Origin of the sequence: Streptomyces sp. enrichment culture, assembly GCF_964272895.1 — a bacterium.
Taxonomy (GTDB): domain Bacteria; phylum Actinomycetota; class Actinomycetes; order Streptomycetales; family Streptomycetaceae; genus Streptomyces.
In genome coordinates, this window is the sequence record NZ_OZ186832.1 from 3910129 (window position 1) to 3967799 (window position 57671).

Below are 57671 nucleotides of genomic sequence, written 5' to 3' on the forward strand. Positions count from 1 at the left end.
CCACCGGGCAGATGGCGGCCGAGGACTTCCAGCAGGTCTTCGCGACCTCCAAGGTGTACTGCCCGCGGGGTGACAACCCCGGATTCCTCGCGCTGCACAACACCCAGCAGCCGGTGATCCCGATGTTCACCTCGCTGAAGGAGCTGCGCCGGTACGCGGGCAAGGAGTCCAAGTACTTCGTCATCACCGGCGCCGAGGTGATCGATCTGCTGCCCACCGGCTACGGCTTCGTCCTGGACATGGAGGGCGAGCACCGGATCGTCTTCGACGCGAAGGCGGTCGAGCAGATGGTCGAGTTCGCGATGCGGCGGATGTACGGCTAGACGCCGTCGCGGACGGCCGACGCGGACGGCGTCCGCAGGGCCCGGAGGGAATGTCCTCCGGGCCTTTCTCGTTCTGGGTGGCAGGAAGTTCAATGCTCAACTAAACTGGGCGTACCAAGGAGGTACCGACATGCCTGCAGTGACCGTCGAGAACCCGTTGACGCTGCCCCGTGTGACCGCTTCCGCCGATGCCGTGGCACGTCCCGTGCTCGCGGTCACGACCGCGCCGAGCGGTTTCGAGGGCGAGGGATTCCCGGTGCGCCGAGCGTTCGCCGGGATCAACTACCGCTACCTGGACCCGTTCATCATGATGGACCAGATGGGCGAGGTGGAGTACGCGCCGGGCGAGCCCAAGGGCACCCCCTGGCATCCGCACCGCGGCTTCGAGACCGTCACCTACATCATCGACGGGATCTTCGACCACCAGGACTCCCACGGGGGCGGCGGCACCATCACCAACGGCGACACCCAGTGGATGACGGCGGGCTCCGGCCTGCTGCACATCGAGGCGCCCCCGGAGCACCTGGTGATGTCCGGCGGCCTCTTCCACGGGCTCCAGCTGTGGGTGAACCTGCCCGCCAAGGACAAGATGATGGCCCCGCGCTACCAGGACATCCGCGGCGGCCAGGTCCAGCTGCTCACCTCGCCGGACGGCGGTGCGCTGATGCGCGTCATCGCCGGTGAGCTGGACGGCCACGCCGGTCCCGGCATCACCCACACGCCGATCACCATGATCCACGCGACGCTGGCGGCGGGCGCCGAGATCACCCTGCCCTGGCGGGAGGACTTCAACGGCCTGGCGTACGTGCTGGCGGGCCGGGGCGCGGTCGGTGCCGAGCGCCGTCCGATCCAGATGGGGCAGACCGCGGTCTTCGGCGCCGGCGGTTCGCTGACCGTCCGCGCGGACGACAAGCAGGACTCCCACACGCCGGATCTGGAGGTCGTGCTCCTGGGCGGGCAGCCGATCCGGGAGCCCATGGCGCACTACGGTCCGTTCGTCATGAACACCAAGGACGAACTGATGCAGGCGTTCGAGGACTTCCAGAAGGGCCGCCTCGGCACCGTCCCGGCGGTCCACGGCATGGACGCGAGCGGCCCGGACGCGTGATGCCACCGGCGGGAGTGCAGGGGCCTGTGGCCTGACGGCACGGCAGGGGAGCGGAGGGCCGGCCTGTGGCCTGCCGGCAGCGGCGGCAGGGCCCGCACGGTGACGGGCCCGCCTCGGCTTTGGCTTGACGGCGCGTCAGGAGAGCCCTGGGTGTTCTGGCTCGGCGGCGCCGCAGGAGAGCGGCGGAGCCCAGGGCTGACGGTGTGTCACCCGCGTGGGGGCTCGCGCAGGACAGCCCGCCCGCGGCGTGATCCGCTGGAGGGGTGCAGGATGCCGCCGCCCTCCTTCCCCGTGCCGCACGCCGGCTCGCCGCCTGGTGTGCCCTCGCCCTGCTCGTGGCGGGGGTCGGCTGGGTCGGTGTGCAGCTGTGCGTGGTGTTCCGCACGGCGGTCGTGCCGGTGCTGCTCGCGCTGCTCGGCACCGCGCTGCTCGGTCCCCTGCACCGGCGGCTGGTCACGGCCCGGCTGAACCGCTCGCTGGCCGCCGCCCTGACCTGCGTGGCCGTGGTGGGCGTCGTCGGCGGCGCCGTCTACATCGTCGTCGCCGCGCTCATCGACACCGGCGACCAGATCATCGCCTCGCTCAGGGACGCCGCCGAGTCGCTCGCCGACCACTTCGGGGCGGCCGGCACCTCGCTGGACGACCTCGCCTCCAACGCGCGCGAGCTGCTGTCGAGGTTCGGCAGCACCGCCGCGTCCGGGGTGATCAGCGGGGTCAGTGTCGTCGGCGAGACCATCGCCATGGCCGTCCTCGCCCTGCTGCTGGTCTTCTTCTTCCTGCGCGACTCCCACAAGGCCGCCGACACCCTGCGCGCCGTCGCCCCGCGCGGCAGCGGCGACACCCTGGAAGCCATGGCGCGGCGGGCCTTCCAGGCCGTCGAGGGGTTCATGCGCGGCACCACCCTGATCGCCTTCATCGACGCCGTCTGCATCGCCGTCGGCCTGCTGGTCCTCGACGTTCCGGGTGCGGTGGGGCTCGGCGCCCTCGTCTTCGTCGGCGCCTACATCCCCTACCTCGGCGCCTTCCTCTCCGGCGCGGTGGCCGTGCTGGTGGCGCTCGCCGACCGGGGGTTCGTGATCGCGCTGTGGGCGCTCGGGGTGGTGCTCGCGGTGCAGGTCCTGGAGGGGCATGTGCTCCAGCCGGTGATCCAGTCCCGGACCGTGCAGATGCACCCGGCGGTGGTCATGGTCGCCATCACGGCCGGGGCCTCCGTCGCGGGGATCCTCGGCATGCTGCTCGCCGTACCGGCCACCGCCGCCGCGTTCGGGGTGGTCAGCGAGCTGCGGGCGCGCTACGCCCCGGCGGAGTCGCCGTCCTCGTAGAGCTCGAACCAGATCGACTTGCCCTCGCCGCGCGGCGCCACGCCCCACTCGTCGGCCAGCAGCTCGATCAGCACCAGACCGCGCCCGGAGGAGGCCAGCTCCCCGGGGTGACGCCGGTGCGGCAGATCGTCGCTGGTGTCGCTGACCTCCACGCGCAGCCGGCGCCGCTCGCCGTCGGCACTGACCTCGGCGAGCAGCAGCGCGTCGGCGTCGGTGTGCACCAGCACATTGGTCAGCATCTCCGAGACCAGCAGCACCGCCGAGTCCAGCTGGTCCTGGGACGTCCAGTCGTGCAGCAGCTCCCGCAGATGCCGGCGGGCGACCCCGATCCGCTCCGGCTCGGCCTGCGCGACCGTCAGCATGGTGCGCCGCACCTGCGGGCGCACGGCCACGGAACCGCCGCAGCCGCAGCCCTCGCCCGGCCGGCACAGCAGCAGAAAGGCGATGTCGTCCTCGCGCCGGTCGGCCAGCGGCCCCGTCGTGTGGTGCGAGGACGGCCCGTGCACGGCCTGCACCAGCGCGTCGGCCAGCTCCTCAAGATCGCCGTCGTGCCGCTCCAGGATCCGGCGGATGCGGGCCCAGCCGGTGTCCAGGTCGTGACCGCCGGTCTCCATCAGACCGTCGGTGCAGATCATCAGCGTCTCTCCGGGCTCCAGCGCGAACCGTGTGGTCGGGTAGTCGCAGTCGGGGTCGACGCCCAGCGGCAGCCCGCCCGCGGTGTCCCGCATCAGTACCGTGCCGTCCGCCATCCGCACCACCGGGTCCAGATGCCCGGCACGGGCCGCCTCCACCACACCGGACGCCGGGTCGACCTCGACGTACAGACAGGTCGCGAAGCGCAGATCGCCCCCGTCGTCGGCGATGCCGTGCAGAAAGCGGGAGGCACGCGAGAGCACCGCGTCGGGCCGGTGCCCCTCCGAGGCGTACGCCCGCAGCGCTATCCGCAGCTGGCCCATCAGCCCCGCCGCCCGCACGTCATGCCCCTGCACATCCCCGATGACCAGCGCGAACCGTCCTCCCGGCAGCGGGATCAGGTCGTACCAGTCGCCGCCGACCTGGAGCCCGCCGCCGGTCGGGATGTAGCGGGCGGCCACCGACATACCGGGGATCTCCGGGCCCAGCGTCGGCAGCATGGAGCGCTGGAGGCCGTCGGTGAGCTCGCGCTCCGACTCCGCCGTCCCGGCGCGGGACAGGGCCTGCGCCAGCATGCGGGCCACCGTCGTCAGCACCGAGCGCTCGTCGGGGGTGAACGCCACCGGGTAGGTGAAGGCCGCCATCCAGGCGCCGATCGTGCGCCCGGCGACCGTCAGCGGCAGGAACGCCCACGACTGGCGGCCGAACTGCTGGGCCAGCGGCCAGGTCAGGGGATAGCGGCGGCCGTACTCCTCCGGGGAGGACAGATACACCGCCCGGCCGGTGCGCACCACGTCGGCGGCCGGATAGGCGGTGTCCAGCGACATGTGCGCGAAGGGGCCCTCGTCGCCGGGTCGGTGCCCATGGTGGCCGATGATCGTCAGGCGGTCGCCCGATACGCCGAAGACGGCCAGCCCGTCCGGCGAGAACCCCGGCATCGACAGGCCCGCCGCCACCCGCAGCACCTCCGCGGTGGACCGCGCCTCGGCCAGGGCCCGGCCCGCGTCCAGCAGGAACGCCTCACGCGAGCGCCGCCAGTCCCCGGTGACCGTGCGCCGGTCCGCCGGGGTGCCCGGCGCCGGTTCGGTGACCTCCTGGAGGGTGCCGATCAGCTCGTAGGCCCGCTTGCGGGGGTCGAAGGACGGCTTGGAGCGGCTGCGGACCACCCGGACGATCCGGCCCTGCTCGTCCATGATCCGGATGCGGACCTCGGCCAGCGTCGCCTCGGCGACCGCGAGCTGCACCACCCCGGTGATCTCGTTCCAGTCCACCGGATGCAGCCGGGACCGGACCTGCGCCTCGGTGAGGGTGGTCTCCTCGGCGGGCAGTCCGAGCAGCCGGGCGGCCTCGGCATCCACCCTGACCAGGCCCGTGGACGTGTCCCAGTGCCACAGACCGGTCGCGAGAGCGGCGAGGACCTGCTCCACGGCGGGCAGGGGCAGGGGCTCACCAGTGCGCATTGCCCTACTTTAAGAAAGGGTGTTCGCATCCTGCCACCGAAGGGTTCGACGACCCCCCTCCCTTATAGGGGGAGCCGATCTTCGCCTGCCCGGTACCCTGGGTCGTGTTTCACGTGAAACACAGACCCCGATCCGCGAAGACTGGATGAACGACGATGCATCGGTACAGGTCCCACACCTGCGGCGAGCTCCGCGCCTCTGACGTCGGCACCGACGTCCGGCTGAGTGGCTGGCTGCACAATCGGCGCGACCTGGGCGGCATCCTCTTCATCGATCTGCGCGACCACTACGGCATCACGCAGCTCGTCGCCCGTCCGGGCACCCCGGCCTACGAGGCCCTGGACAAGATCTCCAAGGAGTCCACGGTCCGGGTCGACGGCAAGGTCGTCTCCCGCGGCGCCGAGAACATCAACCCCGAGCTGCCCACCGGCGAGATCGAGGTCGAGGTCGGCGAGGTCGAGCTGCTCGGCGCGGCCGCCCCGCTGCCGTTCACGATCAACACCGAGGACGGGGTCAACGAGGAGCGGCGCCTGGAGTACCGCTTCCTGGACCTGCGCCGCGAGCGCATGCACAAGAACATCATGCTGCGCACGGCCGTGATCTCCGCGATCCGGCACAAGATGACGGCCCTCGGCTTCAACGAGATGGCCACGCCGATCCTGTCCGCGACCTCCCCCGAGGGCGCCCGTGACTTCGTCGTGCCCTCCCGTCTGAACCCGGGCAAGTTCTACGCCCTGCCGCAGGCCCCGCAGCAGTTCAAGCAGCTGCTGATGATCTCCGGCTTCGACCGCTACTTCCAGATCGCGCCCTGCTTCCGCGACGAGGACGCCCGCGCCGACCGCTCGCCGGGCGAGTTCTACCAGCTCGACATCGAGATGAGCTTCGTCGAGCAGGAGGACATCTTCCAGCCGGTCGAGAAGCTGATGACCGAGCTGTTCGAGGAGTTCGGCGGCGGCCGCCACGTCACCTCGCCGTTCCCGCGGATCCCGTTCCGCGAGGCGATGCTGAAGTACGGCTCCGACAAGCCCGACCTGCGCGCCCAGCTGGAGCTCGTCGACATCACCGATGTCTTCGAGGCCAGCGAGTTCAAGGCGTTCGCGGGCAAGCACGTGCGCGCGCTGCCGGTGCCGAAGGTCCAGGACCAGCCCCGCAAGTTCTTCGACCAGCTCGGCGAGTTCGCGATCACGCTCGGCGCCAAGGGCCTGGCCTGGGTCCGCGTCGGCGAGGACGGCCAGCTCTCCGGCCCGATCGCCAAGTTCCTCACCGAGGAGAACGTCAAGGTCCTCACCGAGCGCCTCGGCCTGGAGGCCGGGCACGCCGTGTTCTTCGGTGCGGGCGAGTTCGACGAGGTCTCGAAGATCATGGGCGCGGTGCGGGTCGAGGCCGCCAAGCGCGCCGGGCACTTCGAGGAGGGCGTCTTCCGGTTCTGCTGGATCGTCGACTTCCCGATGTACGAGAAGGACGAGGAGACGGGGAAGATCGACTTCTCGCACAACCCCTTCTCGATGCCGCAGGGCGGCCTGGAGGCCCTGGAGAACCAGGACCCGCTGGACATCCTCGGCTGGCAGTACGACATCGTCTGCAACGGCGTCGAGCTGTCCTCCGGCGCCATCCGGAACCACGACCCCGAGATCATGCTCAAGGCGTTCGAGATCGCGGGCTACGACCGCGAGACCGTCGAGGAGCAGTTCGCCGGCATGCTGCGCGCCTTCCGCTTCGGCGCCCCGCCGCACGGCGGCATCGCCCCCGGCGTCGACCGCATCGTGATGCTCCTCGCCGACGAGCCCAACATCCGCGAGACCATCGCCTTCCCGCTCAACGGCAACGCCCAGGACCTGATGATGGGCGCCCCGACCGAGCTGGACGAGGCACGGCTGAAGGAACTGCACCTGTCGGTGCGCAAGCCGCAGCCGAAGTAGGCCGCACGGACGAGAAGGGGGCCGGCGTCATCGACGCCGGCCCCCTTTTTCGCCCCGCTCGGGGTCAGCTGATGACCCAGAACAGTCCGTAGCCGCCCAGCCAGCCCTCGTACCGCTGCGGCATGCCGAGCGAGTCCAGGGTGAAGGCGCGGCTGCCGATACCGGTCGGGCGGGAGGTCCCGCCGCGCAGCATGAACACCGCGCCGTTGTAGCGGTTCTCGCAGGCCGCGCCGATGAACACCTCCGGCTTGCGGTCCCGGTCGACGTCCCCGGCGGACACCGTGGTGCCGAAGCAGTCCGTGGTCTCGTTGACGCTGGGGACACCGGGGGTGTCCTGGTGGAAGGAGTACCCGCCCGCGCCGAGCGGCCCGGACCGGCGGCCGGGGATCACGGTGACCATGCCGGTCCGGCTGACCGAGCCGACGGTCTCGTGCGGCGCTCCCACGATGATCTCGGCGGCTCCGTCGCGGTCGAGGTCGGCCACCGCGACGGCGGCCCCGAAGATGTCGCCCTTCTCGCCCGTGCCGGGCACGCCCTCGGTGTCCTGGCTGATCACCTCGGGCTGCGCGTCCGGCGCGATACCGCTCGCCGAGCCCCGCCACACCAGCACCCGGCCGCCCAGCTCGCCGTCGACGCCCGGCGTCCACGGCGTCAGCGGGTCCCCGACCACCAGGTCGCCGTAGCCGTCGCCGTTGACGTCCCCGGTGGCGGCGATGAACCCGTTGCCCTTCTCCAGCACCGTCCCGGCGGAGGTGCCCATCCGGTTCACCCGGACCTTGCTGCCGGTCAGGGCGCGCTGGCGCACACTGAAGTCGACCTGGTCGGGCATGCCGTCGCCGTTGAAGTCGCCGAGCGCCACCGAGCCGGGCAGCGGTCCCCGCTCGTTCGGGCCGTAGGTGACCGAGCCGTAGGTGCCGGAGCTGCTGAAGGGGCCCTTGAAGACGACGGACGGGTACTCCCCGCCGACCATGACCTGGGTCTTCTCGCCGGGCCCCGCGCTGACGGCCGCCACGTCCTTGCCGTAGTCGCTGAAGTAGGGCTCGGGCTTGGGCAGCAGGGTGCCCTTGCGCAGGCCGTTCCTGCTGCCCCACATGACGGTGACGGTCCCGGTCGCGTGCCCGCCCCTGGGGGCGCCGATGACCAGGTCCGCGTATCCGTCGCGGTTCAGGTCGGCCGTGGCGGTGGACTGGCCGAAGGTGGAGCCCTTGGCGACCTGGGGCGGAACGCCGGGCGACGCCTCGGTGATGACCTGACGCCGGCCACCGGCCGAGACCCCGTTCGCGGAGCCGTACAGCACGACGACCGCACCGCCGTGCGTGTTGGTGCCGATGTTCGCGGTCGGGACCGGCAGCACCGCGTCGCGGTAGCCGTCACCGTTGAAGTCGCCCGGCACGGCCCCGTGGACGGCCGCGGCGGGGCCGGCCGGTGCCAGTGTCCCCGCGATCAGTCCGGCGGCCACCACCGCGGCCGCCCTCCATCTGCCCATGTCTGTCCCCTTCCCCAACGCGCTTGTGGAAAAGGGGACATGTCACGGCCTCAGTTGGTTGTATCGCCGTCGGCGTCGAGGAGCCGCAGCAGGCCCTTTCCGCCCAGCCAGCCGTCGGGCTGGGCCATGCCGAGGGACTCCAGGGTGAAGACGCGGCTGCCGGTGCCCGTCGGGCGGGAGGTGCCGCCGGGCAGCACGAACACCGCGCCGTTGCCGCCGTTCTCACCGGCCGCGCCCACGGTCAGCTCCGGCCTGCCGTCCCGGTTGAGGTCACCCGCGGCGACCGTGGTGCCGAAGGAGTCACCGGCCTCGCTGCTGCTGGGGACGCCGGTGGTGTCCTGGTGGAAGGAGTACCCGCCGGTGCCGAGCGCGCCCGAGCGGCGGCCGGGGATCACGGTGACGGCGCCCGCGCGCTCCGCCGAGCCGACGGCCTCGTACGGCGCACCGACCAGGATCTCGGCGGCGCCGTCCCGGTTGAGGTCGGCCACGGCGAGGCCGCCGCCGAAGCGGTCGCCCGCCTCGCTGGTACCGGGGACGCCCGAGGTCTGCTGGGTGATCACCTCGGGCTTCTGCGTACGGGTGATGCCGTTCGCCGACCCGCGGTAGACCAGCACGCGCCCGCCGAGCTCGCCGTCGGCGCCCGGCGTCACGGGCTCCAGCGGGTCCCCGACCACGAGGTCGGCGTAGCCGTCGCCGTTGACGTCCCCGGTGGCGGCGATCAGGCCGTTGCCGTGCGCCAGCGGCTCCGGCCAGGTCTGGGTGCCGCCGTGGTTGACCGCGATCGGGCTGCCGCTCAGCTCGGGCCGGAGCGCGCCGAAGGCCACCTGGTCGGGGCTGCCGCTGCGGTTGAAGTCGCCGAGGGCGACGGAGCCGACGGCGTTGTCGGTCCGGGTACTGACGCTCGACCCGAGGGAGCCGTCCGTGGCGAACGGGCCCTTGTAGACGGTGGTCCACCGGGCGCCGCCGATCAGGATCTTGGTCTTGGAGCCCGTGCCCAGGCCGGCCGCGGCCACATCGAGGCCGTTGTAGTCCTGGAACTGCGAGTCCAGCGGCAGCCTGGTGCCCTTGGTCAGGCCGTTCCTGCTTCCCCAGAGCACCGTGACCTCACCGGAGAAGTTGTACGGTGTGCCGACGACCAGGTCGGCGTATCCGTCGCGGTTCAGGTCGGCCGTCGCCGTGGTGGTGCCGAACTGGTCCTCTTCGAACGCTCTGCCCTCGACACCGGGCGAGTCCTCGGTGATCGTCTGGCGCCGGCTCGTCGCCGAGACGCCGTTCGCCGAGCCGTACAGCACCACGACGGCCCCTGCCCTGGCGTACGAGCCGGCATCCGCCCCCGGCACCGGCAGCACCAGGTCCCGGTAGCCGTCGCCGTTGAAGTCCCCCGGCACCGCCCCGTGGACGGCGGCGGCCGACCCGGCCGGCGCCAGCGTGCCCGCGATCACCGCGGCGGCCACGGCCGCGGCCCCACCCCATCTGCGCATGAGAGTCCCCTTCTTCGACGCGGAGTCGAAGAAGGGGACCACTCAGCACCCCGGAGGGTTGTAGATCGGCTCAGGGTGCTCAGAACACGCCCTTGTAGGAGCCCCACCCCGTGCCGGCCTTCACCCGGGCCCCGAAGGTCCCCGTCCCGGTGCCGGCCTGCCGCCACAGCACGCCGGCCGTGTCACGGGCCACGAGGTCGGCCCTGCCGTCGCCGGTGACATCGCCCGCGCCCAGCACGAGGTTGTACGAGGAGCCCCAGTTGGCGGCCAGCTTCACGCGTGCGCCGAAGGTGCCGTTGCCCCTGCCGAGGTAGCGGTAGAGGTTGTTGGCGGTGTCCTGGGCGATCAGGTCGCCGACGCCGTCGCCGTTGAGGTCACCGGCACCGACGATCTTCTTGTACGTCTTCCAGTTGCTGTACAGCTTCACCGGCGCGGCGAGCTTGCCCGTGCTCGTGCCCTTGTGGAGGTACACCGCGCCCGTCGACGCGTTGCGGGTGATCAGGTCTGGGCGGCCGTCCTTGGTGAGGTCGCCGGGGAAGGTCAGGACGTTGTACTGGTTCCAGCCGCTGCCGAGCGCCGTGTACGGCGTGCTGGTCTTCAGCGTGCCGCCGCAGGTCGGCTTGTACAGGCGCAGGGCGCCGGTGCTCAGGCGGACGAGGACGTCGTTGCAGCGGTCGCCGCTCAGGTCGCCGAAGGGCACGACCCGGACGGTGGTGGGCCAGCCGGTGCCCAGCTCGCGCGTGGCGGTCAGGTTCGTGTGCCGCATCTGGAGGCGCCCGGTGCTGGTCAGCATCAGCAGGTCGCCGCCGCCGTCCGGGACGCCCTGGGCGCCGCCGTAGTCACGGAGGACCGGGGCGGCCCCGGCCACCATGACCGAGCCGCTCGCCAGGGTGGTCGTGCCCGGCGCCTCCGGCTGGGTGGCCTTCAGGGTCCAGTTCACCTTGCCGTTGGCGGCCCAGGCGCCCGAGGCCGTGCGGCCGTTCCAGGAGGCGCGGATGGCCGTGGGCGAGATCTCGGGGGTGCCGGTGAGCGTGCGCACGGTACGGCCCGCGCGGTCGGTGAGGGTGAGCGTCCAGGTGGCCACCGGGACGTTCGTCCACCAGGACGGCTCCCAGGCGCCGTAGGTCTTGAAATCGATGGACTCGGGCACGGACGACCCCGTCACCTTGAGCTGCGGCCAGGCCGTGTGGGACGCGCGCAGGCCGGCGGCCCAGTAGGTGGTGGACTGATGCCAGCTCCACACGGCGGTCGCCTCGGACGCCGACCGTGCCGAGATCTGCCCGGTCAGGTACTCGTGCGAGGCGCCCTTGACCCAGCGCGGGGCCGTCCAGGTGTCGCCGACGCGCGTGGCCTGCCGCAGGCTCCGGCCGTAATCGCCGCGCTGGTGCCACAGGGCGTGGATCGACCCGTCGGGGGCCATCTCCACGTCGTACACCGGGCTGGAGTCGGCGTTGCCGGAGACCTCGCCGTTGGACAGCAGCTGCGGAGCCGACCAGCGCCCGGTGTCGGTGTCGAGGGTGGTGGTCTGCACGTTGGCGGCCCGGTAGTCGGACCAGACCAGCGTCACGTCGCCGTCCGCGCCGACCATCGGGTCCGGGAACTGGGCGAGCTGCTCGACGCCGGTGACGGCGGTCTCCGGCTGCCCCCACTCGCCGGCGAACGACCAACGGCGCATCACCTGGAGCGTCTTGTTCTTGTCCGGCCACACCAGCACCGCCCCCTGCGGGCCGGCGGACAGCGTCGGGGACCCCAGGGGTGCCACGTCGGTGGTGACCAGCTGCGGGGTCTGCCACGCGTCGCCCCCGGCGGGCCGGACGGCGGTCATGATGTGCACGGTGCCGTACCCGAACGGCTGCATCCGGTACGAGACGACCAGCTCGCCGGACGCGTCGGAGGCGACCTCGGGGCTGCCGACCCGCATGCCGCTGGTGGGCCCCGCCCAGGTGGAGGCGTTGCTGACCTGCTGCGGCGCGGAATGGCTGCCGTCCGGCGCGATGACGCTGGCGTAGACCTCGCTCGACGTGGCCGCCCCGGCGTTCATCGGCAGGGCGGTCCATACGGCGGCGAGCGTGCCGTCCCGGCCCTCCGTGAGGTCGAGACCGCGGACGACGCGCTGCTGCTCGGGGATGACCAGGTCGGTGGGTATCGTCCACTCCGTCTGCCCGGCGCCGAGGATGGCGCGCGAGAGCCGGGACGGACCCGTGCCGACCCCCTGTGTCGGGCTCGGGAATTCGGCCCACAGGGCGACGACCGAGCCGTTCGCGCGCGCCGTCAGCTCGGCCTCCCGGACGGGCGAGGTGCTGAGCGCCACCGGGGCGCTCCAGGTGTCGCCCCCGGCCGCGCGGGTGGCGGCCCACAGGATGCCGGGGTCGCCGTTCTCGCTCCGGATCCACAAGGCGACGGAGGTGCCGTCGCCGCGTACGGCGACGTCCTGGACAATGGTGCGCTCGCTCGCCAGATCCACCGCGTCCGTCCACGGCGGCAGCGTCGTCGCGGCGACGGCCGGAGCGGCCGGCAGCGCGGCGGATGCCAGGACGAGCGAGACGGCGACGACTGCGGTGGCCGCGGCACGCCGCCGCGGCAGGGCTGATCTGCCCATGTGTGATGTTCCCTCCCCGTGGGAGACCGGTGTCTCCCACGGGGGACTCTACGATGCCTGTGAGGAAACGGTGAAGGCGATCTGCCGTGTGCGGGAAAGGAGTTGTCCGCGGTGGATCAGCGCGCCACGTACTGCGTTCGGATCGCCCATGACTGCGCCGGGTTTATGCACGGCGCATGATCCCGTTCGCGGGATTCAGCAGCCAGTGGAAGTGCTCGACGAGAGGTTCTACAAGGCGGGGGTCACGTAGCAGTACGCCGAGTTCGATGTTCTCGAAGAATGCACGGTCGGTGATGTTGGCACTGCCCAGGAACGCGGTGTGCCGATCGGCCGCGATCAGCTTGGCGTGAAGTACGCCCTGTGCTCCCTCCCGGTGCCAGACCTGCACCTCCTTGGGAAGCTTCCCGAAGGCTGCCGAGGCCTGGGTGGACTCCTCCAGAAGGAGGTCCACCTGAACGCCTCGGCCGACCGCATCACCTATCTCTGCCACGACGTCTCGAGCACCGTATGCGGCGAAGCTGGCGATCAGGAGGGAGGTGGCTGCTGACCGGATCACCTCGATCACGACCTCACTGGTCAGTCGTGCCGGGACCGACGCACTCAGGGGCCCGCTGATCACGACTTGAGCGGGTTTCGGCCGTGGAGAAGAGCGGGCCGTGGCGAGAGCCAGCGCCAGTGCCGCACCGGTCACGCCGGGAGCCTCAGTTCGCCAGACATGGGTGATTTCGGCCAGTTGGTGAGCGAGGCCGGCGGCGGGTTGGGCCGCGATGAAGCGGCTCACGAGGACGTCATCGGGCCCGGCGGCCATTTCAAAGATCTGCTCCACAGTCACGACCCGGTCTTCTGGAAGCCGTTCGCAGAGGGCACCCAGGAGCTGAGGAAGCCGTCGCGCCGACGCGCCGCTCCGAGCTTTCGGCACGCCGGCCGGGCTCGGCGACGGTGTATTCGGTGCCTCCCGATCCGGTATCTCTTTCGGCCCGTTCACCGCATAAACGCGCACATGTCGTCTGCGAGTGTCTCCACCAGCAGGGCCCGGTCAAGGTAGTGGTTGCCTCGCTCGCAGGACGTCTCCGCCGCGAAGAGGCACGCATGGCAGGCCGCCCCGTGCAACCGGGCATGGATGCGCGGGTCATGTTCGGCACACATGGGGTCTGAGCTGCACAACTTCGCTTCTTCCAAGGCTTGGGCGATCGCCGGACCAAGGCGGTCACGACGTCCGAGCGAGACCAGGCCGCCCAGAGTTCCCTCGCTGTCAGGAGCAGCGGTGTACAGCAGAATCCCCGACATCGGGTCTGGGCCGGAGCGAGCGTAGATCCGCTCGGCTATGCCAGAGGCGCCGTAGCCGCAGTCCAGGGCGAACTGGCGGATCAGCACGTGGGCCAGGGTGTGCAGGAGCACGTACCTGATCCCTGGCCAGCGCGGCTCCACGCCGCGGGCCAGGCACCAGTCGTGGTGTGCGTCCTTGAGGATCTTCTCCCGGGCAAGTACTGCTTCACGTTGCTCCCATTCCGAGAGGGGCCGCTCCCTGAGCGCCAGAAACACCCCCTCACCCCGCAGCTCGGCACAGGGAACCCACGTGGGGTCGTTGCGGCTCAGGGGTGCCCCCGTGCGGGTCCGCACCTCCTCGTCGGGCAGCCACTCGGGAGCCTCGATCCGGGTGAAGCCGGTGAGTGCCGAAACCTCACGTAGTCGGTGGACGAGAACCACGCTGTCCAGCCAGTCGGTTGTTCCGTCGGGCACATGCCGCTCGCGCACGGTGGTGAAGTCCGGCAAGGCATGGTCGCGGGGTTGAGTGAAGGCCCGCCACTCGGGTGTGATGAGGTCGAACTCCTCGTCGTCATCGTCCGGTTCATCGGTGGCCGCCTGAGCCTCTCGCGTAATGGCCGTCCACACCGCGTCCGCCCCGTACTGCTCCAGTTCGGGCCAACATGCCTGTGTGGGGAGCAGCATCTTCGCGGCGTCCGCGGGGACAGCGGCGAGTGGGGAGAGCAGGCTCCAGTGCTCCTTGACCGCCTGAGTGAGCGGCTCTTCGGCACGGGGAATGCTGAACACCTTCAGCTGGGAGGCGAACCAGCTGTTCGTGGCGCCCAGCACCATGGTCCGTGCGTACTCCCGGCAACCACCGGGGGCAAAGGTGCCGAGGTGCGGGTGATGGCCGCGGCACGCGGGCAGGTTGCGCTCGCCGGCCTGACCGATGGCGTCCGCCATGGAGCGGACCGCCCCGCACATGCAGCGGACGAAAACATTGGCCGCCTCGCCGGTGGTGCCCGACTCGGTCAGACTCAAGGTGGGGTTGTCACAGGGGGCGCCACCCCCGTGGACGAAGTACACCCACGGAAAGTCGTCCATGTGCCCGTCTTTGCAGGCGACCAGGAATCTGGCGGGAAGCGCCGTCGGCTGGCCCTTGCCCGGTCCGCCGCAGTTGGTGTGGACGTACTTGGTCTTCTCCGGCCGGTAGACATTCGGGCGGAGCTGGAAGAGGCCGCTGGAGGCGGGGGCCAACTGGTTGCACCGCTCGCGCGAGCAGCGAAGCCACCGGGGGAACAGACCGACCGGTACTCCTGTCCGGGTCCAGTCGCCGTACGGGTCGGCGGGGTTCTCCGGCAGGTGGGGCGGGGTACGCAGCGCGGTGACCGTGCCGCCGAGGCGGCGGCGTACTGCGGCCAGGAGACGGTCCTCGGTCAGGACACGGGCGCGGACCGGGTCCCAGTCGTCGAGGCCCATGACCATGGTCGAGAGGTTCGGCAGGTCGGTGACGGCACCGATGCCGTACGTGTGCAGGAGCTGGCTGGGTCGCAGCTCGCCCACGCGGAGTGCTTGGGTGGTGGGGCTGCTCATGTCCTCTCCCAGGGGTCTTCGTCGGCGCTGGCCGCCGTGCCGTCCTCTTCCTGCTGCCGTGGCACGTAGGGCGGTTCCTCTTCCGGCTCCGGTGCCGTCCCTCCCGCGAAGATCAGCCTGATCGGTGGCTCGACCTCACGCAACGACGTCGGGCAGGTCATCAGTCGCCACGGGCCGCTGTCCGGCTCCAGCAGCAGCGGGGCGACGTCACCCTGGCGCTTGGCTGCCCGGTAACCGAGGACGGCGCCGGGAGATCGCCGTTTTTGCTCCCAGTAATCGAGGCGGGCGTCGAGCCGGGTACGTACCTCGTCGGCGGCGTGCCGGTCGGCCAGAACGTCTCGGGCGCGTAGTTCCAGGGAGCGCACGGCATGGCTGACGACTTCGCCACGGCGGTCCACCCACTGGGCGCCACGGTTGGGGTTGTAGTCGGGCTTGAGGTTGCGGACGAGGGAGGCGAGGACGCCCGTCAGGCCACGGTCGACGGCGCGGTCAGCGAATGGCGTGACGGACAGGGCCTCCACATGCTGGTAGATGGTGGCGTGGAAGGACTCGAAGGTCTCGTAGTGCGAGAGGTCGCGTGGCCGGGCCCAGTTGAGGACCGTGAAGACGAGCCCCGGTGCTCGACGGCCGACGCGGCTCGTGGCCTGGATGTACTCCGCGGTCGATTTGGGCTGGTTGTTCACCACCATGACTCCCAGCCGGGAGACGTCCACACCGACCGCGATCATGTTGGTGGCGAGCAGGACGTCGATGGGCCGAGGCGCCCCCTTGGACCGACGGCCGAAGCTTATGTCGAGCTTTGCCAGAATGTCCGGAATGGCATCCGAGGCCATGCGGCTGGTGAGCTCGGCCAGTTCATCGACGTAGCGCGTGGCGAGTCCCCGTCGGTCCGCCCGAAGCAGCCTGGCCGACACGTCGTCCTCGACGAGCCGTCGCATGCCTCCGAGATCGCGCAGACTGTTGAAGTAGCCGACCAGTGTCATGTAAGGGTCGGTGAGCTCGCTCGGTCCGTAGGTGTTGTAGAGGTACTGCGCCGCGCCGAGTTGCGCCACGAACACTCTGATCGCCACAGACTTGGTTCGCACACCCTGTGCGCAGATGCCCACGTACCGACGCCCGGGTGTCTCGCCCGTGTCCCGGCGTCGTGCGAAGAACGTGTCGTCGGCGTCGAGCCCGGACGGCGGGAAGACGGCGGTCCTGCGGGCGAAGAGGTCGTGGATCTGCCGGTCGGCGCGGCGGACGGTGGCGGTGGAGGCGATGACCTTGGGCCGCACCGTACGACCGGGCGCGGGTTCCCAGGTGGAGAGCCGATCTACGGCGGTCTCGTACAACCCGGTGAGAGAACCCAGAGGACCGGAGATGAGGTGCAGCTCGTCCTGGACGATCAGGTCCGGTGGACGGACACGGATCGCATCGACGGTGGAAGCGGCCGGATGACCATTGCTCGGCGGGTGACTGGAGGATTCCCATTCCGCGTCGACGGCGGACGGCGTGACGTAGCCGTGGCGTGTGCACCGGCGGGACACCTGGCCGAACAGAGCCTGAGTCTCGCCCTTCCAGGGCAACTGGGCGAACTTGTCGACGGTGGCGATGACGAGACTGGGCGGGAGACGGTAGATCTCCTCGTCCACGACGAGGATCGGCAGTCCTCTCTCGTCGGCGGGCGCTCCGAAGGTTGAGGCTCCGAAGGGACACTCGAAAGCGTCGGGACAGGTGATGAGTGTGCGGCGCAGGGTCTTCTCTACGGTGATGTCGCGGCCTGCCTCCATCTTCGCGCCGCACCAAGGACAACTGGTGAGCTGGTGCGGGGAACCGGTGCGTCCGAAGCCGCTGTAGCCCTTGTCCTTCTTTCGCTCCTTGACCCATTCCTCGGCCTGATCCGTGGTGTTGGGGGTGACCCTGCCACCCACCCACAGACCGATCCGGAAGGGATTGGTCCCCCACCGGTCGGGCGCCTCGCGGCGGATCACCTCGCAGGCGCAGATCAGTGCGGCGGCGCGCTGGAACTGCTGGATGGTGAGCAGACGCAGTGTGTATCGCATGATCACGGCGACGCCGTGCTCGGCGTCGAGGCCGCCCAGGTGGGGCTTGCGGCGCCGGATGGCGAGGGTGAACGCGGTGAGGCCGAGGTACGCCTCGGTCTTGCCGCCACCCGTGGGGAACCACAGGAGGTCGGCCAGGGCGCTACCGTCGTCGGCTCGCTCGGGATGGGCCGGATCGGCCAGCGAGGGCAGGTTGAGCAGGAGGAAGGCCAACTGGAAGGGGCGCCAGCTACGGTTCTGGGGCAGGTCGGCCGCCCGAACCGCTTCCTCAAGGGACATGGTCGCCGACCGGCGCCGACTGCTCGCGGCGATGGTGTTCACGCGCTGGTGCCACATGGCGCGGTTGGCGAACCGGAAGGCGTCGAGGGCCTCCGGGTCGTCCCGCAACACGTCGATGCCCGCCTGGATGCGGTCGGCCGCCACACCGGCTCGGCGCAGGTTTTCCATGGCTTCGGCCCGGTAGGCGTCCAGGCCGACGGTGGGGTCGTCGACCGACTGCCTCTGGCGGTCGATCCAGGCGCGGTACCCGTCGACGAGCGGCAGCAGGGCGGCTCGGAGGGGGACGGCCTCCAGGCCGCTCAATTCGCGCATGTCCAGCACGAGGTCCCTGAGTTCCGGCAGGTCCTCGTCGCGCCGGTCACGGCGGGGGTCGGGGACGTCGGTATGGGGGATCTCGTAGGACGGTGTGGCCGTCGTGGACAGGCGCACGGCTCGCCGGGGATCGGTCGGATCGGCTTCGGCATGCACTCCAGTGCCGTGACCCACGGCGAACTCGGGGTGGAAGCGGTAGGTCATGGCGAGCGAGCGCCGCTCGTCATGGTCGTCGCCGGGCAGCTCGACGGCCCGGCGGGGCAGGAAGGGCGCCGTGCCGGAGGCGCCGGCCACGGTCATCGAGGCCTGGAACATCCAGTGGGTGCAGCCCGACTTGTTCTCCTGCCCGTTGACGAGGAACAGGGAGACCAGCCAGGAGCCCGCGTGCAGCCGGGCCCGGCCGCGTACCACGATGTGCGGGAAGTCCCGTGGATGCACGGGCTGGGCGGTCAGCTTCCCCTCCGCCAGCTTTACGGTGACCGTGCCCGAGCAGGGCACCCGACGCCAGACCCGCCTGTGGTTCCCCTCGATCTCCGACTCCCCGCGCTCGTAGCGCCCCCAGGAGCAGTCGACCGTCAGTTCCTCGACCTGCCGGTCCACCCGCAGGGTCAGTCCCAGCGTCGAAGGGTGCAGGCTCGGCATGGACGGCGCGGAGGGGTCAGGATCCCCGGCCTCCGGCTCCTGCTCGGGCGCCATGCCCGGTTCCTCCAGAGTCTCGGGCTCGACGACCTTGCCGACGGTCTTCAGACCGGCGCCGTCCTCGTCCCGCAGACCACCCGGGGCCAGCCGCCCGATGATGTAGTGGTCCAGCGGATTGCCCTCCGACAACTCCTCCAGCTCGTCCCCGGTGGGGCCCAGGAGATCCCGCACGACCAGCTCGGCGAGCTTGTCGCGCAGTTGCTGGGGAGTGGGAGCGGACAGCACCGCCCCACCGGGAGTGGAGGCCGGCTCGGGATCGGGGTTGACGAGAGGCTGTTGGGTCACGGGGCCAGATTAGGCGCGCGCACTGACATCGTGAACGGACTTCCTCGCGGAAGGCGATCAACTGCCACGGGTACCCGGCGCTCCCGGAGAGTCCCCGCGGGATCGCTCACGGCCTGATTTCGATCATGCGTGTTGGCCGACGGTGTGACCTTCGTTACCGTGCGTCGCTCAGGGGTAAGGCACGCACACGAGGACCGCGGGCGCCGCGCGCAGGGGTTTCGGGGTGAGCGGGGGCAGATGACAGACAGCGCAACCAATGGCATCCCGCATCAGTCGAACGATCTTCTGAAACACCTGTCCGGCCTCAGTGGCGTTCATGCGAACGGCGCACCCCCACCGGGCTGGGCGCAAGGGTCGACGGGCTTTGGTGACAACGGCCACCGTGGTGCGTTCGGCGAGGAGTTCATCCGCATGCTGGCCACGGCTGCCAACCTCGACGTGACCCGCAAGGAGCGGGACCGGGTCGGAGTCGACTGGCAGTTGGGGTACGCAGGCCGACGGGGAACCCGCAAGTTTCCGGCCATTGAGGCGCAGGTCAAGTGCACGTCGTCCCCTGACGTCCAGGACGATCACATCCGTTACCCGCTCAAGGTGAAGAACTACAACCATCTGGCCGGCTCCGACTACGAGATGCCTCGCTTCTTGTTCCTCGTCCTGGCTCCGGCGGACCCGTTCACCTGGTCGCACGCCACGGAGGAACGCCTGCGCTTGAGCCATGCCGCGTACTGGCTGTGCCTGCACGATCAGGAGCCCGTCGACCTGGACGGCAAGTCGAGCACCGGTACGCGTACGGTCTACATCCCCCGTGCCAACCTTCTGACCGTCGACTCCTTGCACGACCTGTTCGCTGAGGACTACCGGGAGCTGGTGGGGGTGTGATGACGGTGATCACCGACGCGGAGTTCAAACAGGCCGAGACCCTTGCACCGGAAGTCGTCCGACGCTATCTGAGCGAAAAGGGCTGGAGCGCGGAGCGGGACCTGTCGGGTGCCGAGCTGTGGGAGTGGAGGCCGCGCGACGAGCCGGGCCCGCCGTACGAATTGCTGGTGCCAGTGCGGAAACGGCGGGACTATGCAGGCCGGGTCGCCGACATCCTGGAGACGCTGGCCGTCGTGGAGGCGCGACCGGCAGGCGAAATCCTGCGGGAGATGCGGCTGCCGCCGGTGGATTGGCAGTTTCTCCGACTGCTCCCGCCCGGCCCGTCGGGCACAGCGCCTCTTGTCGACCTCGTTTCGGCGCTCACAGGCTTGAAGGATCTGCACACGGCGGCGGCGTCCTCGGCGCTCGGTCCCCGGGCCGTGCAGCCCGCGCAGAAGCCGCAGTCGGTAAAGGATCACGTGGCGGCCGTTCGTCTGGATCAGACCCGCGTCGGCAGTTACGTCATCGCCGCTCATGTCCCCTTGCCGGAGGGGCCCCACGGCATGGCCGACCGCAGGGGCCAGGGATCCCTTTTCGACGAGACCGAGCTGACCCGGCAGAGGGCGCTGGCCGCGCAGCGGCCGGAGCCGTTCGCCCGCAGAGTCTCCCGGATGCTGTACGCGGGCGTTGCCTGCGCGCATCAAGCCGCCCAGATGGCCCTGGCCGAGGACTCCGTGCCGCACGTGGAGCACATGGCGAGTGCCGGTCTGTCCGCGAACCTGTGTGAGGCGCTGGTGAAGATGGCGGGCGAGGAGCGCCGTGACTTCTCACTGTCCTTCGCGTGGTCGTCGGAACGCCCGATGGAGCAGCCCTCCCCACCGGTGTCGATCAGCCGGCGTCACACGATCGCGCTGGAGGCAGTGGCGCAGGACCTGCGCGAGCGGCTGGGCCGGGAAGAGGGCGCGGTCCTGCACGGGGTGGTGAAGAAGCTGCACCGGGATGTGAACCCGCGGGAGGCCACGATCTTCGGATCCTTCCTGCACGACGAGGACCGGCGTCAGCGCAGCGTCCGGGTGGAGCTACGTGCAGAGGACATCGACCGGGCCGCAGATGCCTGGCGGGACGGCTGGGAGGTCACGGTGACGGGGGACCTGGAGCCGCGGGGCACGGGCGTGCGGATGCGGGAGATCTCGGCGTTCGTGGTGCGGCCGGAGTAGCCGGCGCGGCAGGAGGGAGCTTGTGGCGGCTGGCTTCAGAAACCGAGGTAGGTGAGCTGTACGACGTAGACCCGCTCGCTGCGTACGACAATCTGGTACCTGAACATGCCGCCGGGCGCGATGACGTCGGCGCCCTTCGGATCGAGGCCTTGGTGGGCCCGGCCGTGGAGGTGGAGTGCTTCAGCGGCTCTGACCAGCTCGTCCGCCTTCCGTTCCACCTGAGCGAGGAAGTCGGCGGGGGCCCTGCGGGCGGCCTCCTCCGTGCCGAAGGCGTACTCCCACTTCCAGCTCAACCGCGCACTGCCTTCATCGCTTCGTCCAGTACGGCGGTGATCTCCCGGAGTGCTTCTTCGGCAGTGGCGGGGTCGTCGTCCTCCAGCCTGCTCTGCGCGTGCTCGAGGCGGGCGGACAGGTCGGGGCGGCGGGCGATCTCGATGTCCCGAGCCCAGCGGAGAACCCAGCTCTGCACGGGGCTCAGGGACTGCCACTCGACGGCTTTGGCGAACGCCTCGTCCTTCGTGGTCTGCATCTCCGCTAGGCGGCCCGGAGCCACGGCGGCGAGCGCCGTGCGCAGAGCCTCGGGCGTCTGCTCGGGGCGGGGGATCAGCTCGCGTCCGTGCTCGGGCAGTGTGCTCATGGTGTCCTCCAGGAGTACCTCTGCCAGGGTATCCGGCGTCGCCGGGCCGAGTGTCCATGTGCTCATACGGCCTCGCTGGGTTCAGTGCGGCAGTCACGGCAGCGACCGGGAGCCGGAGCCCGGAAGGCGCGGTCGCAACCGCCGCAGGTCTGGAGGGGGTGGCGGGGCTCGGGGGCCGGGGCAGCCGGGGGCCGGAACGGTGGCGGGGGCGGGAGCTGGGCGGCCAGGCGGTGGGCGAGAAGGGCGGCGGGGCGGAACAGCGGCTCGTTCGGCAGGTTGTCGGTCAGGGCGTGGCGTACGGCGGTGGGGGTGAGGTCGCGTTCCAGCCAGGCGGCGACGCCGGGTGCGAGGTGCTCGGCGTCCGTGGAGGAGAGGAGCAGGCGGGGGTCGTGGCGGCGCAGGCCGGCGAGGACGTCGACGGCTGACTGGAGGAGGGCGGGGGCCGGGTACGAGGGCTGGGGTACGGCGGGGAGGCGCTTGCGGGGCGCGGGCTCGTCGGCGGCCGTGCGCCGGACGGTGGACCTGCGGGTGGCCGTCTCCCGGGCGGCGCGGTGGCCGGGCCTGTTGCAGGAGACCGTGCGGGTGACGATCCGGCCGGTGGCCGTGCGCTCGCGGCTGCGGCGCAGGTAGCCGTGGGTTTCGAGTTCCCGCAGGGCTGCGGCGATCCGGGTGGGGCCCTCGGGGAAGCGGGCGGCGAGGGTCTTGATGTCGACGGCGGTGCCCGGTCGGACGGACTGGATGTAGCAGGCCAGCCCGATGGCCAGCAGGGACAGCTCCGGGTGCTGGGCCAGGTCGTTGCCGATCACCGTGAAGTTCTCGGTGTGGCGGACGTGGTCGTGGACGACGCCGGAGGTGAGGTGCCCCGCGGGGTGGTTTTTGCCCGGGATACGGGACTGGGCGCGCGCGGGCGCGCTAGGGTTTTTGGTGTCCATCGGGAAGGGCCAATCTTCCTCGGTGGTCAGGCCCTCGCATTGGGATGCCAGTCCCGGCGAGGGCCGTCGCATGTCTGGGGTTGTGTGCGTACTGCTGGGCTGAGCGTAGGGCAGGCAACCGGTCCCGAATCCAGCTCACTTGGGCATATTCACTCGCGGGAGTGAGTTTGCCCGGCGGGAGGGAGGGGTGGGGCTTGGCGGGGTTCTTTCTCCTCAATGGGTGGTTCATAGGGAGCGCAGGTCTGGCCGGAGCGTGGGGGTTCATGCTCCGGTGACTGTGGGGCGGGGAGGGCGAGTTCGGCCCAGACCGTCTTGCGGGGTGGCAGGCCGGGGACGACTCCCCAGCGGTCGGCGAGGGTCGCTGCGAGGGTCAGGCCGCGGCCGGTTTCCGCGATCGAGCCGGCGGGCCGGCGCTGTGGAAGCTGGTCACCGCGCGTGTCCGTCACCTCGATGCGGAGGGTCCGGCCGACGATGTAGAGCAGGAATCGGAAGTTCCGGCCGGGGACGCGGCCGTGGGTGGCGGCGTGTTGGCCAGCTCGGCCACGATGAGCTGCGCCGGGTCCAGGGGGATGCCCTACGTGCGCAGTTGTTCCGTGGCGAGCAGGCGGGCGAGGCGGGTGCCCCGGGGTGTGGGGGACAGCAGCACGCTGAAGTTGCGGATAACGGCGGCCGGGTTGGGGGAGCTCCGATTCACGTCACTCAGCGTGGCCGGATGTGCCTTCCGTGAAGGGTGACGCGGTTGCGTACGGTCACTGTCCAGTGCTTGTCCGGTGGTGTCCGGGCTTGTCGGGCCGGGACGTACGGGTACGGCGCGGCTGGGACGAGACGGTTCGACGGAGGGGCGCGCATGTCGGTGGACGGCGAGGTTCGGCAGCTCAGGACCGAGGCTGACGAGCCGGGGTGGGAGGTGGGACCCGGACGACGAGTGGGGTGTGGCGGTGGTGGCCACCGTGGGGCGGCAGGTGAAGCTGCGGCGAGAGGCCGTGGGAATGCGGGCCGGCGACTTCGGGAAGGCCGTCGGGTACGGCGAGGACCTCGTCTACAAGATCAAGAGCGGCAAGCGGATTCCCCGGCCCGAGTTCCTGGACGCGTCGAGGTCGCTACCACCCCCGCCACCATCCACGTCCGCGACTCCAAGTACCGGGATGCCAGTCCCCGCCTCGCCCTTGCGCCAGAGACGTGGGCGGACTTCGTGGCGTACGCGTCCGGGAGCTGACCTCCCGACTGAACATGCCCCGCACGTGATCGTCACCGGGTTCGGGGCATTGCCGTACGGTTCAGAAGAGGGCGTCGGCATCAGCGAACAGCGCGCCGTCATCGAAGCCTTCTTGAGCGGCGCTGGAGTTCCTCGCGGCGGCCCGAGCCTTCGCCTTGGCCTTACGAGCAGCAGCACGCCGCCGCTTGGCCTCCGGCGTGTGCAGGCCCTTCTCCACCTCTTCCTTGTAGCGAGCATGGTTCAGCTCCAGGAGCCGGTCCAGGATCTCGGTCTGGACATCTGGAGCGATAGTAAAGCGTGGTCCCTGGCGGGTTTCGTAGAAACCGTGCTTTAGATCGATATCAGTCCAACCGTAGGCATCGGCCGTCGCTTGGTCCACCTCGACGTGGCTGTGTCGGACCGCCTGGATGTCGGTGTGAGTTTCGGATTCGGTGTGCACACGGTTGTAGAGCGAGGTGAGGCCCATGACGCGGCTGGACATGACCGCTCGCTGCGTGCTCTCCAGCGCCTCCCCGCTCGCAAGGAGGCGTGGGGTTTGATCGGGTCGAGGGAAAGTCTCGTAAACATCGGAGGGGGTATAGCGAAGATCGCCCTTGAGGCTCGATGCCCGGTGAATAGCCCACCAGTAGTGGAAGGAGCTGGACAGGACAGCCAGCTCAGCGGCTGAGTCCGTTGCGAACACTCCGAGCATGTGGGAGAAGACTTGTCCTGTCGGCTGACGTACAGGCGTGGCAGTCTTGCTTACCAGAGCGATCACTACTACCTGCTCCAGGCCAGCGATCGCCTCGTACAGGTCAATCGCTGGACGTGTGAATCGCCACCAGATCTCCCGGCGCTGCTTGTTGTTGTTCTTCGCGCGCTCTGGCTTTACATCCCGCTCCACGATCGCGAATGCATCCGGGTACTCCGCCGCTTTCTCCTGCGGCCAGTCACGAAAGTTGATGACCCAACGGCTTGCAGCAGACTGTGGACGTTGATTCAGGTCCTCGCCGTTGAGGTAGGGGAACAAAACCTCGGCGTTTCGTGGATCCTTGGTGATGAGTGCCTGAGCCTCCTCTGGTGCGAGGATGAATCCCTTGCCGAGCACATTCGATCCCTGGTACGACTGCGCCTCGTTGGCCACCAACCGATAGGGCTGTCCTGACACCCGTGATGCAGGATCCAGCGCTGGCGTAATCCCCCGTACGTCGTTGCCGTCCAGCACGGGAGCCTCGCTCTGTCCGACCTTCCTGGCCAACCAAAGCAGCGATACCACGACGGCAGCTGTCCCGGACCACGGCTGCGACTTCACTGCCCGGTATAGCGTCCAGCCATCCGCCGTTGCCTGATCGAGCCCCACCTCACGCGTATCACCCTGGGCGATCGTGTTCGTGGCGATGATCCCCGTACGGCGCCCCGGAGCCAAAGACAGGTACCGCAGCAGGAAGTACGAGCATAGGTCTGCGCTCCCCCGCTTCCCGCCCCCAATCCGATTGACCAGGTACTCCCGATAGTCCTGCCCCAACGCCCCCGTCAGCTTCTGTCCGCCCACAAACGGCGGATTCCCCACCACCGCATCAAACCCAGCAGCACCCCCCACCCCCATGACCTCGGGAAACTCCAACGGCCAGTGCAGCGGCCGAACAGCCTCAGCCCGAGGCCCCTTCAGCCACCCCTCCACGATTTCCCGCGCCTGCGCAGCCGCAGCCTCGGCCGCGACCTCGTCGTCCCCCAGCGCGGTAGCGACCAGCCCCGCCACGGCCTCCAGCCGGTTGCGGTAGGCCCGGCTCTTCGCGTCCTCCTTGGCGTCCCGGAACCGCGCAGCCCCCCGCGCCCCGCCCACGTTCTCCTCACCGGAGATCTCGGACGCCTCCTCGTCGGAGATGCCCTCGGCGGCCAGGGCGGCGCCCACCACCGCGTCCGCGGCCAACCGCAGCTTGCCGCTCAGGGTTTCCGCCTGCGCCAGCAGCTCGGACTTCTCCCGCACCACCCGGATGTCCGTGACCGCCGTCGACTCGATCTGCCGCCGCAGCTCGGCCGCCCGGGACAGCAGCGACTCGGTACCCTCCAGCGCCCGCGCGACCTCTGGGCTCAACTGCCGGTCCTGCCAGTCCAGATGGAACTGCCGGACCTGACGCACGTCGATGACGCCGATCAGCGAGTCCCCGCACCGCAGCGCGTGGTCCAGGAACGAGAACGGCCGACCCTTCGCCAGCGTCACCAGCCATAGCGACAACTTGGCCAGCTCCACGGCCATGGGGTCGCGGTCGACGCCGTACAGGCACTGGTCGGCCACCAACCGCCGGGCAATCTGGTGCAGTTGCTCGCGGTCGTCCCGGTCCACGTCCTTGGCGATCTCCTGCGGGAGCTCCGGCTCGCGGAGCCACGCCTCCACCACTCGGTCCGCCAGGTACCGGCACGCCGACACCAGGAACGCGCCCGAACCCATCGCCGGGTCCAGTACCCGCAGCTTCAGCAGCTCCTCGGCCTTCTTCGGCTGCCAGACACCGGGCTCCGCACCCTCCGCCGGGCCGGGTGAGAAGCACAGTGGGGCCAGCGTGTGCTCGACGACCTCCTCCGCCAGCGCCTTCGGCGTGTAATGCGTGCCGGTGTCCCGCCGGTTGCCGGAGCGGACCACGATGACCGAGCCCGCCGGCCACACCTTCGGCTCGCCCCGCAGGTCCGTGCCGTACAGGCCGGAGAAGGCCACCGCCCGTTCGACGAGCGCCGTGTCACTGCCGCACGCCGTCTCCAGCTCGACCGTCACCGTGCCGGACTTGGCCTGAGCCGCCTCCACCGTGGCTGGCTTCGTCCCGGAAGCCGCCGCCACCTGCTCGGCGAGCGTTCCGGCCGCCTCCCACTCCTCCAGGCGGGCCAGCGGCAGCACCGCCTCGTACTTGCGGTCCCGGCCGAAGGAGACCCCGACGTACGGCTCCTCCGCCCAGTGGCAGCCGTACTCCAGCAGACCTTCGTAGACGTGGCCGATCTGCTCGACGTCCAGGCCCTTGTAGGACAGGCGCTCCTTGCCCTTGAAGCCTTTGCGGGCGCGCAGGGTGAGGAGGGCGTCGAGGATCTCGAACACCACCCGGTCCGTGACCTTGGCGGGGACCAGCCAAGGGAAGCGCGACGGGTCGAAGAGCGAGCCGCCGTAGGGCGGGATCCAGAGCTGGTCGTGCGTGCTGCCGCCGTGGATCGCGGCGAAGACGGCGAGCAGTCGCGGCCAGGTCGCCTCGACCCGGTCGCCCAACTCGTCGCCGTGCAGGCTCTGCGCCTTCGCCAACTCGTCGTGGAGGGGGCCGACGGCGTACGAGGCGTCGTAGAGCTCGTCCCCGGAGGGGAGCAGGCGCTGCTCCTCGGCGTAGAGGAGGAAGACCAGGCGCATCATGACCGTGAGCGCGCCCTCGTAGACCTGCTTGGCCGGGACGCCCCGCAACAGCTCGCCGCCCGACTCCCTGTCCAGCCGGGACAGCTCCGCCACCAGCAGGGACACCGCCTCCCGCACCTGGCGGCCGAGGGTGTCGGTGACCTCGGACTGGGCCTCGGCGGTACGGGCGAACAGGCCCGCCGTCGAGTCGGTTGGCTTGCCGTCCGCGTCCAAGGGTGGGCGGACCACGCGGCTCGCGGTGAGCAGGCTCGTGAAGGCGCGGGCGAGGATCGGTTCCTCGGCCCACAGGTCCGCGTCGAAGACGGCGATGGTCGTCGCTTCCTTCGGGCGGGCGTGCACCAGGGCCCACTCGCGGCCGTTGGTCAGCAGGGCGAGCGGCACCTCGCGGGCGCGGCACAGCTCGGCCGCGCGGTCGGCGAGGCCCGGCTGTTCGCCGCGCGGGCGGTTGAGGGGGCCCTCCCAGTCGTCCGTGCGGAAGAACAGGGCGCGCGGGGCCAGCCCGCCGGACCGACCGGGGCCGACCAGGACCGCGTCAGGCGTGTTCGCGCCGGCGCGCAGCGACTCGGGGATCGCCGTGCCCTCGCGCAGGCCGGGCGCCCGCCAGCCCAGCAGCTCCGCCAGCACGAACTGCTCCCACGCGGACCGCAGCAGCGCCGGGTCCTCCTGGACTTCCGCCCAAGCCTGCCGCAGCCTCGCCCACGTCTCCGGCGGGATCGTGTCCAGGCCCTGCGGGAACGAGCCGACCAGCACCGGCAGCGAGAGGAACGGGCCGTCGGGCCGCAGCAGCCGCAGCCAGTCCTCGTGCTGCTGGGCGGGGGTGGGGACCGAGCCCTTCGGCGGGACCTTCCTGGCGGTACGGGCGGCGGTCGGCATCAGTGGTTCTCCTGGCGGGCGGTGGCGGAGAGGGAGCGGGGGACGAGGAAGGTCACGGCGACCGGGAACCAGCGGGGCGACGGGTCGGACCAGCGGCGGCGCAGCGCGGCGGTCTCCGTCTCCGTCACCTGCGGCAGCCTCCGCAGCCGCTCCAGGAGCGCCTCACGGTCGGCACGCAGCTGACGGCGCTCGTCGTCGATGTCGAAGAGCGACTCCTGCTGCCAGTGCCCGGAGTCGTCGAGACGCGCCCGGATCGAGCGACCGAGGTCCTCCAGGACCGCACGCATGCCCTCGACCTCCTGCTCGCAGCGTTCGGCGAGCATTGTCTCAAGGGAGCGGAAGCGCCGGTTCGCCCGGTTGTTCAGAGCACGCGCGAGACGGTCCTCCAGCTGCGGCCAGAGGCCGGTCAGCTCGGTGAGGACACCCTCGGCCGGCAATTCCTCCGTGGCCTCCGCCAGCCACCCGTCGACGTCCTCCATCTTCGCCGCGGTGAACTTGCCCCCCTCGATCAGCCCGCCCGCTGTGATGACCTCCTCGTGCAGCCGCGTTCCACCGCTGCCGGTGATGACCACACGGCCGTGCGCGACCACCGCCGGTTGCCGCAGCGCACCGTCCGGCACCACCCGGGCCGTCACCCGGGACAAGTGCGCCCCCGGGCCGCTCGACCACAGCTCGGCCCGCAGCAGCCGCAGGCACATCTGCACCAGTCGGTGCCCCAGGTGCATGTGGACCACGTCCGTGCGGTCGCGGGCCTCCGCCTCGTCGAAGACGACCGGGCGCTCCTTACCGGTGAGCGGGTGGCGCAGGCCGTCGTTGCGGGCGCGCGCCCAGGCGCCGGGCAGCTCGGGCAGCCGGAAGCAGCGGGCGCCCCGCTCCGGCTTGGGGTCGGGGACCTCGGTCAGGTCCTTGCGGTGAGCGAGCAACAGACCCGTACGTACGACTCGCTCGACGGTCTCCGGGGTCAGGTGCAGCTGGTGGCGGCTGTCCGTGAGGGCGTCCACCAGGCGCTCCAGGTCGCGGGCGAGATCGCGCTCGACCTTCAGGACGGCCTTGCCGGACCGCTTGGTGATCTCGGCGTCCGCGGTGGTCCAATTCGAACGCCGGCCCAGCATTTTCTGCTCGACCTGCGCGGCGATCACCTCGCCCGCACTGCCCAGGTCCTCACGGATCCGCTCGGTCTTGCGGGCGGCGACGGCGAGGAAATGCAGCTCGTCCTCCAGGGCTCCGTCGTCGTAGCCGGAGTCCGTGTGGTGGTCGTGGGCCGGGTCGAAGCCCTGCCAGCCGCGCGGCACGAAGTGGTATACGTCGACCTGCTCGGCCTTCTGCCCGTGCCGGTCCACGCGGCCGTTGCGCTGCTCCAGCCGGTTGGGATTCCACGGGATCTCCCAGTGCAGCACCCGGTGGCAGTGCGCCTGCAGGTTGATGCCCTCGCTGGCCGCGTCCGTGCCGAGCAGGATCCGGACCGGGGACAGGTCGGGGCTCTCCTGGAAGACCTGCTTGACCTGCTCCCGCTCGTCCTGGTCCTGACCGCCGTAGAGCTGCGCGATCCGCTCCGCCGGATACCCGGCGGCGATGAGTTGCCCGTACAACCAGCGCTGGGTGTCGCGGTACTCGGTGAAGATGATCACCCGCTTGGGCTTCCAGTCGCCCAGCGGGCCGTCGGGGCAGACGATCTCGTCCAGCCACTCCCTGAAGCGGGCGAACTTGGCGTCCGGCCGCTTTCCGGCGTCCACGGCCCAGGCGTCGAGTTCTTTGAGCAGCTTGTGCTCGTGGTCGGTGAGGGGGCGCATGGCCTGGCGGGCGGCGGTCAGGGCCCGTGCCGCCGCCTCGGCCTGCTCCTGTTCGTTCTCTTCCTCGGCCTCTTCGACCCCGTCGATCAGGGGCCGCAGCACCCGGACACTCGGAGCTGGCTCTTCCGCGGGCCCCTCCTTCCGGGACGTCATCGTCTCCAGGTGGGTGCTGATCGTCTCCGCGAACGCCTTCGGCGACGACAGGAAGCGCTTCTTCAGCAAGGTCGTCACGAAGTCGGCGGCCGTCCGGCCGGCTTTCCCGTCCCCCTGGCCGTTGCGACGCGAGCGCGCGTACTCCGCGAGCTTCGCGTACGCCTCCCGCGCCGCGTCGCTGTAGTCGACCTCCAGCGCGTGCGGCACGCGCTGGGGGAAGCGCGGCTTGCCGTTCCACAGCGGCGGCAGGTCCGACTTCATGCGGCGCACCATCACCCGGCGCAGTTGCTCCTCGGAGGGCTTGACGCCACGGGCGAACCGGTGGTCGTCGAGAAGTTCCAGGAGCGCGGTGAAGGACTCCAGGTAGCCGTTGTGCGGGGTCGCGGAGAGGAAGAGGCGGTGCTCGCAGTGTGGCGCGAGCAGTTTCACTGCTCGGGTGCGCTGCGAGTCCACGGCGTATTTCCCGGTGCCCGACGGCGCGCATGTGTGCACCTCGTCCACGACCAGCAGGTCGAAGGCACGCGGGTACTCCGGCACTGGCGGCAGCAGTTCCCGCAGCATGCGCAGCGGGCGCTCGCGCTTCAGCCAGTCGATCGAGACAATGAGACGCGGGTGGTGGGTCCACGGGTTGGCGTACAGCCCGGCCGACCGGCGCAGGTCACGCAGCATCCTGGTGTTGACGATGCGGAAGTCCAGGCCGAACTTGTCCCGCATCTCGTCCCGCCACTGGAGCGTCAGCCCGGCGGGGCAGACGATCAGCATGGAGCGGGCGCGGTGGCGCAGCATCAGCTCTTGCATCACCAGACCGGCCTCGACCGTCTTGCCCAGGCCGACGTCGTCCGCGATCAGCAAGTTGGTGCGGGGCATGGACAGGGCGCGGACCACCGGGTCCAGTTGGTAGTCCTGGATCTCGACGCCTGAGCGGAACGGCGCCTGGAGGGCCGTCTTGTCGGCGGAGGCGATGGCACCCCAGCGCACCGCGTCCAGGAAGGCGTCCAGGCGGCCCGGCTCGTCGAAGCCGTCACGGGGCGAGGGCAGCTCGTACTGGTCGTGGACGTCCGTGGCCTGCTCGAGCTCCCAGACCACCCGCAGTTCCTCATCCCGGCCGTCGCTCTCCAGCGAGGACAGGGTGATCAGGTGGCTGGGGGAGGCTTCCGCGGCGCGTGCGGGATCATCGCTCGCGGCGGTCGAGCGGAGGACATCGGTCACCACCCAGGGGCGGTTCCGTACGGTGACGCGCTGGCCCGGGGCCGGAACCGAGGAACTTGTCACGTCCGGATTCGCCGACTGCATGACCATGGCGCTCGTCCCCCAGCTCTCCGAACAACTCACTCCCCAGCTGTTGTAGAAGTCTAGGCGGGGGCAAGGCGCCGTGCAGTGTGTCCCGGGGGTCGGTGCGAGACTCCCGGGACACATCGGGGCATCAGCTGATCGACGTGCGCATCGGTCAGGACAGGGACTTGTAGCCGCCCCAGCCGGTCCCGATCTTCACCCGGGCTCCGAACGATCCCGTCCCGGTGCCCGCCTGCCTCCACAACACGCCTGCCGTGTCGCGGGACACCAGGTCTGCCCTGCCGTCACCGGTGATGTCACCGACGCCCACGACGGCGTTGTAGGAGCTGCCCCACGCCGAGTACAGCTTCGCGCGGGCGCCGAAGGTGCCGCTGCCGGTGCCGTAGTAGCGGTAGAGGTTGTTCGAGGTGTCCTGGGCGAGCAGGTCGCCGATGCCGTCACCGTTGAGGTCGCCGGCGCCGATGACCTTCTTGTACGTCTTCCAATTGTCGTGGAGCTTCACACGGGCCGACAGCTTGCCCGTGCTGGTGCCCTTGTAGAGGTAGACCGTGCCGGTCGAGGCGTTGCGGGCGATCAGATCCGGGCGGCCGTCCTTGGTCAGGTCGCCAGGGGAGGTCAGCACGTCGTACGACGTCCAGCCGCCGGTCGCCAAGGTCGTGTACGGCATCGACGGGGTCACCGCCTTGCCGCAGGCCGGCTTGTACAGGCGCAAGGCACCGTTGCCGTAGCGCACCAGGACGTCGTTGCAGCGGTCACCGTTCAGGTCGCCGAACGGCACCGCCTTGATGTTCGTCGCCCAGCCGCTGCCACTCACCCTGCCGGAGAACGTGCCGGTGGACGCCTTACCGAACTGGTGGCTGAGGACGCCGGTGGAGCTGAGCGTGAGCAGGTCCCCGGTGCCGTCGGGTGTGGCCGACGGGCCTCCGAAGTCACGGGAGACCGCGGCGCCGCCGGTGACGGTGACCGTGCCGGTGGCCAGCTTGACGGCGGATGCCGAGCCTTCCTGTACGGCCCGCAGCGTCCAGGTCAACGGGCCGTTGGGGGCGTAGGCCCCGGCCGTCGTGCGGCCGTTCCAGGCCGCCCGGACGGTCAGGTCGGCAGTAGCTCCGGTGAGGGTGCGGAGTGTCCGCCCGGCCCGATCGGTGATCGTCAGCGACCAGGACGACGTGGGCCTGCTGAGCGACCAGATGGGTGTCCAGGCGGTGCTGGAGGGGGTGGTGCCCTTGAGAGGCGCCGTGCCCGGGACATTGGAACCGGTGACGGCCAGCGTGGGCCACGCGTCGCGGGAGCCGTACAGCCGCCAGTTGGCGGTGCTGGTCGCCATGCCGGACCAGACGGCAGTGGCGGTGCCGTCGGCGCCCACACTGACCTGGCCATGCACATGGACGTTCGCGGAACCGGGCACGTGGGCCGCGGTCGTCCACTTCCCGTCGCTGCGCACCGCCTCCGTCATTACTCGCTTGCCACCGCCCGACTGCGGCCACAGCGCCCGTACCGTGCCATCAGCACCGATGGCGGCGTCGTACGACTCGGAAACGGACGACGTGGACAGAGTCCGTACGGCGGACCAGGCGCCGGTGTCGGCCTCGCGGGTGGCGGTGCGGGTGCCGAACGTCGTGGTCGTGGTCCGATCGACCCAGACGAGGGTCACGTCGCCGTCCGGGCCGATGAGCGGCTCGGGTGTCTCGACGAGGTCGTCCGTGGCGGTGACAGTCTGAGCGGCCGACCAGGTGCCGTCGGCGGTGCGGACGGCGGTGTTGATGGCCTCGGGCACCGACTCGTCGATGCGGCCGAGCCAGGAGAGGGTCACCGTGCCGTCGCCGGCCGAGGCGATCTGAGGGCGGTATACGTACTGGTAGGTGCCGGTGGCCGCCACCGGCCGGGTCCACTCGGTGCTGCCTGCCGCCCGGGACACTGTCAGCACCTGCCCGCTCTCGCCGAGGTGCTGGGCGTATGCGACGACAGTGGTGCCGTCGCTGGTGACGGCGACGCTCGGGGAGAGAGCCGCGCGGGCCCCGTCCGCGGTGGCGGTGCTCAGCTGGACGGGCGCGGACCAGGTCCCGTCGGCCGCGCGCACGGCGGCGCTGACCTCCCAGGGGGAGGTGGCATCGGGGTGGGTGGTCCAGACGGCGGTGAGTGTGCCGTCGGGGCCCTCGGCGAGGTCGATGCCGCCGTCTCCCCAGCCCTTGTCGGTGCCGACCAGCTCGACGGGCGCGGACCAGGCCGACTTGTCGGCCGCGAGGACCGAGGTGACGACCCGGGTGTTGTACGGGCCCGAGCCAGGCCTGGTCTCGTTGGGGAACTCCACCCACAGGGCGGTGACGCTGCCGTCCGCCGAGGCGTGCAGCCGGACGCTCCCGGCCTCGGTCGGCGTCGTGGTCAGCAGCTTAGGGGTTCCCCAGGTGTCATGGCCGGCCGGGCGTACGGCGGCATACAGCTTGCGCTCGGCGCTGCCGGCTTGGGTGAACTGGTTCCACACCGCGACGGCGGAGCCGTCGGCGGCTGTGACGAGGTCACGATGAAAGGCGCTGATGTCGGTGCCGGTGATGGCGGTGGCCGTGCCCAAGGGGGCGACGGGAGCCGCAGCAGCCGGACTCGGAAGAATGCCGCCACCGGTGACGGCGAGCGCCGCCGCAGAGATTGCGACGGCGAGGCGGCGCGACAGGGCGATTCTGCCCACGTGTGGTTCCTCCCCGCGGAAGGACACACACCTCCCGCACAAGTGTGCGGACTTTATCAACGGCGTGTGGGAACCAGCGGTGCTGGGTCAGGAACGCGTGAGCCGACCGAGGCAGTTGGGCCCCGGTCGGCCTTCATGCGCCCCCGCGTCGGCTGACTACCGCGCCACGTACTGCGTGAGGATCGCCTGGACCTCGTAGATGTCGACGCCCTTGGTGAACGTCTTGGTGATCGGGAGCTGGGCGCCGGAGACCCAGATCTTCAGCTCGGCGTCCAGGTCGAAGGTGCCCGCCGTCTCCACCGCGAAGTGGGTGATGGAGCGGTACGGGATGGAGTGGTACTCCGTCTTCTTGCCGGTGATGCCCTGCTTGTCGACCAGGACCAGCCGGCGGTCGGTCAGCAGGATGGTGTCGCGGATCAGCAGGTAGGCGGCGTGCACCTGCTCGCCCTGGCCCAGCAGCCGGGCGTAGTCCTGCGCGGCCTGGGCCGGGTCGATCGGGTGTGCGTTGCCGAAAAGAGCCATGACAGTGGACCCCCCACTCGGATGTCGCGGGCCTCGGTCGGCCGCGCGATCTTGGCCAGATATACCTGGTGAGTGAGGGGTCCGAGAAGGGCTGTTACGCGGCTGTTTCCCCGCCGAAGCGCTCCTTGTACGCAGCGAGGTCGTCGTCCGTCAGCTTGGCGAACAGGACGGGGGGCACGGTGAAGGGGGTGCCGGCCGGGACGGAGGTGAGGGACTTCGCCTCGTCCTGCGAGACCCAGGTGGCCGTGTCGTCCGGGAGGGAGAATGCCTGGCGCATCGCGGCCGAGGTCGCCGGGATGAACGGCTGCGAGACCACCGCGTAGAGGTGGATCAGGTTCATCGCCGTGCGCAGGGTGAGGGCCGCGCCGTCCTTGTCGGTCTTGATCTCCAGCCAGGGGGCCTTCTCCTCCAGGTAGGAGTTGCCGGCCGACCACAGGGCGCGCAGCGCCGCCGCGGCCTTGCGGAACTGGAGGGCCTCCATCTGCTGCTCGTACTCGGCGAGCAGACGGGCGATCTCCTCGCCGAGGCGGGCCTCCGCCTCGCCGGGCTCGCCGCCGGCCGGGACCTCCTCGCCGAAGCGCTTCTTGCTGAAGGACAGCACGCGGTTGACGAAGTTGCCGAGGGTGTCGGCCAGGTCCTTGTTCACCGTCGCCGTGAAGTGCTCCCAGGTGAACGACGAGTCGTCGGACTCCGGGGCGTTGGCGATCAGGAAGTAGCGCCAGTAGTCGGCGGGGAGGATGTCCAGGGCCTGGTCGGTGAAGACGCCGCGCTTCTGGCTCGTGGAGAACTTTCCGCCGTAGTACGTCAGCCAGTTGAACGCCTTGACGTAGTCGACCTTCTTCCACGGCTCGCGCACGCCCAGCTCGGTGGCCGGGAACATCACGGTGTGGAAGGGGACGTTGTCCTTGGCCATGAACTCGGTGTAGCGGACGGTGTCGTCCGCCTCGTACCACCAGGACTTCCAGTCGCGGTTCTCCGGGTCCTGGTCCGCCCACTCCTTCGTCGCGCCGATGTACTCGATCGGGGCGTCGAACCAGACGTAGAAGACCTTGCCCTCGGCCGCGAGCTCCGGCCAGGTGTCGGCCGGGACCGGCACGCCCCAGTCCAGGTCACGGGTGATGGCGCGGTCGTGCAGGCCCTCGTTCAGCCACTTGCGGGCGATGGAGGAGGCGAGCTGCGGCCAGTCGTCCTCGTGGCGGGCGACCCACGCCTCGACCTCGTGCTGGAGCTTGGACTGGAGGAGGAAGAGGTGCTTGGTCTCGCGGACCTCCAGGTCGGTGGAGCCGGAGATCGCCGAGCGGGGGTTGATCAGGTCGGTGGGGTCGAGGACGCGGGTGCAGTTCTCGCACTGGTCGCCGCGGGCCTTGTCGTAGCCGCAGTGGGGGCAGGTGCCCTCGACATAGCGGTCGGGGAGGAAGCGGCCGTCGGTGGGGCTGTACACCTGGCGGATCGCCCGCTCCTCGATGAAGCCGTTCTCGTTCAGCTTGCGGGCGAAGTGCTGGGTGATCTCGACGTTCTGGGGGCTGGAGCTGCGGCCGAAGTAGTCGAACGCGAGTGCGAAGCCGTCGTAGACCGCCTTCTGGGCGTCGTGCGCCTGCGCGCAGAACTCGTCGACCGGGAGGCCCTGCTCCTTGGCCGCCAGCTCCGCCGGGGTGCCGTGCTCGTCCGTCGCGCAGACGTAGAGGACGTCGTGGCCGCGCTGGCGGAGGTACCGGGAGTACACGTCCGCCGGGAGCATGGACCCCACCATGTTGCCCAGGTGCTTGATCCCGTTGATGTACGGAAGGGCGCTGGTGATGAGGTGTCGAGCCATGGTTTGGCTGCTCCCAGGTCGGTTGTTTTTCGAACCTTGAAATCGTAGCCGACATGGGTGGGCCGCCCGCTTCTCGTTTTGGAGGGTGAGAAGGGGCGGCCGGGGCGGTGCGGGTCCGTGATCTCTACGGGCGCCAGTTCTGGAGGATGCCCTCGTAGAGCTCCTGGTCGGTGAGCTCCTTGGGGGCGGGGCCGGCGTGGAAGAAGGACGTGTTGCCGGTCTTCAGCTTGCGCAGGTAGTCGAACGCCTTGTTGTCGTGCTCACCGAAGGCGACGAAGGCGAAGTGGATGTGGGGGTGCTTCTTCGCGGCGTCGGCGAGGGCCTGGGTGGCGGGGGTCTTCGCGTCCGGGGCGCCGTCGGTCTGGAAGATCACCAGGGCGGGGGTGCCGGGGGAGGTCTTCCGGTGGTGGGCGACGACCTCCTCGACGGCTACGTGGTAGCTGGTGCGGCCCATGCGGCCGAGGGCGGCGTGGAGCTCGTCGATCTTGTTCTCGTGGTCGGTGAGGGTGAGCTCGCCGGTGCCGTCCAGTTCGGTGGAGAAGAAGGCGACGTGGACCGTGGCGTGGGGGGCCTCGGGGTCGAGGTGGGCGGCGAGGGCGAGGGTCTGGTCGGCGAGGGCCTGGGCGGAGCCGTCCTTGTAGTACGGGCGCATGGAGGCCGAGCGGTCCAGGACGAGGTGGACCTTGGCGGTGGTGGAGGTGAGGTGGTGGGTGGTGAGGGCGGCTGCGGCGGCCTGGTAGGCGGCGAGGAGGGTCTTGGGGAGCGGTGCCTCGGCTTCGCCTTCGGGCTCGGTGGTCCCACCCGTGCGGCTTTCGGCGGCCGCGGGCTGGGGGGTGGGTTCTGTGTCCTCGGCTTCGCCTTCGGACTCGGTGGTCCCACCCGCACCACCCGTGCCGGTTTCGTCGTCGGGTGCGGGTGGCCCCTGCGGGGCGGTCTCGCCGTCGGCGGCCGCGGGCTCGGGGGCGGGTTCCGTGTCCTCGGCTTCGCCTTCGGCGGGGGTCGGCTCCGTGGCCTCGGCTTCGGCCTCGGCCCTGCCTTCGGCGGGGGTCGGCTCGGGGGTCGTCGTTCCCTCTTCGACGATCGCCACGATCTCCGCCAGCGCCTCCATGTCGGGCTCGGGGGCGGGTTCCTCCTGGGTCGTCGCCGTCCGCTCGGGCTCCGGGGTGCTGTCGTCCGTGGTCCCGGCCTCGGCCTCGGGCTCGACCTCGACCCCGGCCTCCGGCTCCTGGGCCGCGGCCGGCTCGGGTGCAGACGCCGGCTCCTCCGTGCTCACCGGCTCCGGCTCCTCGGTGGCGGCCTCCGACGCCGGGTCCTGGTCGGCCGTGGGCTCCACGGCGCTCGCCGGCTCCGGTTCCGGTTCCTCGGCGGCGGTCGGCTCCGGTTCCGGCTCCTCGGCGGCGGCCGGCTCCGGTTCCTCGGCGGCGGCGGTCGGCTCCGGTGTCGGGTCCTTCTGTGTCGCCTCGGGCTCCGGCTGCTCGGTCGGTGTCGTGCTGTCCGTCGGGCGGGTCGGCCGTGGGACCGTGACGTTGTCGAAGGCGGCGGCGACGAGGTCGTGTTCCTCGCGCTTGCGGGGTTCGGGGACCTGGGCGGTCGGCTCGGCCGTTGCCGTCGGCTCCGCGGAGGCCGTCGGTTCCGCGGGCGGTGTCGGGGTGGGGTGCGACGGGGGCGGGTTCGTACCCTCCGGCTCGGCCGGGCGGGATGTGCGTGATCGGCCGAATGCGTTCCGCAGGAGAGTGAGAATGCCCATGTGCGCAACCCTTCGCGTGAGTTGATGCCCGTAGATCCCTGGCCAGGACGGACACGTAAGGTTAGCGGCCCGGAATGAAGATCTTGGGGAGGGGCGGGTCCGCTCCCCGAGGGACGGACGGATGGGGCGCGTTCACCGGCAGTTCACCTCCAGGCTCCCCTTTCGCACAGACGTACTCCTAGCGTCCGTGGCGCTGAGACAACAGGGGAAGCCAGGGGAGAACCACGTGCGCATGCAGCTGCCCATCATCAGGACGTCGAACGACTCGCATCCGGGCGGGCGGTCCGCTCTGACCTGCCGTTTCCGTTGCGGCGACGCCTGTTTCCACGAGGTGCCCAACACCAGCGCGAACGAGTACGTCGGCGATGTCATCGCCGGCGCCCTCAGCCGCCGCAGCGTGATGCGCGCCGCCGCCGTCGTCACCGCGGCCGCCGCCGCGGGCACCGCCGTCGGCACGGCCGGCGCCCCGCAGGCCCAGGCCGCCGCCGGTGCGGCCGACGCGTCCGCCACCGCCGCCACCGCCGCTCGCGCCGCCCGGGGTCTGCGGTTCACGCCCGTCGCGCCGAACACCGCCGACCAGGTCACCGTGCCCGAGGGCTACGCGCAGAACATCGTCATCCGCTGGGGCGAACCGATTCTGCGGGGGGCGCCCGCGTTCGATCCGCACCACCAGACCGCCGCCGCGCAGGCCAAGCAGTTCGGCTACAACTGCGACTTCCTCTCCCTGCTCCCGCTGCCCGAGTACGGCCGCCAGCTCCTCGTCGCCAACCACGAGTACAGCGACGAGGTGCTGATGTTCCCTGGCTACGACCGCGAGAACCCCACCCGCGAGCAGGTCGAGATCGCCTGGGCCGCGCACGGTCTGTCCGTCGTCGCGGTGGAGGGCAACCGCAAGAACGGCAAGCTGCTCCCCGTCCCCCGGCACTCGCTCAACCGCCGGATCACCGCCACCACCCCGTTCCGGCTCACCGGCCCCGCCGCCGGCTCGGAGCTGCTGCGGACCTCCGCCGACCCCACCGGCACCAAGGTCCTCGGCACCCTCAACAACTGCGCGGGCGGCACCACGCCGTGGGGCACCACCCTGCACGGCGAGGAGAACTTCAACCAGTACTTCGCCAACGGCTCCCGCGCCACCGACAAGCGCTACGGCCTCGGCACCGGTGCCACCGAGCGCAAGTGGGAGCGGTTCGACAAGCGCTTCGACGTGGCCCAGGAGCCCAACGAGGTCCACCGCTTCGGCTACGTCGTCGAACTCGACCCGTACGACCCGCAGTCCACGCCCCGCAAGCACACCCTGCTGGGCCGCTTCAAGCACGAGGGCGCCACCGTGCGGCTCACCGACGACGGCCGGCCCGTCGTGTACAGCGGTGACGACGAGCGCTTCGACTACTTCTACAAGTTCGTCGGCAGCAAGCGGATGAAGAAGGGCACCTCGCGGGCCGTCCGCGAGCACAACCTCTCGCTGCTCGACGAGGGCACCCTCTACGTCGCCAAGCTCACCGGCGACTCTCCCGCCATCGAGATCGACGGCACCGGCAAGCACCCGGCCGACGGTGAGTTCGACGGGTCCGGTGAGTGGATCCCGCTGGTCACCGCCACCGCGGACGGTGCCGTCAGCCACGTCGAGGGGATGACCGCGCAGGAGGTGTGCGTCTTCACCCGGCTCGCCGGTGACAAGGTCGGCGCCACCAAGATGGACCGGCCCGAGGACATCGAGCCGAACCCGGTCACCGGCAAGGTCTACCTCGCCCTCACCAACAACTCCCGCCGCGGCACCACCGGCAACCCCGGTGTCGACGAGGCCAACCCGCGCATCGGCAACAAGCACGGCCAGGTCCTTGAGCTGACCGAGCGCTGGAACCGGGCCGACAGCAAGAAGTTCGCCTGGAAGCTGTTCCTCGTCGCCGGCGACCCGAACGACCCGGCCACCTACTTCGCCGGGTTCCCCAAGGACCAGGTCAGCCCGATCTCCTGCCCGGACAACGTGACCTTCGACGTCTACGGCAACCTGTGGATCTCCACCGACGGCAACCAGCTCGGCTCGCACGACGGGCTCTTCGGTGTCGCCACGCGGGGCTCCCGCAAGGGTGAGCTGAAGCAGTTCCTGACGGTGCCGGCCGGGGCGGAGACCTGCGGGCCGATCGTGCAGAGCCGGCGGGTGGTGGTCGCCGTGCAGCATCCCGGTGAGATCGACGGGGCGAGCGCGGACAAGCCGCTGAGCGCCTGGCCCGACGGGCCCGGGAAGATCAACCGGCCCGCTGTCGTCGCCGTGTGGCGTGAGGACGGCTCCGACATCGGGGTCTGAGCACCCACCGGTCATCTGGGCGAGGTGATGCACCTCGCGGCCGCCACCTCCTGGCGCAGTGGTTCCAGGACGCTGTCCGCCGGGCCCGTGAGGTCCGTGCGGACAGCGGTCAGGACGTCCGCCTCCCGCACGCCCTCGCTCAGTTCGCGCAGCTGGCGGACGATCCGGGTGATCTCGGCCCGGGTCGGTGGCGGGGCCCCGTGGCGGACCCGGACCCTGGCCGCCGTCGTCGCGTCCACGATGCGCTCCACGGCGACGACCAGCGGCCACCACGCTGCGGCCCGCGGGCCGGTGGGCGGCGGCTCGGTCAGGGCGCGCTGGAACTCCGTACGGACGACCGACAGGTCGCGGTAGAGGCGGCGGCGCATGCGGGCGCGGGCGGCCGGGTCCTCCGTCTCGCCGAACGCCGTCTCCAGATAGCGGGCGGTGTCCGCGACCGCGTCCGCGAGGCGGTCGCCGACGCGGGTGCGCCAGCTCTCCGGCCACAGCAGATAGCCGACGACCAGGGCGATCGCGCAGCCCATCAGGGAGTCGAGGAGGCGCGGCAGGAGCAGGCCGGTGCCCTGGCGGTTCAGCACGTCCGACAGGAGCAGGATCACGGGGGTGATCGCCGCGGTCTGGTAGCCGTAGCCGCGGGGGGTCAGGGCCGGGATCAGCGGGGCGAGCAGCAGCATCGCCGGTACGTCCCACCAGCCGCGGGGCACCTCGGCGAGCACGGCCGCCGCGATCACCAGGCCGCCGACCGTGCCGAGGGCGCGCAGCAGGGCGCGGGAGAACACCGAGCCGAAGTCCGGTTTGAGGACGAAGGTGATGGTGAGCGCCACCCAGTAGGAGCGCGGCACGGGGACGAGCGAGACCAGGGCCTGGGCGATGCCGATGCACAGCGCGAGACGCAGTCCGTAGCGCCAGGAGGCGGCGGACAGCATCACGTTGCGGGCGGCGCGGGCCGCCCGGACGCGCAGGGCGGCGGGGCGGCCGAGGCGGTCGTCGAGGCCGTGGGGGTCGATGTCGGGGGCGGTGACCACGTCGGCGGTGTGGCGCAGGGCGTGGTCGACGGCCCGGCCGGTCTCGTCGGTGGGGGTGGGCAGGCCCAGCGCTATCGGGCCGGTGTAGCCGGTGCGGACGGCCTCGGCGAGGTGGCGTACGGCCTCCGGGACCTCGCTCGGCAGGGGCTTTCCGCGCAGATGGGCGGCCGGGGCGGCCTCCACGACCGCGGTGACGGAGTTCAGCTGGGCCAGGAGCCGGGTCAGGTCGGGGCTCTGGCCGTGGTGGCGGGTGCGCCGGGCGAGGACCAGGTCGTAGGACTGGTTGAGCGACTGGGTGACGGTGTGCCGGGCGTCGTCGTAGCCGTCGGTCGCGCAGGCGGCGAGCAGGTCGGCGACCGCGCGGTAGGTGCCGGCGACGGCGGCCCGCTCCGGCACCCCGGAGCGCAGCGGCCAGGCCAGAAGGGCGAGCACCAGCACCAGCAGCCCGCCGCCGGTCATCAGCAGCGGCGCCAGCCACCACCGGCCCGGCATCGGCAGGCCCGCACCGACCACGGCGTTCAGCAGGAGCAGCAGCCCCGACACGGAGGCGACCGCGCCGATCGTCGAGATCATCCCGGAGACGAGGGCGACGGCCGTCACCGCCGCGACCGCGAACCAGCCGTGCCCGTGCACCAGCGACCCGAGGGTGATCCCGACCGCGCCGAAGAGCTGCGGCACGGCGATGTTCAGGATCCGCATCCGGTAGGCGTCCGCGGTGTCCCCGATGACCCCGGACAGCGCGCCCATCGAGGCGAGCGCCCCGTAGGCCGGGCGGTCCGCGGCCAGGCCCAGCGCCAGCGGCAGCGTCATGGCGACCGCGGCCCGGGCCACGGCGGGCTTGTTCAGCGGCGCGGCGGGCTGTGACCGCAGGTTCCGCACCAGCCAGTCGGGAGGGCTCAGGCCGATGGGGAGCTCGCGGGACATGCGCCCATTATGGGCATCTGCCGGTGATCGCCCTCAGTCGTCCACCCGCGCCAGCAGCCCGGCCAGCGCCGCGTCGAACTCCTGCGGCCGCTCCAGGTTCGGCATGTGGGCGGCGCCCTCGACGACGTGCAGGGCGGAGTCCGACAGGGCGGCGTGCAGGGCCTCGGCGTCGCGGACGGGGGTGTACTCGTCGTCGGCGCCGACCACCACGAGGGCCGGGACGGTGACGCGGGCGAGCACCGGCCGGTAGTCGGGGCGCTCGGCGCGGCCGCGCAGGGCGGCGGCGGCACCCCGCGGGTCGGTGGCGGTCATCATGCGGTGGACGTGGGCCTTGACGTCCGGGTGGGCGTAGGGGGCGACCATCTTCTCCAGCACCTCGTCGGCGTACCCGCGCATGCCCTCGCGCAGCAGCCGGTCGGCCATGGCGTTGCGGTGCCGCTTGCCCTCCTCGGTCTCCGGGGCGGCGAAGGTGTCGGCGAGGAGCAGGCCGCGCACGCGGTCGCCGAAGAGGTCCAGGCAGGCCATCGCGATCTGGCCGCCCATGGACAGCCCGCCGAGCACGAAGGTGTCGACCTTGAGCTCGTCCAGCAGCTCCCGGATGTCCTCGGCGAAACGCTCCAGGAGCGTGACACCGGGGACCACCGGGGAGGCGCCGTAGCCGCGCAGGTCCGGGGCGATCACCCGGCGCCCGGCGGAGAACGCCTCGATCTGCGGGGCCCACATCGTGCAGTCGAAGGGGTGGCCGTGGACGAGGACAAGCGGGACCCGAGAGGAATCGGTGCCTTTGTCCTCGTATGCGAGGAAGGGTGCCATGGGTGCGACCCTAGGCGGGCCCAACTCCTCGGCGCAATAAGATCTTTGCCCTCGGTGCAATGTCAGGGGGACCCGTATGGACGACTACCGGCGCATCGCCGACCGCATCGCCGCGGACATCGCCTCGGGGCGGCTCGCCCCCGGCCGACGGCTGCCGCCGCAACGGGCGTTCGCGCGCAGGCACGGCATCGCCGCCTCGACCGCGGGGCGGGTCTACGGCGAACTGGTGCGCCGCGGGCTGGTGGTGGGCGAGGTCGGCCGGGGCACCTTCGTCCGGGCGGCCCCGCCCACCGCGGGCGGACGCGCGCTGACCGAGGCGGACACCGCGGCCCCGGTGAACCTGGAGCTCAACTACCCCGCCACGCCCGGCCAGCAGGAGCTGCTCGCCCCGGCCCTGGAGGCCCTGCGCCGCCCCGACGTGCTCGCCCAGGCGCTGCGCCCGGCCCCCGCGACCGGTACCGCGCCCGCCCGCGAGGCCGCCGCCGCCCTGCTGGCCGCCCCCGGCTGGCACCCGGCCCCCGGACAGGTGCTGTTCGCGGGCAACGCCCGGCAGGCCATCGCCGCCGCCCTCGCCTGCCTGGTCCGTCCCGGCGGCCGGCTCGGCGTCGAGGAGCTGACGTATCCCCTGGTCAAGGAGATCGCCGCCCGGCTCGGCATCCGCCTGGTCCCGCTCCCCTGCGACAGCGAGGGCCCCCGCCCCGACGCCCTGGCCGAGGCCCACCGCCGCGCCCCGCTGTCCGCCCTCTACCTCCAGCCGGCCCTGCACAACCCGACCTCGGTGACGACGACCGGCGAGCGGTGCCGGCAACTGGCGGGAGTCGTCCGCGACCTGGGGCTGCCGGTCGTCGAGGACCGCATCTGGTCCTTTCTTCACCCCGGCTCCACCCCGCTGGCCATCCATGCCCCGCACCTCGTCCATGTCGTCGACGGGCTGTCCAAGCGGGTCGCCCCCGGACTGACCGTCGGTTTCCTCGTCGTACCGCCGGAGCGGGTTGCGGCGGTGGCGGCGGCGCTGCGGTCGGGCGGCTGGGGTGCGGGGCGGTTCGCGCTGGAGGCGGCGGTGCGGTGGATCGCGGACGGGACCGTGGAGCGGCTGGTGGCGGCCCGGCGCGCGGACGCGGCCCGGCGGCAGCGGCTGGTCGCCGAGCGGCTGGCGGAGTTCGCCGTACGGTCCGACCCGCACGCCTATTACGCCTGGTGGGAGCTGCCCGCGCCGTGGCGGGCCGACACCTTCGCCGCGGCGGCCGCCGCACACGGCATCGCCGTCACCCCCGGCCCCGCGTTCGCGGTCGATCCGAGCCGTACCCCGGACGCGGTCAGGCTCGGGCTCGCGTCGGCTCCGGAGGCTGATCTGGCGCGGGCGCTGGGGACCCTCGCCGGGCTCGCCCGAGGCGGGCCGGGCCGAGGTGCCGGGTGAGCACGGCGGCCGCGGCCACCGTCAGCCCGAGGCCGAGCAGCAGCCAGGACACCGTGCGCAGGGTCCCGGTCAGGGCGTCGTAGACCGCGCCCCCGGCGGCCGCGGAGACCTCGGTGGGCAGGTCGGCGACGGTGAGCCGGCGTCCGACGGCCACCGCGACGCCGAGCAGTGCGCCGCCGGCGGCCGTGCCCAGGGCCGTCGCGGTGACCGCCCGGTGGCGGCAGGTGGCGACGGCGATCCCGGCGACCGCGAGGACGGCCGCCGCCGACGGCAGCCAGAACCCGGCGACCTCCAGCACCCTGAACCCCTTGCGCATCCGGTCCAGTTCGTCGGCCGGGACCACCGCGACCCGGCGCTGCGGCAGGGGCAGCGCCAACGGCACGTGGTCGGCGGCCAGTCGGCGTTCCACGCGGGCCGCGGCCGGGGCCAGATCGACGGTGACCGGGCCGGACCGGGTGCCGTGCAGGGCGCGCAGCACGGCGTGGTGGGTGGAGCGGTTGGCCTCGTCCCAGCCCGCGCGGAAGGCCGGGGTCGCGGTGAACGACCGTATCGCCGCGCGCAGTCGGGGCGTCTCCGCGTCGATGTCCAGCGTTCTGGCCAGGTCGTCCCCGAGGGTGTGCGCGACGGCGTCCCGCACGGCCGGGTGCGCGGCGAGCGGGGCCATCGCGCGGACGTAACTGCCCGTGTCCGTCAGGCCGTACGCCACCCACGCCGCCAGCGCGCCGAACGGCAGCAGCAGACAGGCCAGGGAGACGAACAGGGCCGACAGGGCGGTTCTCAGGCGGGGGGACACCCTTCCAGGCAAGGGGGTCCGGGGCGGGGGCGCGAGCGGGGGGCGGCCGGCAGGGTGAGGCAGGGGTGGTGCAGGGGTGAGGCAGAGGTGGGGCATATGCCAGAAGCATCTTCATGGGTGGCCGTGAGTGCCTCGGAGCCCGCCCCAGCTGGGAGTTCGGGGCTCCGGTGGAGGCTTCACCCGAACGGGTGTTTCCTGGAGCTTGGGGAAAGGAGGCCGATCATGCGCACCACTCCGGCCCTGCGGACCCTGACCGCAGCCCTGCTCGTGGGTGGCACCCTCGCCGTCTCGGCGACGGGCACCGTGGCAGCGGCGGCCCCACCGACCCATGCCGCCGCCAAGGGCGACGGTCATGGCGGCGGCGGATCCCACGGTCCGATCTGGGGCACAGTCGTCTCCCACACCGCGCTCAACGTGCGGCAGGCGCCCACCACCCATTCACCCGTCGTCGACAGGCTCTCCCCGGGCAGCCAGGACCGCGTCAAGTGCAAGGTCATCGGGCAGAGCGTCAACGCCAACCCCTACTGGTACTGGCTTGAGGGCGCACAGGGCTGGGCGAGTGCGGCCTTCGTCCGGACCGACCGGCACCATGTGCCGACCTGTGCCGATCCCTGTCCGGAGTTCAAGGACGGCCACTGGAGCAATTGGAACGACCCGTTCATGGGCGGCGGCACCTCCGGCGAGTCCTGGAGTGTCTCCGGATCCGGGTCGTGGAGCGCCTCCGGCTCCTGGAGCTGGAGCGCGTCCGGAGCCTCGTCGGACGGCTGGGAGTGGCTCCCCGTCGTCTGGTGAGTGGAGGGATGAGGGAAACGTGGTCCCCGGCGGGTTACCGCCGGGGACCACGGCTGTCGGTCCCCGGCGGGTTGCCGCCGGGGGCCACGGCTGTGGTCAGGAGACGCGGTGTCCCTCCGCGTCCTCGTGTGTGTAGTAGCGGTAGAAGAGGATCGCGAAGACCGTCGCCCCGACCGCCAGGGCCATGCCTGTCGAGCGCAGCGCGGTGTTGCCGGCCTGGCTGTACAGGAAGCCGAAGGCGGCGCCCGCGAAGGCCGCCCACAGCAGGGCGTGCAGTTCGCGTTTCATCAGCGGGGCGATCGCGCGTACGGCGATCCACAGGGCCATGAAGACGACGGCGCTGGCGAAGCCGAGCAGCAGGTTCCAGCCGGTGATCTCGCCTCCGGAGCGGTTGTTGGCGGCGACCCAGTAGCCGTAGACCAGCCCGGTGACGACGGGCAGGGCCCATCGCGCGATGCGGTGGGTCCGCTCGCTGAAGAGGTCCGGTGTCGTGGAGGTACGGCTGGTCCGGCGGGGTCTGCCCGGTGCGGGTGCGGCATGAGCCATGAGAGTGCTCCTCTCTTCCTCGCCCCCGGAATCAAGGGCACACCTTGGGGTGGGGGAAGGCAAGCGGAGGGTGTGGGGGGCGGGCCGGAGTGCGCGGTGTGCCCGCCCGTGTTTCGCTGGGCGCGTGCGTGGTGGGCAGCGGCTGCTCGATCGGTATCCCCTCGCCGGGCGGCGGGACGTACTGCACCGGCACCAGTTGCTGAAGGTGCGGGGGCGGAGCGTGGCCTGGGCGCCGCCGCTGGTGCTGCTGGTGGCCGTCGTGGGCGCCGACTACGAGACCGGGCCGGACTTCCGGATGATCTCGTGGGTGGTGCTGGTGCCGGGGATCGCCGCCGCGATCTGCGGGGTGGCGGGGACGGCGGCGTACGCGGTGCTCGCGCCGACCGTGTATCTGGTCGCCGACGCCTCGCTGCCCAACGAGTACGACGCCGGGCCCGCCGACCTCGTGCTGGCCGCCCTCGGTGGCATCCTCGCCACCCTCGCCTGTGTGGTGCGGGTGCGCAACGAGCGGCACATCCTGCGGATGCACGACATCGCCGAGACCACCCGGCGCACCGTGCTGCGCCCGCTGCCGCCGGCCTTCGGGGGCATCGAGCACGCGGCGGTGTATCTGGCCGCCGACACCGACGCCCGGGTCGGCGGGGACTTCTACGACATCCAGCCGAGCCCGCACGGCTCGCGCGTGCTGCTCGGCGATGTGCAGGGCAAGGGGCTCGCGGCGGTGGAGACGGCGGCCGCGCTGCTCGGCACGTTCCGGGAGGCGGGCTACCACGAGGCGGACCTCGGCACGGTCGCCGAGCGCCTGGAGATCCGGATGACGCGCCACCGGGGCCACTACGCGGCGCTGGGCCGCAGCGACGGCGGCGACCGGTTCGCCACCGCCGTGCTGCTGGGCTTCCCCGTCGACGCCCCGGACGCCGTCGACGTGATCGTCTTCGGTCATGAGCCGCCGCTCGTCGTCGGCCCGCACGGCGTCCGCGCCCTGCCGCCCGGCGACGCCCTCCCCCTCGGCCTCGGCGAGCTCACCGGGACCGCCGGCCGCCCGTGTCCGCGGCGGGTGCCCCTGGAGCCCGGCGAGACCCTCCTGATGACCACCGACGGTGTCACCGAGGCCCGCGACGACCAGGGCGCCTTCTACCCGCTCGCCGGCGAGCTGGCCCGCGCCGTCGCCGCCGACCCCCGCACCGCCGACCCGCACCGCCTGGTCGCCTTCGTCCGCGACGGCACCCTGCGCCACTGCGGCGGCCGCCTGGCCGACGACACGACGGTGTTCGCGGTACGAAGGCAACGGCAGATCCCCTAGGGACGTGAACGACCGGCCCTGGCCCGGACGGCTGTCGTGGCGACCCGTTACCGTGAGGGCGCGGTAGGTGATCGACAGGGAGGGGTGACCATGCCCGGAACCGTGCTGCTGCTCGCGGCCTCGCCGGTGGGGCGGGGGCGGCTGGTGGACGCGGCGGCCGTACTGCCCGTACTGGCGGCCGTGGCGCCCGCCGTGCTGGCCGGCACGGACACCGCGAACGTCGTCGAACTCGCCGACCCGCTGGACCCGCAGGCCGTACTGACCCGGCTGCGCGCGGCGGCCGCCGCCCCCGGCCCGCTGACCCTCTTCGTCACCGGCCAGCTCCAGCTCGACCGCCGTCAGCGCCTGCCCCATCTGGCGCTCGCCCGCACCACCCCGGCGACCGTCCGCTACACCGCTTTCCCCTGGCACTGGTTCCGTGAGGAGCTGCGGCTGCGCCCGCCGGGCAGCACCGCCCTCGTCCTCGATCTGCACGCCGACGCCGACACCTGGGAGCAGCTGCGCGCCGAGCCCCTGGACTGCGGGCGCGGCATCGCGCTGTACGGGCGGATCGCGCCGCCCGCGGGGCGGCGGGCCGTGGGCAGGCCGGCGTACATGAAGGCCGTGGCGACCGTGCTGCGCAGCGGGCACCGGCCGCCGCTGGAGCGGCTGCACGAGCAGGCGCTGGCCCGGTTGGCCGGGGAGCGGGAGGACCCCGGCCTGGTCGTCACCACGCCCGCGCCGGTCCCCGCCGCCGACCCGCACGCCGAGCTCACCGCCGCCGTGGAGGCCGGGCGGCACGCCGACGCGGACGCGCTGGCCGCGCGGTGGGAGGAGGCGGCCGCACGGGTGCACGGGCCAGGGTCCGCCGAGGCCCTGCACTGGAAGGAGGTCCGCGCGGATCTGGCGATGCTCGCCGGGGAGCCGGTGCGCAGCTGCCGCACCTGGCTGGCGGTGGCCGCCGCCCGGCTCGCCGCCGGTCAGGCACCGGACGAGCCCGCGGTGGAGGCGGCCGTGGACCGCGCCCACCACCAGTGGGGCCGTATCGACGACCGAGCGCGGGCCCGTGAACTGGGGCCCGCGCTCGTGGAGTTGCGGTCCAGGGTGCCCGGCCGGCGGCAGGGCGCCCTGGAGGACGTGCGGGGGCGGCTGAGCCGCCTGGAGTCCGATCAGCTGGTGAAGTAGAGGTACTTCCAGGCGCCGTTGGTCGTGGTGTTCACACGGTCACCGGCGCCGGGGCCCTCCAGGTACACCGAGCGCACCCGCCAGCGCCAGCCGGCCTCGTGCGGGCCGAGGAACTCCACCCTGGAGACGCCGGTGGAGGACAGCTTGAAGTACTCGCTGCCCGCGTCGTACCACGTGCCCTGGTAGTAGATCTGGAACTCAAGCCTCTGGGACCGGCCCGGGTAGGGCGACATCACGGTCGTGACCAGCGGGTTCCGGGTCTTCTTGAAGAAGTGGTAGGTGTGGCCCCAGGTGTACTGCTTCTTGTACTGGCCGCTGAGGGCGGTCGAGATCTTCACCCGGGTGCCGACCGTGCTGGTCACCGTGCGCGGCTTGTAGCGGGCGTCGCCCGCGAACTTGGCCACCACCTTGGTGTCCCGGCGCAGGTCCAGGACGACGGACAGATTGCCGCTGGAGTTCACCACCCCGGACTTCACCAGCCGGTTGGGCCTGTCCCCGCCGAACGGGTCGGCCCAGATCTCCACCTTGCGGTTCTTGTACGTGGTCCCCAGGTGCGCGGTGAACCGCACGTCGGCGCCGAACGCGTACACCTTGCGGTTGTTGGTCAGCGTCAGCACCGGCGTGGCCCGCGAGACCTGGACGCTGTCCGAGGCGGAGGCGGCGGTGTGGTCGGCGTCGCCCGCGTAGCGCACCGTGTAGCGGACCTTGCCGCCGGCGGGCGGGACGTCGGTGAAGGAGTACGTGCCGTCGGACCGGACCGTGACCGGCTGGAGCGCCTTGCCGTTCGGGGACTCCAGGTCGGTACGGGTGACCGTGAGCTGGGCGCCCGTCGGGAGCTTCACCCGCGAGGTGACCGTGCCCTTGACGGTGAGCCGCTTGGCGCGGGCGGCGGTGGCCGGCGCGTCGACGGTGAGGGCGGTGGTGGCGCGGGTGGGGGTGGTCAGGACGCGCAGGGTGTACTGGCCCTGGTCGTTGGCGACGATCGCGAACAGGCGGGGGACGCCGGGCGCCCAGGCCAGACCGGAACTCTGGAGATCGTCCCCTCCGCTGTCCATGCCGGTGTTCGGGAAGTCGTACTCGCGCACCGAGGTGGTGCTGCCCGGCTTGTAGACGTAGATGTCCGGGTCGTACCAGGCGCTGGCGCCCGCGGCGAGCGTGCCGTCCGCGGCGATGGCGACCGAGTTGCCGCCGCCCGACGTGACGTACCGGCCGTCGGCCGTGAGGTCCAAGACGTTGAACTTGTGGTGCTGGGACGGCCAGCTGGTGGCCACCACCACGTCCTGGCCGTCGGGCGTGACCTGGAGGTCGCCCAGGTTGCTGCCGAACTCGGAGGTCGCCGCGAGCCGGGTGGCGGTCCCCGAGGTGACGTCGTACGACGCCAGGACGGCCGTGCTCTCGCCCCCGCCCGCCACGAGCGTGTTCGCGCCGGGTGCCGCGTCCAGCAGCGGGGCGCTGTACCACAGGCGGGTCGGGTCCTGGTCGAGGGTGACGACGGGCTGCTCGCCGCTCAGGTCGAGCGAGCCGATGTTGCCCGCCCCGGCGGCGCCGTACCCGAACCAGAGCCTGCCGCCCGCCCGGGCGACGCTCCGCGGGGCGTCGCCGACCGGGTGGCGGGCGGTCTCGGTGCCGGTCGCGGTGTCGACGGCGACGATCGCGTCCGCGTCCTTCACGGCCGCGTACAGCGTGGCCGAGTCCGCGGACAGCTCCAGCCCCGTCACTCCCGGCAGGGAGAACAGCTGCTTGACGACGGTGCCCGCGTAGTCCGTGACGACGATCTTGCCGTTGACCGGGTCGCTGACGAAGACCCGGTGGTGGACGCCGTCCACGACGATGTCACCGGTCGCCCGGACCGGCAGCGGTCGGGTGGTGTCGGCGGACGCCGGTACGGCGGCGAGCGTCGCCGAGCTGAGAAGGACCGCCAGTGCGGTGGCGGTGGTGAGGGTGCGTCTGCGCACGCTGTTCGAACCCCCCGGAACGAAAGATGTAGGGCCCCGCGGCGACCGCATGTGAGTGTCCTGTGCGCCGCGTGTGGCGAATGAGCGAAGAGTAGGTCATGGCACCGACAACCACTCGGATGGGGGTACCTGCCGGGCTGCCCCGCCGCGCCGCTGATATCCCGGAAAGAGGGGGAAGCCTCTGCCTCCGACCGAAGGAAGTGCCGCCATGGCCCACCTTGCCGTCGACTTCACCCAGGGTCTCAACGACGCCTGGTCCAAGATCGCCACGTTCGTACCGAAACTCGTCGCGTTCCTGGTCATCCTGGCCATCGGCTGGTTCGTGTCGAAGATGATCGCCCGTGTCCTGGACCGGGTGCTGCGGAAGGTGGGCTCCGAGCGGCTCTCGGAACGCGCGGGCACGTCCCGGATGCTGCGCGACTCCGACTACGACATGACCGGCATCGTCTGCAAGATCGTGTACTACGCCCTGATGCTGATCACGCTCCAGCTCGCCCTCGGCGTCTTCGGGCCCAACCCGGTCAGCTCGATGATCAACGGCATCGTCGCCTGGCTGCCGCGCGCCATCGTCGCCGTCGTCCTCGTGGTCGTCGCCATGGCCATCGCCAACGCCGTGCGGTCCATCGTCGGCAGCGCCCTGTCCTCCGTCTCCTACGGCGGTACGGTCGCCACGGCCGTCTGGGCCGGCATCATCGTCCTCGGCGTCATCGCCGCCCTCGGCCAGGCCGGCATCGCCACCGCGATCACCGGGCCGATCCTCTACGCGGCCCTCGCCATGGTCGTCGGCGTGGTCGTCGTCGGCGTCGGCGGCGGCATGGTCATGCCGATGCGGCAGCGCTGGGAGCGGTGGCTGACCACCGCCGAGCGCGAGACCTCGCAGGCCCGCGGCGGGATGTCCGCCTACCAGTCCGGCCGCGAGGACGCCCTGCGCAACCAGCCGGCGCGCGAGCGCACGGACATGGGCAGCACGGACATGCGACGCGGGGAGATGCCGCCGCCGGAGATGTGACCCGGTGTCCCGGGGGCTGTGCTCAGTCCCCGGGCTCGCGAGGCTCAGGAATGAGGTCGTGCCGCCTGACCAGCCAGCTGATGGCCGTCAGGCGGCACACCGCGTAGTCGTGGCCGACGGGTTCGCGCCAGTCGATCTCCGTCAGCGCGTCCATGAAGCCGAGCGCGTAGTCGGCGAGGTCCTCCGGGTGGGGCGGGCGCGGGTGCAGCTCCGGGCCGCCGACGCCCAGCCGCTCCCTGAGCTCCGCCACATGCTGGTCCACCGCGGCCGTGAAGGCGGGCTCGAACGCGAACTCCGCGAACCGCGGTGCGTACGAGCTGCTGATCTCGGCCAAGGGGGACATTTCTCCACGGTAAGCGGTGCCAGTGGTGGGGAGAGCGCCCTGGGCCGTGATTTCCGTTACGGCAGCGCGAGCGGGTCGGGCGCCGGACGCTGGTGCGGCCGCTCGGCCGGCGCGCAGTCCCGCGGTGTGGCCGCCGCTCTCGCCGGGACGGCGTTCGCCGCGGTGATCAGGGCCGACGCCGCGAGCACCGCGGCGGCGACGGCGCGTCCGTAACGGGTGAGGGGGTGGTCGAGCACGGCAACCTCGCAATACAGCGATGGGTTAAGCACCCTTAACTCGCTTCTAACCTAGGGGCTCACGGAGCCCGGCCGGAAGAGGGAAAGGGCGGCCGGGCCCCGGACCTCCGGCAGGTCTCAGCGGACCACCCAGGTCAGCGCGTTGGCGCCGGCGGAACGGGCCGCGGGGTCCCGCAGGGCCACCGACTCGTCCCGCACGCTCGCCGTCACCGTGTGGACGCCGCCGCCCCGGATGCCGAGTTCGCGCGGGGTGACGGAGAGGTCGCCCGCGGCGTGTCCGACGGGCTTGCCGTCGGCGTACCAGGTGATCCGCGGTGCGGCGAGGCCGGTGACGGGGGCGAGGTCGACCGTGAGGCGGGTGCCTCGGGAGACCGGGGTGCCCGTCGGGGTCCTGGAGGTCAGCGCGTCCGCGTGGGCGTAGAAGCCGGCGATCATCGCCTCGCGCCCGACGAGGTTGAACTCCGTCGACGCCAAGGTGCGCATGAGGGACGTCTGGGTCGGGCGGAAGATGCCCGTCTCGTAGTAGCCGCCGCCCTCGTAGGTGCCCACCGCGGAGCCCGTCGGGTCCTGTTCGCCCACCCAGCGGTGCCACTTGGTGGTGCCGAGGTCGGGGCGGACGGAGAGGTTGACCGCGTCCGTCTCCGGGTCGGGGTAGGCGCCGTAGCCGGCGTACTGGTACTCGTCCGCCAGGTTGCCGATGGAGTGGCCCAGTTCATGGGCGCCGATCAGGTACGAGCGTTCGTTGTCCGAGGACATCGTGGCGATGCCCTTGTACGTCGCGCCGTCCGGCGGGGTGGTGAAGGTGTAGCCCGCGCCGCCGTACTTGGCGGAGTTGGCGACCACGAAGACGATGTCCGCGGCCGGCGCCCGGTTCGCGTGGGCGGTGACCGCGTCCGGGTCGACGCACAGCAGGCGCTCGATGCCGTCGCAGAAGAAGAAGGAGCCGAGGGCGGTCTCGCGGACGACGTCGGCGGTCGGGTCGCCCGTGACACCGGACTCGGGGGAGGCCGCCTCCACCAGCCAGATGTTGAACAGGCCCCGGTAGCTGCGGTACGGCTCGATCGCGAAGATCGCCTCCAGCTTCTCGCGGGCGTCGGCCGCGAAGTCCCCTTGCTGGTCGGCCGTGTAGCCGTCGCCGATGACCACGAGGTCCAGACGGCCCGAGGTCGGGCCCGTGCGCTGGAACGCCGTGACGGGGGCGGTCGTCGCGGACGCCGACGGGCGGCCGTGGCCGCGGGCCTCCACCTCCACATGGCGGGGCTTGGCGTGCGGGCCCGCGAAGTACTCGACCTCGTGGGTCTGCGGGCGTGGTGTCGCCTGGGCGGGGGCGGCGGTACCGGCCGCGATCAGGGCGCCCGCCGCGGCGACGCCCGCGGCGAGGGAGGTGAGCAGGCGGGTCCGGGTGCGTATGGGCACGGCAGCCTCTCGATAGCGATGAGTTAAATGTGCTTAAGTGGCTGCTTAACTTAGGGGTCCTGGGAGTAACGCACAAGAGTCGCAGGGGAGTTGGCCCCTTGATCGTCGATCCGCCCGGCCACGAGGGGACTTGCTGGCATCATGAAGCGCATGCCTGAGCGGGACGATCCCGAGACCATCGGCCGGAGAGTGCAGCGGCTGCGGCGCGAACGCGGGCTGACCCAGCGGCAGTTGGCCGAACCCGCCTACACCCCCGCCTACATCTCCACCCTGGAGGCCGGGAAGGTCCGCCCCTCCGACGAGGCACTGCGCCACCTCGCACGGCGGCTCGGCGTCGGGTTCGAGGAGCTCGCCATCGGACGCCCCGCCCGCCTGGTGACCGACCTGCGGCTCAGGCTCACCGGGGCACAGCGCACGCTGGCCATGGGGGAGGCGCAGGAGGCCGCCGGGCTCTACGCCGAGCTGCTGGCCGAGGCCGAACGGCACGGGCTCGTCGAGGAACAGGCCACCGCGCTGCTGGGACTCGGCGAATGCGGGCTGGACACGGGGGACATCGTCGCCGCCCGCGGCCACTTCGAGCGGGCCGAGCGCGCGCTGGCCGACGCCCCGCTGCCCGCCCGCGTCCCCGCCCTGCGCGGCCGCGCGGTCTCCCACTACCTCGCCGGTGAACTGCGGTACGCCGTCTACCTGCTGGAGTCCACCCTCGACGAGCTCAACCGCGGCGGACTGCACGACCCGGACGCCCTGCTGCTGCTCTACACCGGTGTCATCGCCCCGTACATGGACATGGGCGCGCACGCCCGCGCCGCCCAGGCCGCCGAGTTCGCCCTCGCCCTCGCCCCGCAGGCCGGCGACCCCGCCCTGGTCGCCCGGATGCACCGGTCCGTCGCCCGCACCCTGCTCGCCGAGGGCCGCACCGCCGAGGCCGACGCCTCCCTGGCCAAGGCCGCCGAAATGTACCGGCAGCTGAAGATCCGTACCGAACTCGCCAACTGCCACTGGATGCGCGGCTATGTGTACGCCCAGAACGGCGACCTGGAGCGCGCCGAGGGCGAACTGCGGGCCGCGCAGGACATGCTGTCCTCCCAGCGCTCGGCCCTCTACAGCAGCCAGGTCGCCGTCGAGCTGGCCGACGTCCTGCACCGGCGCGGCAAGTCCGAGGAGGCCGCGGCCCTGCTGCACGGCGTGCTCGGCGACCTGTCGCCGGAGCGCGGGGCCGTGCACTCCGCGGCCGCGCACCGGCTGCTCGGGATCATCGCCGAGGACGCCCGCGACACCGAGGCCGCCGAGGAGCACTACGTCCGCGCCCTGAGCCTGCTGGAGCGGGCCGGCGCGGCCGGGGACCTCGCCGATCTGTGCCGGCTGCTCGGCGACCTGCTGCGCCGCACGGGACGGGTGGAGGCGGCCCTCGACGCGTACCGGACGGGGCTCGGGCACCGTACCGCTCCGGGGACGACCACGCTGGGTCCGGCACCCGCCCAGCCGCCCCTCTAAGCTGCCCCTGACGAGGGGCGGGGCGTTCATGGCGGATCAGCGGGCCGGAGTGGCCGACGGGCTGCGGCTCGGTGCGCGCGTGCTGGTGCAGACGGTGGTCGGCGGTGCCGCGCTGCTCGTCGTCGCCGTCGTCGCCTCCGTGCTCGGACCGCTGGTCGCCCTCGACCTCTACACCCCGGCCGTCGCCGCCTGGTGGACCGTGTTCACCGCGATCTGCGTGCAGGGCGTGCCCTTTCTGCTGCTCGGCACGGTCGTGTCGGCGGCGATCGGCGCGTTCGTGCCCGAGCGGGTGTTCCGGCGGCTGCTGCCCCGCCGTCCGGCGCTCGCCGTGCCGGTCGCGGGGGCTGCGGGGGTGGTGCTGCCGGGCTGCGAGTGCGCGTCCGTGCCGGTCGCCGGCAGCCTGATGCGGCGCGGGGTGGCCCCCGCGGCGGCGCTGGCCTTCCTGCTGTCCGCGCCCGCGATCAACCCGGTGGTGCTGGTGGCGACCTCCGTCGCCTTCCCCGGGCAGCCCGCCATGGTGCTGGCCCGGCTCGTCGCCTCGTTGGGCGCGGCCGTGGCGATGGGCTGGCTGTGGGCGCGCTTCGGGCGGGAGGAGTGGCTGCGGCTGCCGCGGCGATCGCCCGCGCGGGCGACCGGGGTGCGGGGCTTCGTCGCCGGGCTCCAGCACGACTTCCTGCACGCCGGGGGCTTCCTGGTGGTGGGCGCGGCGGCCGCGGCGACCTTCGGGATCGTGGTGCCGCGGGAGTTCCTGGAGGTGTTCACGGACTCGTCGTGGCTGTCCGTGCTGCTGCTGGCGCTGCTCGCCGTGCTGCTGTGCGTGTGCAGCGAGGCCGACGCCTTCGTCGCCGCCTCGCTCAGCGGGTTCTCGCCCACCGCGCGGCTCGCGTTCATGGTCGTCGGCCCGATGGTCGACCTGAAGCTGATCGCCCTGCAGACCGGCACCTTCGGACGGGCCTTCGCCGTGCGGTTCGCGTCGGTGACCTGGGTGGTGGCCGTCGCCAGCAGCGCGGTCGTGGGGTGGTGGCTGCTGTGAGGCGGTTCGGACCGGCGGTGCTGCTGTTCGTGACCGGGGCGGCGGTCCTGCGCATCGCCCTGTTCAGCGAGCTGTACCTGCGCTACGTGCAGCCGGGGCTGCGGCCGTATCTGGTGGCGTCGGGGGTGCTGCTGGTGCTGCTGGGGGCGGCCGCGGCGGTCGTACGAGCGGACGGCGGCGACGGTGACGGCCGCGTTGACGGTGACGGGCGCGGCCACGGTGACGGTGACGGGCGCGGCCACGGTGACGGTGACGGTCGCGGCCATGGTGACGACGACCACGGGCGGGACCACGACCACGGGCACGATCACGGCCCCGCCGGGCCCCGAGTCGCCTGGCTGCTGGTGCTGCCCGCCCTCGCGCTGCTGCTGTTCCCGCCGCCCGCCCTCGGGTCCTACAGCGCCGAGCGGGAGGCGGCGCGGGAGGCCGCGATCGGCGTGGGGACCTTCCCCGAGCTGCCGGCCGGGGACCCGGTGGAGCTCGGGATCGCCGAGTTCGGGTCGCGGGCCGTCTACGACAAGGAGCGGTCCCTGAGCGGCCGTACCGTCCGGCTGACCGGCTTCGTCACCCACGGCGAGGACGGCGTCTGGTACGTCAACCGGCTCCTCGTCTCCTGCTGCGCCGCCGACGCCGTGGGCGGCAGGGCCGAGATCCGCTCCGCCGTGACGGCACCGCCCGAGGACACCTGGGTGACGGTCACCGGCAGCTGGCGGCCCGAGGGCGCCGTCGGCTCCGAGGAGGCATGGCCGCCGGTGCTGGAGGCCACGTCGGTCAGGCGGGTGGCCGCGCCCTCGAACCCGTACGAGAAGCGATAGCGCCCGCGGCGGCCCGCTCGGGTTTTCGCCCCGATTCGCCGGGTAGTCGGAGGGCGTTCTCGAGCGGGTCTCGACGAAGCCGGAGCCTGCTCCGATCCTCTACGACACACCGGCCCGTGAGCCCCAGGACCGGTGTCACCGGTGACCTGGCGAGGAGGGGCTGCCATGGGGCACAAGGACGAACGGGACCCGACCCGGACCGCCGAGCCGCCCGGCGAGGACCTACGCTGCGCCGGACCCGACGAGCTGATGGGCCACTTGTGCGAGCTGGCCGTCGGGCTGCTGCCCGTGAGCTGCGCGGGCGTGCTGCTGTGCGGCGACGGGATGCCGATGCCGCTGGCCGCGAGCTGTGAACGGGCCGGACGCGTGATGGACCTGCAGACCGGCCTCGGCGAGGGACCCTCGCT

At 71.6% G+C, this 57671-nt stretch carries 40 protein-coding genes and 3 pseudogenes (2 of these 43 only partly in view); 18 read left to right on the top strand and 25 right to left on the bottom strand.

Going from position 1 to position 57671, the window contains the following annotated elements:
* The 3 genes from ACSU6M_RS17715 to ACSU6M_RS17725 all read left to right on the top strand — a co-directional run.
* On the top strand, positions 1–323 hold the 3' portion of the coding sequence (locus ACSU6M_RS17715) for an SseB family protein (RefSeq protein WP_437070714.1). 142 nt of this gene lie to the left of the window's left edge; the window shows 323 of its 465 coding nt (coding positions 143–465); its start codon lies off the left edge, out of view; the stop codon is at positions 321–323.
* Positions 324–453: 130 nt separating this feature from the next.
* Positions 454–1431, top strand: coding sequence for a pirin family protein (locus tag ACSU6M_RS17720; protein WP_437070715.1), 978 nt, complete (start codon positions 454–456; stop codon positions 1429–1431).
* Between the two features lie 263 nt (positions 1432–1694).
* Positions 1695–2753, top strand: a complete 1059-nt coding sequence (locus tag ACSU6M_RS17725) for an AI-2E family transporter (protein WP_437070716.1) — start codon at positions 1695–1697, stop codon at positions 2751–2753.
* On the opposite strand, the gene ACSU6M_RS17730 is transcribed toward ACSU6M_RS17725, so the two are convergent.
* Positions 2723–4846 (bottom strand): SpoIIE family protein phosphatase, encoded by a 2124-nt coding sequence (locus ACSU6M_RS17730; RefSeq protein WP_437070717.1) that lies wholly within the window; start codon positions 4844–4846, stop codon positions 2723–2725. The genes ACSU6M_RS17725 and ACSU6M_RS17730 overlap by 31 nt on opposite strands.
* 155 nt (positions 4847–5001) lie before the next feature.
* On the opposite strand from ACSU6M_RS17730, the gene aspS reads away from it, so the two are divergent.
* Complete coding sequence (gene aspS, locus ACSU6M_RS17735) at positions 5002–6765, top strand: aspartate--tRNA ligase (RefSeq protein ID WP_437070718.1); 1764 nt, start codon at positions 5002–5004, stop codon at positions 6763–6765.
* A 64-nt stretch (positions 6766–6829) separates the two neighbouring features.
* Here aspS and ACSU6M_RS17740 read toward each other — a convergent pair whose 3' ends face one another.
* From ACSU6M_RS17740 to drmA, 6 genes are all read right to left on the bottom strand, one after another.
* Complete coding sequence (locus ACSU6M_RS17740; protein WP_437070719.1) at positions 6830–8251, bottom strand: VCBS repeat-containing protein; 1422 nt, start codon at positions 8249–8251, stop codon at positions 6830–6832.
* A gap of 50 nt (positions 8252–8301) precedes the next feature.
* Positions 8302–9732 (bottom strand): FG-GAP-like repeat-containing protein, encoded by a 1431-nt coding sequence (locus tag ACSU6M_RS17745; RefSeq protein ID WP_437070720.1) that lies wholly within the window; start codon positions 9730–9732, stop codon positions 8302–8304.
* 79 nt (positions 9733–9811) lie between these two features.
* Positions 9812–12331, bottom strand: a complete 2520-nt coding sequence (locus ACSU6M_RS17750) for an FG-GAP repeat domain-containing protein (protein ID WP_437070721.1) — start codon at positions 12329–12331, stop codon at positions 9812–9814.
* Between the two features lie 163 nt (positions 12332–12494).
* Positions 12495–13331 carry a DISARM system phospholipase D-like protein DrmC gene (drmC, locus tag ACSU6M_RS17755; protein ID WP_437070722.1) on the bottom strand — a complete coding sequence of 279 codons (837 nt, stop codon included), beginning with the start codon at positions 13329–13331 and terminating at the stop codon, positions 12495–12497.
* On the bottom strand, positions 13313–15169 hold the full coding sequence (drmB, locus tag ACSU6M_RS17760; RefSeq protein WP_437070723.1) for a DrmB family protein: 1857 nt from the start codon (positions 15167–15169) through the stop codon (positions 13313–13315). The genes drmC and drmB overlap by 19 nt, the downstream gene beginning before the upstream one ends.
* Entirely contained in the window at positions 15166–18786 is a 3621-nt protein-coding gene (drmA, locus tag ACSU6M_RS17765; protein ID WP_437070724.1) for a DISARM system helicase DrmA, read from the bottom strand. Before drmA ends, drmB begins: the two co-directional genes overlap by 4 nt.
* Positions 18787–19023: 237 nt before the next feature.
* On the opposite strand from drmA, the gene ACSU6M_RS17770 reads away from it, so the two are divergent.
* Together ACSU6M_RS17770 and ACSU6M_RS17775 are read left to right on the top strand one after the other, a co-directional pair.
* The gene (locus tag ACSU6M_RS17770) at positions 19024–19665 is read left to right on the top strand and encodes a DUF4365 domain-containing protein (protein WP_437070725.1); all 642 of its coding nucleotides are present in this window, start codon (positions 19024–19026) and stop codon (positions 19663–19665) included.
* Positions 19665–20861: a hypothetical protein gene (locus ACSU6M_RS17775; protein WP_437070726.1), complete on the top strand. Its 1197-nt coding sequence runs from the start codon at positions 19665–19667 to the stop codon at positions 20859–20861. The genes ACSU6M_RS17770 and ACSU6M_RS17775 overlap by 1 nt, the downstream gene beginning before the upstream one ends.
* Positions 20862–20896: 35 nt before the next feature.
* Here ACSU6M_RS17775 and ACSU6M_RS17780 read toward each other — a convergent pair whose 3' ends face one another.
* From ACSU6M_RS17780 to ACSU6M_RS17795, 4 genes and pseudogenes are all read right to left on the bottom strand, one after another.
* Positions 20897–21154, bottom strand: coding sequence for a hypothetical protein (locus ACSU6M_RS17780; protein ID WP_437070727.1), 258 nt, complete (start codon positions 21152–21154; stop codon positions 20897–20899).
* A complete protein-coding gene (locus ACSU6M_RS17785; protein ID WP_437070728.1) occupies positions 21151–21498 on the bottom strand; it encodes a hypothetical protein in 348 nt (115 codons plus the stop codon). Before ACSU6M_RS17785 ends, ACSU6M_RS17780 begins: the two co-directional genes overlap by 4 nt.
* 62 nt (positions 21499–21560) lie before the next feature.
* Complete coding sequence (locus tag ACSU6M_RS17790) at positions 21561–22430, bottom strand: helix-turn-helix domain-containing protein (RefSeq protein ID WP_437070729.1); 870 nt, start codon at positions 22428–22430, stop codon at positions 21561–21563.
* 149 nt (positions 22431–22579) lie between these two features.
* Positions 22580–23124, bottom strand: a pseudogene (locus ACSU6M_RS17795) (ATP-binding protein).
* Positions 23125–23277: 153 nt separating this feature from the next.
* Between ACSU6M_RS17795 and ACSU6M_RS17800 the strand changes: the two are divergent.
* Together ACSU6M_RS17800 and ACSU6M_RS17805 are read left to right on the top strand one after the other, a co-directional pair.
* Positions 23278–23518, top strand: a pseudogene (locus ACSU6M_RS17800) (helix-turn-helix domain-containing protein); the annotation flags it as partial.
* Positions 23519–23520: 2 nt separating this feature from the next.
* Positions 23521–23646 (top strand): annotated as a pseudogene (locus tag ACSU6M_RS17805) (DUF397 domain-containing protein); the annotation flags it as partial.
* A 61-nt stretch (positions 23647–23707) separates the two neighbouring features.
* Here the strand turns inward: ACSU6M_RS17805 and ACSU6M_RS17810 are convergent.
* From ACSU6M_RS17810 to ACSU6M_RS17835, 6 genes are all read right to left on the bottom strand, one after another.
* Positions 23708–27883 carry an Eco57I restriction-modification methylase domain-containing protein gene (locus tag ACSU6M_RS17810; protein WP_437070730.1) on the bottom strand — a complete coding sequence of 1392 codons (4176 nt, stop codon included), beginning with the start codon at positions 27881–27883 and terminating at the stop codon, positions 23708–23710.
* The gene (drmD, locus tag ACSU6M_RS17815) at positions 27883–31242 is read right to left on the bottom strand and encodes a DISARM system SNF2-like helicase DrmD (RefSeq protein ID WP_437070731.1); all 3360 of its coding nucleotides are present in this window, start codon (positions 31240–31242) and stop codon (positions 27883–27885) included. Before drmD ends, ACSU6M_RS17810 begins: the two co-directional genes overlap by 1 nt.
* Positions 31243–31273: 31 nt before the next feature.
* Complete coding sequence (locus ACSU6M_RS17820) at positions 31274–33685, bottom strand: FG-GAP-like repeat-containing protein (RefSeq protein WP_437070732.1); 2412 nt, start codon at positions 33683–33685, stop codon at positions 31274–31276.
* 270 nt (positions 33686–33955) lie between these two features.
* Positions 33956–34321, bottom strand: a complete 366-nt coding sequence (locus ACSU6M_RS17825; RefSeq protein ID WP_437070733.1) for a PH domain-containing protein — start codon at positions 34319–34321, stop codon at positions 33956–33958.
* 94 nt (positions 34322–34415) lie between these two features.
* Complete coding sequence (metG, locus tag ACSU6M_RS17830; protein ID WP_437070734.1) at positions 34416–36134, bottom strand: methionine--tRNA ligase; 1719 nt, start codon at positions 36132–36134, stop codon at positions 34416–34418.
* 124 nt (positions 36135–36258) lie between these two features.
* A complete protein-coding gene (locus tag ACSU6M_RS17835; protein ID WP_437070735.1) occupies positions 36259–37881 on the bottom strand; it encodes a VWA domain-containing protein in 1623 nt (540 codons plus the stop codon).
* Between the two features lie 226 nt (positions 37882–38107).
* Between ACSU6M_RS17835 and ACSU6M_RS17840 the strand changes: the two genes are divergently transcribed.
* Positions 38108–40186 (top strand): PhoX family protein, encoded by a 2079-nt coding sequence (locus ACSU6M_RS17840; protein WP_437070736.1) that lies wholly within the window; start codon positions 38108–38110, stop codon positions 40184–40186.
* An 11-nt stretch (positions 40187–40197) separates the two neighbouring features.
* On the opposite strand, the gene ACSU6M_RS17845 is transcribed toward ACSU6M_RS17840, so the two are convergent.
* Positions 40198–42135: an FUSC family protein gene (locus ACSU6M_RS17845; RefSeq protein WP_437070737.1), complete on the bottom strand. Its 1938-nt coding sequence runs from the start codon at positions 42133–42135 to the stop codon at positions 40198–40200.
* A 33-nt stretch (positions 42136–42168) separates the two neighbouring features.
* A complete protein-coding gene (locus tag ACSU6M_RS17850) occupies positions 42169–42948 on the bottom strand; it encodes an alpha/beta fold hydrolase (protein WP_437070738.1) in 780 nt (259 codons plus the stop codon).
* Positions 42949–43024: 76 nt separating this feature from the next.
* Between ACSU6M_RS17850 and ACSU6M_RS17855 the strand changes: the two genes are divergently transcribed.
* The gene (locus ACSU6M_RS17855; RefSeq protein ID WP_437070739.1) at positions 43025–44365 is read left to right on the top strand and encodes a PLP-dependent aminotransferase family protein; all 1341 of its coding nucleotides are present in this window, start codon (positions 43025–43027) and stop codon (positions 44363–44365) included.
* Here the strand turns inward: ACSU6M_RS17855 and ACSU6M_RS17860 are convergent.
* Complete coding sequence (locus ACSU6M_RS17860) at positions 44265–45158, bottom strand: hypothetical protein (protein ID WP_437070740.1); 894 nt, start codon at positions 45156–45158, stop codon at positions 44265–44267. The genes ACSU6M_RS17855 and ACSU6M_RS17860 overlap by 101 nt on opposite strands.
* Before the next feature lie 222 nt (positions 45159–45380).
* Here ACSU6M_RS17860 and ACSU6M_RS17865 point away from each other — a divergent pair, with 222 nt between their 5' ends.
* Positions 45381–45950 (top strand): SH3 domain-containing protein, encoded by a 570-nt coding sequence (locus ACSU6M_RS17865; RefSeq protein WP_437070741.1) that lies wholly within the window; start codon positions 45381–45383, stop codon positions 45948–45950.
* 96 nt (positions 45951–46046) lie between these two features.
* Here the strand turns inward: ACSU6M_RS17865 and ACSU6M_RS17870 are convergent, their stop codons facing one another.
* A complete protein-coding gene (locus ACSU6M_RS17870; RefSeq protein WP_437070742.1) occupies positions 46047–46496 on the bottom strand; it encodes a hypothetical protein in 450 nt (149 codons plus the stop codon).
* 124 nt (positions 46497–46620) lie between these two features.
* Here ACSU6M_RS17870 and ACSU6M_RS17875 point away from each other — a divergent pair, with 124 nt between their 5' ends.
* Both ACSU6M_RS17875 and ACSU6M_RS17880 read left to right on the top strand, forming a co-directional pair.
* Entirely contained in the window at positions 46621–47799 is a 1179-nt protein-coding gene (locus ACSU6M_RS17875; protein WP_437070743.1) for a PP2C family protein-serine/threonine phosphatase, read from the top strand.
* Positions 47800–47889: 90 nt separating this feature from the next.
* A complete protein-coding gene (locus ACSU6M_RS17880; protein WP_437070744.1) occupies positions 47890–48963 on the top strand; it encodes a hypothetical protein in 1074 nt (357 codons plus the stop codon).
* Here the strand turns inward: ACSU6M_RS17880 and ACSU6M_RS17885 are convergent.
* Positions 48948–50918, bottom strand: coding sequence for a YncE family protein (locus ACSU6M_RS17885; protein ID WP_437070745.1), 1971 nt, complete (start codon positions 50916–50918; stop codon positions 48948–48950). The genes ACSU6M_RS17880 and ACSU6M_RS17885 overlap by 16 nt on opposite strands.
* 208 nt (positions 50919–51126) lie before the next feature.
* On the opposite strand from ACSU6M_RS17885, the gene ACSU6M_RS17890 reads away from it, so the two are divergent.
* Complete coding sequence (locus ACSU6M_RS17890) at positions 51127–51927, top strand: mechanosensitive ion channel family protein (RefSeq protein ID WP_437070746.1); 801 nt, start codon at positions 51127–51129, stop codon at positions 51925–51927.
* Positions 51928–51949: 22 nt separating this feature from the next.
* Here the strand turns inward: ACSU6M_RS17890 and ACSU6M_RS17895 are convergent, their stop codons facing one another.
* From ACSU6M_RS17895 to ACSU6M_RS17905, 3 genes are all read right to left on the bottom strand, one after another.
* Positions 51950–52270 (bottom strand): DUF6401 family natural product biosynthesis protein, encoded by a 321-nt coding sequence (locus ACSU6M_RS17895; protein WP_437070747.1) that lies wholly within the window; start codon positions 52268–52270, stop codon positions 51950–51952.
* A gap of 56 nt (positions 52271–52326) precedes the next feature.
* The gene (locus ACSU6M_RS17900) at positions 52327–52506 is read right to left on the bottom strand and encodes a hypothetical protein (RefSeq protein WP_437070748.1); all 180 of its coding nucleotides are present in this window, start codon (positions 52504–52506) and stop codon (positions 52327–52329) included.
* Between the two features lie 117 nt (positions 52507–52623).
* Entirely contained in the window at positions 52624–53922 is a 1299-nt protein-coding gene (locus ACSU6M_RS17905; RefSeq protein ID WP_437070749.1) for a M64 family metallopeptidase, read from the bottom strand.
* 150 nt (positions 53923–54072) lie between these two features.
* Here ACSU6M_RS17905 and ACSU6M_RS17910 point away from each other — a divergent pair, with 150 nt between their 5' ends.
* The 4 genes from ACSU6M_RS17910 to ACSU6M_RS17925 all read left to right on the top strand — a co-directional run.
* Positions 54073–55416, top strand: a complete 1344-nt coding sequence (locus ACSU6M_RS17910) for a helix-turn-helix domain-containing protein (RefSeq protein ID WP_437070750.1) — start codon at positions 54073–54075, stop codon at positions 55414–55416.
* Between the two features lie 28 nt (positions 55417–55444).
* Positions 55445–56449, top strand: coding sequence for a permease (locus ACSU6M_RS17915; RefSeq protein ID WP_437070751.1), 1005 nt, complete (start codon positions 55445–55447; stop codon positions 56447–56449).
* Positions 56446–57264 (top strand): TIGR03943 family putative permease subunit, encoded by an 819-nt coding sequence (locus ACSU6M_RS17920; protein WP_437070752.1) that lies wholly within the window; start codon positions 56446–56448, stop codon positions 57262–57264. The genes ACSU6M_RS17915 and ACSU6M_RS17920 overlap by 4 nt, the downstream gene beginning before the upstream one ends.
* A 165-nt stretch (positions 57265–57429) precedes the next feature.
* A protein-coding gene (locus tag ACSU6M_RS17925) for a GAF and ANTAR domain-containing protein (protein WP_437070753.1) crosses the window boundary here: on the top strand, positions 57430–57671 show its start. It continues 499 nt past the right edge of the window; 242 of the gene's 741 nt are visible here — the first part of the coding sequence; its start codon is at positions 57430–57432; its stop codon lies beyond the right edge, outside the window.

What these genes read in the sequence shown, in the direction of transcription:
- ACSU6M_RS17720 (WP_437070715.1), top strand. Translation starts at nt 454, where the DNA reads ATGCCTGCAGTGACCGTCGAGAACCCGTTGACGCTGCCCCGTGTGACC.
- ACSU6M_RS17730 (WP_437070717.1), bottom strand. Translation starts at nt 4,846, where the DNA reads ATGCGCACTGGTGAGCCCCTGCCCCTGCCCGCCGTGGAGCAGGTCCTC.
- aspS (WP_437070718.1), top strand. Translation starts at nt 5,002, where the DNA reads ATGCATCGGTACAGGTCCCACACCTGCGGCGAGCTCCGCGCCTCTGAC.
- ACSU6M_RS17740 (WP_437070719.1), bottom strand. Translation starts at nt 8,251, where the DNA reads ATGGGCAGATGGAGGGCGGCCGCGGTGGTGGCCGCCGGACTGATCGCG.
- ACSU6M_RS17745 (WP_437070720.1), bottom strand. Translation starts at nt 9,732, where the DNA reads ATGCGCAGATGGGGTGGGGCCGCGGCCGTGGCCGCCGCGGTGATCGCG.
- ACSU6M_RS17750 (WP_437070721.1), bottom strand. Translation starts at nt 12,331, where the DNA reads ATGGGCAGATCAGCCCTGCCGCGGCGGCGTGCCGCGGCCACCGCAGTC.
- drmB (WP_437070723.1), bottom strand. Translation starts at nt 15,169, where the DNA reads ATGAGCAGCCCCACCACCCAAGCACTCCGCGTGGGCGAGCTGCGACCC.
- ACSU6M_RS17770 (WP_437070725.1), top strand. Translation starts at nt 19,024, where the DNA reads ATGACAGACAGCGCAACCAATGGCATCCCGCATCAGTCGAACGATCTT.
- ACSU6M_RS17775 (WP_437070726.1), top strand. Translation starts at nt 19,665, where the DNA reads ATGACGGTGATCACCGACGCGGAGTTCAAACAGGCCGAGACCCTTGCA.
- ACSU6M_RS17785 (WP_437070728.1), bottom strand. Translation starts at nt 21,498, where the DNA reads ATGAGCACACTGCCCGAGCACGGACGCGAGCTGATCCCCCGCCCCGAG.
- ACSU6M_RS17790 (WP_437070729.1), bottom strand. Translation starts at nt 22,430, where the DNA reads ATGGACACCAAAAACCCTAGCGCGCCCGCGCGCGCCCAGTCCCGTATC.
- ACSU6M_RS17810 (WP_437070730.1), bottom strand. Translation starts at nt 27,883, where the DNA reads ATGCCGACCGCCGCCCGTACCGCCAGGAAGGTCCCGCCGAAGGGCTCG.
- drmD (WP_437070731.1), bottom strand. Translation starts at nt 31,242, where the DNA reads ATGTGTCCCGGGAGTCTCGCACCGACCCCCGGGACACACTGCACGGCG.
- ACSU6M_RS17825 (WP_437070733.1), bottom strand. Translation starts at nt 34,321, where the DNA reads ATGGCTCTTTTCGGCAACGCACACCCGATCGACCCGGCCCAGGCCGCG.
- metG (WP_437070734.1), bottom strand. Translation starts at nt 36,134, where the DNA reads ATGGCTCGACACCTCATCACCAGCGCCCTTCCGTACATCAACGGGATC.
- ACSU6M_RS17835 (WP_437070735.1), bottom strand. Translation starts at nt 37,881, where the DNA reads ATGGGCATTCTCACTCTCCTGCGGAACGCATTCGGCCGATCACGCACA.
- ACSU6M_RS17845 (WP_437070737.1), bottom strand. Translation starts at nt 42,135, where the DNA reads ATGTCCCGCGAGCTCCCCATCGGCCTGAGCCCTCCCGACTGGCTGGTG.
- ACSU6M_RS17850 (WP_437070738.1), bottom strand. Translation starts at nt 42,948, where the DNA reads ATGGCACCCTTCCTCGCATACGAGGACAAAGGCACCGATTCCTCTCGG.
- ACSU6M_RS17855 (WP_437070739.1), top strand. Translation starts at nt 43,025, where the DNA reads ATGGACGACTACCGGCGCATCGCCGACCGCATCGCCGCGGACATCGCC.
- ACSU6M_RS17865 (WP_437070741.1), top strand. Translation starts at nt 45,381, where the DNA reads ATGCGCACCACTCCGGCCCTGCGGACCCTGACCGCAGCCCTGCTCGTG.
- ACSU6M_RS17870 (WP_437070742.1), bottom strand. Translation starts at nt 46,496, where the DNA reads ATGGCTCATGCCGCACCCGCACCGGGCAGACCCCGCCGGACCAGCCGT.
- ACSU6M_RS17880 (WP_437070744.1), top strand. Translation starts at nt 47,890, where the DNA reads ATGCCCGGAACCGTGCTGCTGCTCGCGGCCTCGCCGGTGGGGCGGGGG.
- ACSU6M_RS17890 (WP_437070746.1), top strand. Translation starts at nt 51,127, where the DNA reads ATGGCCCACCTTGCCGTCGACTTCACCCAGGGTCTCAACGACGCCTGG.
- ACSU6M_RS17895 (WP_437070747.1), bottom strand. Translation starts at nt 52,270, where the DNA reads ATGTCCCCCTTGGCCGAGATCAGCAGCTCGTACGCACCGCGGTTCGCG.
- ACSU6M_RS17910 (WP_437070750.1), top strand. Translation starts at nt 54,073, where the DNA reads ATGCCTGAGCGGGACGATCCCGAGACCATCGGCCGGAGAGTGCAGCGG.
- ACSU6M_RS17915 (WP_437070751.1), top strand. Translation starts at nt 55,445, where the DNA reads ATGGCGGATCAGCGGGCCGGAGTGGCCGACGGGCTGCGGCTCGGTGCG.